At 62.1% G+C, this 54,602-nt stretch carries 46 protein-coding genes and 2 tRNA genes; 37 read left to right on the plus strand and 11 right to left on the minus strand.

Annotated features, from left to right (window positions below; all coding sequences use genetic code 11):
- Positions 1-230: 230 nt before the first annotated feature.
- On the minus strand, positions 231-932 hold the full coding sequence (locus tag MOV63_RS17680; protein ID WP_247035281.1) for a DUF899 family protein: 702 nt from the start codon (positions 930-932) through the stop codon (positions 231-233).
- Between the two features lie 164 nt (positions 933-1,096).
- On the opposite strand from MOV63_RS17680, the gene MOV63_RS17685 reads away from it, so the two are divergent.
- Complete coding sequence (locus MOV63_RS17685) at positions 1,097-1,738, plus strand: alpha/beta family hydrolase (protein WP_247035283.1); 642 nt, start codon at positions 1,097-1,099, stop codon at positions 1,736-1,738.
- A 210-nt stretch (positions 1,739-1,948) separates the two neighbouring features.
- On the plus strand, positions 1,949-3,844 hold the full coding sequence (locus tag MOV63_RS17690; RefSeq protein ID WP_247035285.1) for a bifunctional sugar phosphate isomerase/epimerase/4-hydroxyphenylpyruvate dioxygenase family protein: 1,896 nt from the start codon (positions 1,949-1,951) through the stop codon (positions 3,842-3,844).
- A 59-nt stretch (positions 3,845-3,903) separates the two neighbouring features.
- On the opposite strand, the gene MOV63_RS17695 is transcribed toward MOV63_RS17690, so the two are convergent.
- Positions 3,904-4,215, minus strand: coding sequence for a helix-turn-helix domain-containing protein (locus MOV63_RS17695; RefSeq protein WP_247035342.1), 312 nt, complete (start codon positions 4,213-4,215; stop codon positions 3,904-3,906).
- Positions 4,216-4,307: 92 nt separating this feature from the next.
- Here MOV63_RS17695 and MOV63_RS17700 point away from each other — a divergent pair, with 92 nt between their 5' ends.
- The 8 genes from MOV63_RS17700 to MOV63_RS17735 all read left to right on the plus strand — a co-directional run bounded on the left by MOV63_RS17700 (position 4,308) and on the right by MOV63_RS17735 (position 12,659).
- Positions 4,308-7,229 carry a monovalent cation/H+ antiporter subunit A gene (locus MOV63_RS17700; protein WP_247035344.1) on the plus strand — a complete coding sequence of 974 codons (2,922 nt, stop codon included), beginning with the start codon at positions 4,308-4,310 and terminating at the stop codon, positions 7,227-7,229.
- Positions 7,229-7,567, plus strand: a complete 339-nt coding sequence (locus MOV63_RS17705; protein ID WP_046606177.1) for a Na+/H+ antiporter subunit C — start codon at positions 7,229-7,231, stop codon at positions 7,565-7,567. Before MOV63_RS17700 ends, MOV63_RS17705 begins: the two co-directional genes overlap by 1 nt.
- Positions 7,564-9,195 (plus strand): monovalent cation/H+ antiporter subunit D, encoded by a 1,632-nt coding sequence (locus MOV63_RS17710; RefSeq protein ID WP_247035287.1) that lies wholly within the window; start codon positions 7,564-7,566, stop codon positions 9,193-9,195. Before MOV63_RS17705 ends, MOV63_RS17710 begins: the two co-directional genes overlap by 4 nt.
- Positions 9,195-9,671 (plus strand): Na+/H+ antiporter subunit E, encoded by a 477-nt coding sequence (locus MOV63_RS17715; RefSeq protein ID WP_247035346.1) that lies wholly within the window; start codon positions 9,195-9,197, stop codon positions 9,669-9,671. Before MOV63_RS17710 ends, MOV63_RS17715 begins: the two co-directional genes overlap by 1 nt.
- Complete coding sequence (locus MOV63_RS17720) at positions 9,668-9,949, plus strand: K+/H+ antiporter subunit F (protein WP_037084596.1); 282 nt, start codon at positions 9,668-9,670, stop codon at positions 9,947-9,949. The genes MOV63_RS17715 and MOV63_RS17720 overlap by 4 nt, the downstream gene beginning before the upstream one ends.
- Positions 9,946-10,344 carry a monovalent cation/H(+) antiporter subunit G gene (gene mnhG, locus MOV63_RS17725; protein ID WP_247035289.1) on the plus strand — a complete coding sequence of 133 codons (399 nt, stop codon included), beginning with the start codon at positions 9,946-9,948 and terminating at the stop codon, positions 10,342-10,344. Before MOV63_RS17720 ends, mnhG begins: the two co-directional genes overlap by 4 nt.
- Positions 10,345-10,739: 395 nt before the next feature.
- Positions 10,740-12,143 carry a PLP-dependent aminotransferase family protein gene (locus tag MOV63_RS17730; protein WP_247035291.1) on the plus strand — a complete coding sequence of 468 codons (1,404 nt, stop codon included), beginning with the start codon at positions 10,740-10,742 and terminating at the stop codon, positions 12,141-12,143.
- A gap of 132 nt (positions 12,144-12,275) precedes the next feature.
- The gene (locus MOV63_RS17735; protein WP_151046178.1) at positions 12,276-12,659 is read left to right on the plus strand and encodes a DUF983 domain-containing protein; all 384 of its coding nucleotides are present in this window, start codon (positions 12,276-12,278) and stop codon (positions 12,657-12,659) included.
- Positions 12,660-12,670: 11 nt separating this feature from the next.
- Here the strand turns inward: MOV63_RS17735 and MOV63_RS17740 are convergent, their stop codons facing one another.
- Complete coding sequence (locus MOV63_RS17740; RefSeq protein ID WP_247035292.1) at positions 12,671-13,810, minus strand: NAD(P)-binding domain-containing protein; 1,140 nt, start codon at positions 13,808-13,810, stop codon at positions 12,671-12,673.
- Between the two features lie 208 nt (positions 13,811-14,018).
- Between MOV63_RS17740 and recQ the strand changes: the two genes are divergently transcribed.
- Positions 14,019-15,878, plus strand: coding sequence for a DNA helicase RecQ (recQ, locus tag MOV63_RS17745; protein WP_247035293.1), 1,860 nt, complete (start codon positions 14,019-14,021; stop codon positions 15,876-15,878).
- A gap of 16 nt (positions 15,879-15,894) precedes the next feature.
- On the opposite strand, the gene MOV63_RS17750 is transcribed toward recQ, so the two are convergent.
- Positions 15,895-17,049, minus strand: a complete 1,155-nt coding sequence (locus MOV63_RS17750; protein WP_038542331.1) for an ROK family transcriptional regulator — start codon at positions 17,047-17,049, stop codon at positions 15,895-15,897.
- Positions 17,050-17,260: 211 nt separating this feature from the next.
- Here MOV63_RS17750 and MOV63_RS17755 point away from each other — a divergent pair, with 211 nt between their 5' ends.
- From MOV63_RS17755 to MOV63_RS17805, 11 genes are all read left to right on the plus strand, one after another.
- Positions 17,261-18,568, plus strand: coding sequence for an extracellular solute-binding protein (locus tag MOV63_RS17755; protein ID WP_247035348.1), 1,308 nt, complete (start codon positions 17,261-17,263; stop codon positions 18,566-18,568).
- A gap of 69 nt (positions 18,569-18,637) precedes the next feature.
- Positions 18,638-19,528, plus strand: coding sequence for a carbohydrate ABC transporter permease (locus MOV63_RS17760; protein WP_038542333.1), 891 nt, complete (start codon positions 18,638-18,640; stop codon positions 19,526-19,528).
- A gap of 3 nt (positions 19,529-19,531) precedes the next feature.
- Entirely contained in the window at positions 19,532-20,449 is a 918-nt protein-coding gene (locus MOV63_RS17765; RefSeq protein WP_038542335.1) for an ABC transporter permease subunit, read from the plus strand.
- Positions 20,450-20,451: 2 nt separating this feature from the next.
- Positions 20,452-21,558, plus strand: a complete 1,107-nt coding sequence (locus tag MOV63_RS17770) for an ABC transporter ATP-binding protein (RefSeq protein ID WP_247035294.1) — start codon at positions 20,452-20,454, stop codon at positions 21,556-21,558.
- Between the two features lie 38 nt (positions 21,559-21,596).
- Positions 21,597-22,424 carry a glycerophosphodiester phosphodiesterase family protein gene (locus MOV63_RS17775; protein WP_247035295.1) on the plus strand — a complete coding sequence of 276 codons (828 nt, stop codon included), beginning with the start codon at positions 21,597-21,599 and terminating at the stop codon, positions 22,422-22,424.
- Positions 22,421-23,245: an inositol monophosphatase gene (locus tag MOV63_RS17780; protein ID WP_247035296.1), complete on the plus strand. Its 825-nt coding sequence runs from the start codon at positions 22,421-22,423 to the stop codon at positions 23,243-23,245. Before MOV63_RS17775 ends, MOV63_RS17780 begins: the two co-directional genes overlap by 4 nt.
- A 209-nt stretch (positions 23,246-23,454) precedes the next feature.
- Positions 23,455-24,486 carry an ABC transporter ATP-binding protein gene (locus MOV63_RS17785; RefSeq protein WP_247035297.1) on the plus strand — a complete coding sequence of 344 codons (1,032 nt, stop codon included), beginning with the start codon at positions 23,455-23,457 and terminating at the stop codon, positions 24,484-24,486.
- A complete protein-coding gene (locus tag MOV63_RS17790) occupies positions 24,483-25,553 on the plus strand; it encodes an ABC transporter ATP-binding protein (protein WP_247035302.1) in 1,071 nt (356 codons plus the stop codon). The genes MOV63_RS17785 and MOV63_RS17790 overlap by 4 nt, the downstream gene beginning before the upstream one ends.
- Positions 25,554-25,604: 51 nt before the next feature.
- Complete coding sequence (locus tag MOV63_RS17795; protein WP_247035304.1) at positions 25,605-27,170, plus strand: ABC transporter substrate-binding protein; 1,566 nt, start codon at positions 25,605-25,607, stop codon at positions 27,168-27,170.
- A gap of 180 nt (positions 27,171-27,350) precedes the next feature.
- Positions 27,351-28,310, plus strand: coding sequence for an ABC transporter permease (locus MOV63_RS17800; protein ID WP_247035306.1), 960 nt, complete (start codon positions 27,351-27,353; stop codon positions 28,308-28,310).
- On the plus strand, positions 28,307-29,218 hold the full coding sequence (locus tag MOV63_RS17805; RefSeq protein ID WP_247035308.1) for an ABC transporter permease: 912 nt from the start codon (positions 28,307-28,309) through the stop codon (positions 29,216-29,218). The genes MOV63_RS17800 and MOV63_RS17805 overlap by 4 nt, the downstream gene beginning before the upstream one ends.
- A gap of 76 nt (positions 29,219-29,294) precedes the next feature.
- Here MOV63_RS17805 and MOV63_RS17810 read toward each other — a convergent pair whose 3' ends face one another.
- Complete coding sequence (locus tag MOV63_RS17810; protein ID WP_247035310.1) at positions 29,295-30,884, minus strand: ABC transporter substrate-binding protein; 1,590 nt, start codon at positions 30,882-30,884, stop codon at positions 29,295-29,297.
- Positions 30,885-31,210: 326 nt separating this feature from the next.
- Between MOV63_RS17810 and MOV63_RS17815 the strand changes: the two genes are divergently transcribed.
- From MOV63_RS17815 to MOV63_RS17825, 3 genes are read left to right on the plus strand one after another with little or no spacing between them, the layout of a single operon-like run.
- The gene (locus tag MOV63_RS17815; protein ID WP_247035312.1) at positions 31,211-32,857 is read left to right on the plus strand and encodes a GMC family oxidoreductase; all 1,647 of its coding nucleotides are present in this window, start codon (positions 31,211-31,213) and stop codon (positions 32,855-32,857) included.
- A 55-nt stretch (positions 32,858-32,912) separates the two neighbouring features.
- Entirely contained in the window at positions 32,913-33,965 is a 1,053-nt protein-coding gene (locus tag MOV63_RS17820) for an amidohydrolase family protein (protein WP_247035314.1), read from the plus strand.
- A gap of 5 nt (positions 33,966-33,970) precedes the next feature.
- On the plus strand, positions 33,971-35,074 hold the full coding sequence (locus tag MOV63_RS17825; protein WP_247035316.1) for an amidohydrolase family protein: 1,104 nt from the start codon (positions 33,971-33,973) through the stop codon (positions 35,072-35,074).
- Positions 35,075-35,187: 113 nt separating this feature from the next.
- Here MOV63_RS17825 and MOV63_RS17830 read toward each other — a convergent pair whose 3' ends face one another.
- Entirely contained in the window at positions 35,188-35,982 is a 795-nt protein-coding gene (locus MOV63_RS17830) for an SDR family NAD(P)-dependent oxidoreductase (RefSeq protein ID WP_038542354.1), read from the minus strand.
- Positions 35,983-36,632: 650 nt separating this feature from the next.
- Positions 36,633-36,707 (minus strand) — tRNA-Asn (locus MOV63_RS17835).
- Between the two features lie 159 nt (positions 36,708-36,866).
- On the opposite strand from MOV63_RS17835, the gene MOV63_RS17840 reads away from it, so the two are divergent.
- A complete protein-coding gene (locus MOV63_RS17840) occupies positions 36,867-37,154 on the plus strand; it encodes a hypothetical protein (RefSeq protein ID WP_046601410.1) in 288 nt (95 codons plus the stop codon).
- Positions 37,155-37,164: 10 nt separating this feature from the next.
- Here the strand turns inward: MOV63_RS17840 and MOV63_RS17845 are convergent, their stop codons facing one another.
- Positions 37,165-37,806, minus strand: a complete 642-nt coding sequence (locus MOV63_RS17845; RefSeq protein WP_244447494.1) for an exopolysaccharide biosynthesis protein — start codon at positions 37,804-37,806, stop codon at positions 37,165-37,167.
- 421 nt (positions 37,807-38,227) lie between these two features.
- Between MOV63_RS17845 and MOV63_RS17850 the strand changes: the two genes are divergently transcribed.
- Complete coding sequence (locus tag MOV63_RS17850; protein ID WP_247035318.1) at positions 38,228-38,512, plus strand: hypothetical protein; 285 nt, start codon at positions 38,228-38,230, stop codon at positions 38,510-38,512.
- A gap of 64 nt (positions 38,513-38,576) precedes the next feature.
- Here MOV63_RS17850 and MOV63_RS17855 read toward each other — a convergent pair whose 3' ends face one another.
- On the minus strand, positions 38,577-38,837 hold the full coding sequence (locus tag MOV63_RS17855; RefSeq protein WP_247035320.1) for a DUF982 domain-containing protein: 261 nt from the start codon (positions 38,835-38,837) through the stop codon (positions 38,577-38,579).
- A gap of 299 nt (positions 38,838-39,136) precedes the next feature.
- On the opposite strand from MOV63_RS17855, the gene MOV63_RS17860 reads away from it, so the two are divergent.
- The 7 genes from MOV63_RS17860 to exoR all read left to right on the plus strand — a co-directional run bounded on the left by MOV63_RS17860 (position 39,137) and on the right by exoR (position 47,408).
- Positions 39,137-39,210, plus strand: a tRNA-Cys gene (locus MOV63_RS17860).
- Positions 39,211-39,383: 173 nt separating this feature from the next.
- Positions 39,384-39,581 carry a hypothetical protein gene (locus tag MOV63_RS17865; protein WP_038542362.1) on the plus strand — a complete coding sequence of 66 codons (198 nt, stop codon included), beginning with the start codon at positions 39,384-39,386 and terminating at the stop codon, positions 39,579-39,581.
- 138 nt (positions 39,582-39,719) lie between these two features.
- Positions 39,720-40,373, plus strand: coding sequence for a protein-L-isoaspartate O-methyltransferase (locus MOV63_RS17870; protein WP_247035322.1), 654 nt, complete (start codon positions 39,720-39,722; stop codon positions 40,371-40,373).
- A 267-nt stretch (positions 40,374-40,640) separates the two neighbouring features.
- Positions 40,641-41,558 carry a PopZ family protein gene (locus MOV63_RS17875; protein ID WP_247035324.1) on the plus strand — a complete coding sequence of 306 codons (918 nt, stop codon included), beginning with the start codon at positions 40,641-40,643 and terminating at the stop codon, positions 41,556-41,558.
- Positions 41,559-41,699: 141 nt separating this feature from the next.
- Complete coding sequence (locus MOV63_RS17880) at positions 41,700-44,531, plus strand: valine--tRNA ligase (protein ID WP_247035333.1); 2,832 nt, start codon at positions 41,700-41,702, stop codon at positions 44,529-44,531.
- Positions 44,532-44,894: 363 nt separating this feature from the next.
- Positions 44,895-46,133 (plus strand): OmpP1/FadL family transporter, encoded by a 1,239-nt coding sequence (locus tag MOV63_RS17885; protein ID WP_247035335.1) that lies wholly within the window; start codon positions 44,895-44,897, stop codon positions 46,131-46,133.
- A gap of 504 nt (positions 46,134-46,637) precedes the next feature.
- Positions 46,638-47,408 carry an exopolysaccharide production regulator ExoR gene (gene exoR / locus MOV63_RS17890; RefSeq protein ID WP_405029347.1) on the plus strand — a complete coding sequence of 257 codons (771 nt, stop codon included), beginning with the start codon at positions 46,638-46,640 and terminating at the stop codon, positions 47,406-47,408.
- A 27-nt stretch (positions 47,409-47,435) separates the two neighbouring features.
- Here exoR and xth read toward each other — a convergent pair whose 3' ends face one another.
- Together xth and erpA are read right to left on the minus strand one after the other, a co-directional pair.
- Positions 47,436-48,239: an exodeoxyribonuclease III gene (gene xth / locus MOV63_RS17895; RefSeq protein WP_038542371.1), complete on the minus strand. Its 804-nt coding sequence runs from the start codon at positions 48,237-48,239 to the stop codon at positions 47,436-47,438.
- An 84-nt stretch (positions 48,240-48,323) separates the two neighbouring features.
- A complete protein-coding gene (gene erpA, locus MOV63_RS17900; RefSeq protein WP_113128862.1) occupies positions 48,324-48,653 on the minus strand; it encodes an iron-sulfur cluster insertion protein ErpA in 330 nt (109 codons plus the stop codon).
- A gap of 136 nt (positions 48,654-48,789) precedes the next feature.
- Here erpA and MOV63_RS17905 point away from each other — a divergent pair, with 136 nt between their 5' ends.
- The 3 genes from MOV63_RS17905 to MOV63_RS17915 form a co-directional block, all read left to right on the plus strand.
- Entirely contained in the window at positions 48,790-50,007 is a 1,218-nt protein-coding gene (locus MOV63_RS17905; RefSeq protein WP_247035337.1) for a deoxyguanosinetriphosphate triphosphohydrolase, read from the plus strand.
- A gap of 62 nt (positions 50,008-50,069) precedes the next feature.
- Positions 50,070-51,827 carry an arginine--tRNA ligase gene (gene argS, locus MOV63_RS17910; protein ID WP_247035339.1) on the plus strand — a complete coding sequence of 586 codons (1,758 nt, stop codon included), beginning with the start codon at positions 50,070-50,072 and terminating at the stop codon, positions 51,825-51,827.
- 66 nt (positions 51,828-51,893) lie between these two features.
- Positions 51,894-54,602 (plus strand): hypothetical protein (locus tag MOV63_RS17915; RefSeq protein WP_247035340.1); only part of this gene is annotated, 2,709 nt, incomplete at its 3' end.

Genomic DNA, 54,602 nt, shown 5'->3' on the forward strand with positions numbered 1-54,602 from the left:
GCCACCGACGGCAGCGCCAACCGGACCACCGACGATTGCACCGGTAACCGCACCGCCCACGGCGCCGTTGACCGTGCTCTGCTGGGCCATTGCGCCGGTCGCGAGGAGGCCGATCGCGGCGGAGAGAATGATGAGCTTTTTCATGGTCACTTCCTTATCGGTTGAAGTGGCCGGAGAACGTGGCGGCATCATCTTTCGTTCCGCCTTGATCGGCGCGTAGGACTTCAGTCCTAATAGGACAGCTTGGGATACCAGTGCGGCGCGCGGCCTTCCGGGGTAGAGTCGAGGATCGTCCAGATAGGCATCAGATCGGGTGCGCCGCGCGGGTCCTGGCCGGGGTCGGCAGTGGCACCGCCCATCTCGCCGCTCCAGAAATGCCGCATGGTTCCATCCCGGCGGGTGAACACGTTGAAGGCCGCGTCGTCGCTGCCGTCCTTGCCGATCGCGTGGTAATCCCGGCTGAACTCGCCGCTCGTATCCGAATAGAGCGGCAGATGGTGCCAGCCGCGCTCCCGTTTGAAATCGGTGAGCCGCTGCAGCGGCGAACGTGCGACGACGGCGAACGCGACGCGCTGCCGGATGTCGGGAACCTCGCCGTCCCAGGAGGAAAGCAGCGACGTGCACATCGGGCAGGGCCGCTCGCGCTGCGGACCGAACATATAGCTGTAGATGACCAGCGTTTCCTTGTCGGCAAACAGCTCTTCGAACGAAATCCTGCCGTTCACGCCCTCGAACGTATAGTTCTTCGGCACATGTCCGCCCGGCGGCAGATGGCGTCTCTGCTCGGCAACGCGCTCGATATGGCGACGGAGCTCGATTTCCTCGGCGAGAAGCGCATCCCGCGCCTCCCTGTATGCGGCGCTTTCGTTGGGAAAGTGCACGCCATTCTTTCTTGCAAGTTCGATTGCTGGTGTGAGGCTCTGCATATCCATGACATTCCTCCGTCTGTAATGGTAGGGCAGGAGACTTGGCCTTGCCCCCGCTGATATAGTCGCCAAATTGCGGGCGGACACGGGCTCGCCCACATAAAGGACGTGCGCCGGCGGTCTATTCCGACAGGCGCGCGGGAAAAGTGAACCGGAATTGAGGGAGCAAGATGTCAGGGCGATTTCTGATCGAGGGACCGCAAGACGCGCGTCTCACGATCCTGCTTGCGCACGGCGCCGGCGCGCCGATGGATTCGGCATCGATGACGGCTGCGGCGAAAGCGCTGTCGGCCACGGGTTTTCGTGTCGCGCGTTTCGAATTCGGCTACATGGCGGCGCGCCGTACCTCCGGCGATCGCAAACCGCCGCCGCGGGCCGAGACGCTGAATCCCGAATACAAGGCGGCGATCGCCGAACTCGGTGCGAAGGGACCGCTGATCATCGGCGGCAAGTCGATGGGTGGACGGGTGGCGAGCATGATTGCCGACGAGCTTTACATGGAAGGCAGGGTCGGCGGCCTGCTGTGCCTCGGCTATCCGTTCCATCCTCCGGGCAAGCCGGGGCAGCTCCGCACCCAGCATCTCAAAAGTCTCAAGGCGCCGGCGCTGATCTGCCAGGGAACCCGCGATGAATTCGGCACCCGCGAAGAAGTATCCGGCTACGAACTCTCGAAGGCCATCGAGATCCTCTGGCTGGAGGACGGCGATCATGACCTGAAACCGCGCAAGACGATTTCCGGATTTTCCGCCACCGACCATATGGCAACGATGGCTGAAACCGTATCGGCCTGGGCCGCAAAATTGAAGCTCTGAACGCGGTCCCGTGGCCAGACTCTCGCTGCCTCGGCAGCGCCAATCCGATTCCCGATTTCGGGCTATCGGGACACCCCAAACTTCCCATTTGATGTTACGAACTATTTAGTACAAAATGGTCTCACCGATGCCGGCTCGAAGCGGGAGGTCGCTCGCCGGTGCATCTGAGGAGCCTCTTCGGTCACATTCCGAGGAAATGGGAGGGAGCGCATGAAAACGTCGATAGCCACGGTTTCGATCAGCGGAGAACTGCCCGAAAAGCTGGAAGCGATTGCCAGGGCCGGTTTCGATGGGGTGGAGATCTTCGAGAACGATTTCCTCGCCTTCGACGGCAGCCCCGCCGATGTCGGGAAAATGGTGCGCGATCACGGGCTGGAGATCACGCTGTTCCAGCCGTTCCGCGATTTCGAGGGCATGCCTGCCTCGCATCGGAGCCGCACCTTCGATCGTGCGGAGCGCAAGTTCGACGTGATGCAGGAACTCGGCACCGACCTCGTCCTCGTCTGCTCCAACGTCTCGCCGGTCTCGCTCGGCGGCATCGACCGGGCGGCGGCCGATTTCCACGAACTCGGTGAACGGGCCGCCAGGCGCGGGTTGAGGGTGGGCTATGAGGCGCTCGCCTGGGGTCGACATATCAACGACCACCGCGATGCCTGGGAGATCGTACGGCGTGCCGACCACCCGAATATCGGGCTGATCCTCGACAGCTTTCACACCCTGTCGCGGAAGATCGACATCAATTCGATCCGCTCCATCCCGAAGGACAAGATCTTCATCGTCCAGCTCGCCGATGCGCCGCTGATCGACATGGACCTGCTCTACTGGTCGCGGCATTTCCGCAACATGCCGGGCGAGGGCGATCTGCCGGTGACCGCCTTTACCACCGCGATCGCCGCGACCGGCTATGACGGTTATTTCTCCCTGGAGATTTTCAACGACCAGTTCCGCGGCGGATCCAGCCGGGCGATTGCCGATGACGGCTACCGTTCGCTGATCTATCTCGGCGACCAGGTGCGGCGCAGCCCCAACGCATCGGGCCTGACGGTTCGCGACATGCCCGACCGCGCTTCGGTCAAGGGCGTCGGTTTCGTAGAGTTTTCCTCCGACGAAAAGGATGCGGCCGATCTGGCCGCCATTCTCCGGACGCTCGGTTTCCGCAACACGGCGAAACACAAGTCGAAGAAGGTCAGCCTTTACAGCCAGGGAGATATCCGTCTCCTCGTCAACACCGACGAAAAGGGGTTTGCCAACGCCTCGTTTGCGGTCCACGGCACCTCGGCCTATGCGATGGCTCTCGTCGTCGAGGATGCCGGGCAGGCGTTCGAAAGGGCGGTGGCGCTGGGGGCTGAGCCGTTCCGGCAGCAGGTGGCAAAGGGCGAAGTGGAGATACCGGCGATCCGCGGCGTCGGCGGCGGGCTTGTCTACCTGATCGACGACAAGAGCAATCTCGGCCGCTTTTCCGAGATCGATTTCCAGGCCGTCAACGAAGAGGGCGAAGCCGAGGTGGCGCCGGCGCATCTCAGGCATGTGGATCATATCGCCCAGACGGTCGCCTACGAGGAAATGCTGACCTGGCTGCTCTTCTACACCTCTATCTTCGAGACGCAGAAGACGCCGATGGTCGACATCATCGATCCGGCCGGCGTGATACGCAGCCAGGTGGTCGAAAACGCCTCCGGCACGCTGCGGATCACCTTGAACGGCGCCGAGAACCGCCGCACGCTCGCGGGTCATTTCATCGCCGAAAAGTTCGGGTCCGGCGTCCAGCATCTCGCCTTCCAGACCGACGACATCTTTGCGACGGCCGCGGCGCTGCGCAGGAACGGTTTCAAGCCGCTTGCCATCTCGCCCAACTACTATGGTGACGTCGAAGCTCGCTTCGGCCTTGATGCGGAGCTTTCGGAGCGGCTGAAGGAAGAGAACATCCTCTACGACCGCGACGAGCACGGCGAATATTTCCAGCTTTACAGCATGACCTACGGCGAGGGTTTCTTCTTTGAGATCGTCGAACGGCGCGGTTATCGCGGTTACGGCGCCCCGAACGCCATCTTCCGGATCGCGGCGCTGAAGAGGGCGCTTCGGCCCGAAGGCATGCCGAGGGTTTAAACGGCCGGGGCGGTTCGGTCGTCAACTGGTGATGCCGGGAGGGCCGCGCTCCGCTCGACCTATGGCGGTATCTGGACGGCTCTCGGACAGACGCCGAAATGGCCGCCTTCCATGTGGACGAAGGCGACGCCACCTTGCTCGAAGGCGAGGCGCAGCTGCGCTTCCGTCGCGCGGTGGAGGTCGTGCCGGCTGCCTTCGTAATCGCGAATGGTGCTGCGCGACACGCCTGACCGCTCGGCGAGATCGGTCTGCGTCCAATCCAGAAACCCACGGGCGGCGCGACATAAGGCCGGCGTCAAAATTGCGTTCTTTGCGGCTTGACCCATCTCACCAAACTGCCCATATTGGTCAATATATATCATATATGGCAATTTGGATTCGATTGCTAGATGGAGCATTCGCAGGCATTTTCGCAGCAGGCGCTTGGCGGATGCGCAGCACATAGGAAGGCCGGAGCATTGGGATAACGTCAGGACCATATCTTCTTCTCGTCCTTCTGGTCCTGCCTTTCCTCGGAAGCCTGGTCTCCGTATTTCTGCTGCGAACGCGCTCGCGCGTGCTGCCGTCCTGGGTCGCCGGCGCCACTGCCCTCCTGTCCCTGCTGATCGTCGCGTCCTTCTATCCGAGCGTCACCAATGGCGGCGTACTTCGCTTCGAGGGTACTTGGCTGCCGCAGCTCGGCCTCGACTTCACTCTTCGGATGGATGGTTTCGCCTGGCTCTTCTCCATGCTGATAGCCGGCATCGGCTTTCTCGTGGTCGTCTACGCCCGCTATTACATGTCCGAAGACGATCCGGTTCCACGCTTCTTCTCCTTCCTGCTCGCCTTCATGGGCGCGATGCTCGGCATCGTCATCTCAGGCAATGTCATTCTGCTGTCGGTGTTCTGGGAGCTGACCAGCATCTTTTCCTTCCTGCTGATCAGTTACTGGCACAACAATGCCGCGGCCCGCGACGGCGCCCGCATGGCGTTGACGATCACCGGGATCGGCGGTTTCTGCCTGCTGATCGGCCTGCTGCTGCTCGGCAACATCGTCGGCAGCTACGACCTCGACAAAATCCTCGCCGCCGGTGATGTCATCCGCGGCCATTCCCTCTATGTGCCGGCCCTGGTCTTCATCCTGCTCGGCGCGTTGACCAAGAGCGCCCAGTTTCCGTTCCATTTCTGGCTGCCCAATGCCATGTCGGCGCCGACCCCGGTCTCGGCCTTCCTGCATTCGGCGACCATGGTGAAGGCCGGCGTCTTCCTGCTGGTGCGGTTCTGGCCGGCCCTGTCGGGAACCTACGAATGGTTCTACCTGGTCGGGCTGGCGGGCATCATCACGCTGGTGCTCGGCGCCTATTTCGCGATGTTTCAGCAGGACCTGAAGGGCTTGCTCGCCTATTCGACAATCAGCCATCTCGGCCTCATCACCACGCTCTTAAGCCTCGGCAGTCCGCTCGCGACCGTTGCGGCGATCTTCCACATGGTCAACCATGCAACTTTCAAGGCGTCGCTGTTCATGGCGGCCGGCATCATCGACCACGAGACCGGCACGCGCGACATGCGACGATTGAGCGGGCTTTTCCGGTATCTGCCGATCACAGGCACGCTGGCCATGGTGGCGAGTGCCGCCATGGCCGGCGTTCCTCTGCTGAACGGCTTCCTGTCGAAGGAAATGTTCTTCGCGGAAGCGGTCGAAACCCACGCGGATTCCATCCTCGACCGCATCCTCCCCTATGTGGCGACCCTCGCCAGCGCCTTCAGCGTCGCCTATTCGCTGCGCTTCATTCACACGGTGTTCTTTGGCTCGCCGCCGACGGACCTGCCGAAGCCGCAGCCGCATGAGCCGCCGCGCTGGATGCGCTCTCCGATCGAGCTTCTGGTTGTCGCCTGCCTGATCGTCGGCATCATTCCGGCGATTTCGATCGGGCCTTTCCTGCAAACCGCCGTCGTCAGCGTGCTGGGTGCGCAGACACCGGAATACAGCCTTTCCATCTGGCACGGCGTCAACCTGCCGCTGATCATGAGCGCCATCGCACTTGTCGGCGGCACGCTGCTCTATCTCTCGCTCCGGAAATATCTCGCGACCTGCGAAGACGGCCCGCCCATCCTGCGCAACCTGAAGGGCCAGCGCATCTTCGAGCGCATTCTCGTGGAGGTGTCCTGGCGCTGGGCCCGCACGCTCGAACGGCGCTTCGGCACCCGAAATCTGCAGCCTCAGCTCCGCTGGGTGGTGGCGACCGGTTTCCTCGCGGGGCTCCTGCCGCTCTATCTCTCCGGTTTCGAAACGCGCGAAATCGCCTTTTCCGGCATCGATCCCGCCTTCGCCGCGATCTGGCTGCTCGGCATCTGCCTTGCCTTCGGCACCGCCTATCTCGCCAAATACCATCGCCTTGCAGCCCTCGTCATGCTCGGCGGCATCGGGCTGATCGTCTGCATCACTTTCGTCTGGCTCTCGGCGCCGGATCTCGCCATCACCCAACTCCTCGTCGAAATCGTCACCACCGTCCTCATCCTTCTCGGCCTGCGCTGGCTGCCGAAACGGACGCAGGGGATGGCCGAGTCGATCACGCTGCGGGCCCGCTTCCGCCGCTTCCGCGACCTGGCGCTCGCCGTCGTCTGCGGCATCGGCATGACCTTCATCGCCTATGCCGTCATGACCATGCCGGTGCCCGATGCGATCGCCAACTACTTCCTCGAAAACGCCTATTCGCAAGGCGGCGGTCGCAACGTCGTCAACGTCATCCTGGTGGATTTCCGCGGCTTCGACACGCTCGGCGAGATAGCAGTGCTCGGCGTCGTGGCACTGACGGTGTTCGCGCTGCTTCGCCGTTTCCGCCCGGCCGATGACAGCATGGACTTGCCGGAACAGCAGCGCATCCAGAACCGTTTCGACGAGGATCGTCCCGAGCGTTCGGCCGGCGATACGGTGCGTGACTACCTGCTCGTCCCCTCGGTCATCATGACCTGGCTGTTCCCGGTGATCATCACCTTCGCCGTCTATATCTTTATGCGCGGCCACGATATGCCGGGCGGCGGTTTTTCGGCCGGGCTGACGCTGTCGATCGCGTTCCTGCTGCAATATCTGGCCGGCGGCACGCGCTGGGCGGAAGATCGCCTGCGCATTCTGCCGCTGCGCTGGATGGGGGCGGGCCTACTGACCGCGGTTTCGACGGGCATCGGCGCCTGGTTCTTCGGTTACCCGTTCCTGACCTCGCATTTCCTGTATGTCGACCTGCCGCTGATCGGCAAGATGCCGGCCGCCACCGCGCTGCTCTTCGATCTCGGCGTATTCTCGCTGGTGGTCGGCTCCACGGTCCTCATTCTTGTGGCCCTGGCGCACCAGTCGATCCGCATCAACCGCCTGCGGGCGATCGATGCAGCGCGGGCGGAGGAGGGCTGATGGAACTTGTTCTTGCCACCGCGATCGGCGTGATGACGGGCTGCGGCGTTTGGCTGATCCTGCGCCCGCGCACCTATCAGGTCATCGTCGGCCTCTCGCTTCTTTCCTATGCCGTCAATCTCTTCATCTTCGGCGTCGGCGGCGTGAAGACCAATGTCCCGCCGATCCTCGTCGATGGCGTTCCCACTTCGACGCTCGCCGATCCGGTGCCGCAGGCGCTGGTGCTGACGGCCATCGTCATCGGGTTTGCGACGACGGCGCTGTTCCTCGTCGTGCTGCTGGCCTCCCGGGGCTTGACCGGTACCGACCATGTCGATGGGAGGAACGAGCCGAAATGAATGGCTGGATCCATCACCTCATCATCGCGCCGATCCTTGTGCCGCTGGTCGCCGCCGCACTCATGTTGTTCTTCGACGAGCGCCAGCGTGTCGTAAAGGCGATGATCAGCCTCGCATCGACCCTGATCCTGGTCGCCGTCTCGCTCACGCTTCTGCGGATCGAAAGCGGTCCAAGCGAATTCGACGGCGTTTATCTGCTCGGAAACTGGGCGGCGCCGTTTGGCATCGTGCTGGTTCTCGACGCGCTGTCGGCGCTGATGCTGCTGCTGACCGCGCTGCTCTCGGTCGCCGCGCTGGTCTTCTCGTTCGCCCGCTGGCATGCGGTTGGCGCGCATTTCCACACCATGTTCCAGCTGCTGCTGCTGGGTTTGAACGGCGCCTTCCTCACCGGCGACCTGTTCAATCTCTTCGTCTTCTTCGAGGTGATGCTGGCGGCATCTTATGGATTGCTGCTGCACGGCTCCGGCCCGCTGCGCGTCAAGGCGGGCATGCATTATATCGCCGTCAATCTTGCCGCCGCACTTCTGTTCCTGATCGGCGTCAGTCTGATCTACGGGACCGCCGGCACGCTCAACATGGCCGATCTTGCAGCCCGCATCCCCGATATCGAGCCGGACCGGCGGATACTGATGGAGGCCGGCGCCGGCGTGCTCGGCATCGCCTTCCTCATCAAGGCGGGCATGTGGCCGCTCTGCTTCTGGCTGCCGACCGCCTATAGCGCCGCCTCGGCCCCGGTCGCCGGCATATTCGCGATCATGAGCAAGCTCGGCATCTACATCATCCTGCGGCTGACCATGCTGCTCTTCGGCGAAGGACCATCCGCCGGTTTCGGCGCCGATGTGCTTCTCTACGGCGGCATCGCGACCCTGATCTTCGGCACGATCGGTGTGCTGGCGTCGCAGGCGCTAGGACGGCTTGCAGGTTTCTCGGTCCTGGTCTCTTCCGGCACGCTGCTGATGGTGCTCGGCATCAATGACGGGGCGATCTCGTCCGGCGCGCTGCTCTATCTCGTCAGCTCGACGCTGACGATCAGCGCCTTCTTCATGCTGATCGAACTGGTCGAGCGCGGCCAGGACGCCGGTGCGATTGTCCTTGCCGTAACCATGGAAGCCTATGGCGACGCGGACGAGGATGAGCCGGAGGAAGGTGACGGCGTCACCATGCCGGGTACCATGGCGATCCTCGGCATCTGCTTTGCGGCCTGCGGCATCCTGCTGTCCGGCCTGCCGCCGCTCTCCGGCTTCATCGCCAAGTTCGCGATGCTATCGGCGATGATGGGGACCGGGGCGATCGGCGTACCGCCGACGGCGGCCGTCTGGGTTCTGGTCTTTCTCGTCATCCTCTCCGGTATTGCAGCGCTGATTTCGATGACGCGCGCCGGCATCCGCACCTTCTGGAGTTCGCTCGAAGGTACCGTGCCGCGCGTCCTCGTCATCGAGATCGTGCCGGTGATGTTCCTGCTGTTCCTGACGCTTGCGCTCACCGTCCAGGCCGGACCGGCGATGCAGTATATGGATACGACGATCCGCAGCCTCAGCAATCCGCGGATCTATATCGATGCGGTGCGCAAAGCGGCGCCTATCCCTGACTACGACGGCGCTGCGTCGACCGAAGCAGGGGGCAAATGATGCTGCCCTATCCGCTGCTCACATTGTCGCTGGTCCTGATGTGGCTGCTGCTCAACGGCTTCACGCCCGGCCATCTGGTGCTCGGCATCCTGGTTGCCGTGTTCGCGTCGTGGGCGATGGCATCGCTGCGCCCGGACAAGCCGCGGCTCGGCAAATGGTACCTGCTGCCGAAACTGTTCAGGATCGTACTCTACGATATCGTCAAATCGAACATCGCGGTTGCGCTGATCATCCTCAAGGCCGGCCGCCGCAGCCACAATCCCGGTTTCCTGACCGTCGAGCTGGATATCGAGAACCATACCGCAATCGCGGTTCTGGCCGTCGTGCTGACCAGCACGCCGGGATCAGCCTGGCTGGAGTATGATTCAAACGACAAGACGGTGTTGCTGCATATCCTCGATCTGGGCAACGAGGCGGAATGGCATGACACGATCAAGAACAGATATGAGAAGCTGCTGATGGAGATATTCGCATGAGCGCCATCATTCTCTTCAGTGCGGTCTCGCTCGCCCAGCTGATGCTGGCGGCGGCGATGGCGATCGCCTCGGTGCGCATGTTCCGGGGCCCAAGGGCACAGGACCGGATCATCGGCCTCGATACGCTCTACATCAACGCCATGCTGCTGCTGGTGACCTTCGGCATCGGCACGGGCCGCGTGATCTATTTCGAGGCGGCGCTGGTCATGGGGATGCTGGGCTTCGTGGCGACCGTAGCGCTTGCGAAATTCCTGATGCGCGGGGAGGTGATCGAATGATGCAGGCTGCCGCCGACATGCCCGTATGGGCCGCCATCGCGGTCGCGTTTTTCCTGCTGGTCGGTTCCGGCCTTGCGCTGATCGGCGCGATCGGCTTCCTGCGCCTGCCGACCTTCTACGAGCGCATCCATGCGCCGACGCTCGGCACCAGCTGGGGGATCGGCGGTGTCATGCTGGCCTCGATGATCTTCTTCACGGTTTCGTCGGGGCGCCTCGTATTCCACGAGATCCTGATCGGCATCTTCGTGACCGTGACGACGCCGATCACCTTCATGCTTCTCGCCCGCGCAGCCCTTCACCGCGATCGGGCGGAGGGGAACGGCAATGTTCCCGACAAGCAGAACAAGAGCCAGATAGCCAAGGGTGTTTCGGACGAGAGCGAGTCCTGGAACTGATAGGTTCCGCCGAGCCTCCTGTCGGCAATCAAACCGCAGAACGCATCCGCACCATCACCACCCAAGTCCTTGCCGACGACGCAAGCAGATCACCACCCGCGCATCCGATATTTGAGGTGGTCCGGGAGCCATCAATTATGCGATCAATTGTGCAATGCAGCGTTCAGACCGAATTTCGAGCGGAAGGGCGCCGGCAAAGACAGTCGACAATGTGCGGTTCGGAAATTTCGCCTGAAAGCACGGGAAAATTGCAGCTAGGATAACTAACTACCGTAAATGGAATGCTACAGATATCTCCGGTCCTCAAGTTGCGGCGCAATATCCGTTTTTCCTGATGACAGACTCACTGAGCAACAATATACCGTCAATCCAGGACTAACTATCGGACGTCATGGATGAAGACCTGGAAGCCTGACCTGACCCGCAGCCGCTCCCCGCGATACATGGCGATCGCCGATGTCATCGAGATGGACCTGAGGAGCGGCAACCTCGTCGTCGGCGACCGTTTGCCGCCGCAACGCGAGTTGGCAAAGGTGCTCGACGTCGATTTCACCACCGTGGCGCGCGGCTATCTGGAAGCCCAGAAGCGGGGTCTGGTCAGTTCGCATGTGGGACGCGGCACATTCGTGACCGGCGGCGCTGATAAGGAACGCCGGGGTTTCGTTTCCGAGGCCGCGCCGGATCCGCGCCGGGCCTCGATCGTCGATTTTTCGATGAACATGCCGCCGGAGCCCGATGATCCGGAACTGATCGCGCGAATGCGGGAAGGGCTCACCGCAGTCGCAACCAATCTCCTGCCTTTGCTGCGGTATCAGGGTTTCGGCGGTGCCGGCATGGACAAGGAGGCCGCCGCGGTTTGGCTCAGCCGGCGCGGCCTGGTTCCCTCGCAGGAGCGCATTTTCATCACTCCCGGGGCGCATCCGGCGCTGTTGGCGATCTTCGGTGTCTTGGCAAAACCGGGCGAGACGGTGCTGTCGGAAAACATCACCTATCCGGGCATGCGGTCGATAGCCGCCCAGCTGCGATTGAACCTCGTCGGCCTGCCGATGGACGAAGACGGCATTCTGCCGGCAGCCTTTGCGGAAGCCTGCGAGATGAACAAGCCGAAGGCGCTTTATCTCAATCCGATCCTGCAAAACCCGATGACGCTGACCATTCCGGAGCGGCGTCGGGAGGAAATTTGCGCAGTGGCACGCAAATACGGTGTGCCGATCGTCGAGGATGATGCCTATGGCTTTGTCCCTCTCCACGCTCCGGCACCGCTCGCGGCGATGGCTCCGGACCTGACCTGGCATATTGGCGGGCTTTCGAAATGTATCGGCGCCGGCCTCAGGCTCGCTTATGTCGTCGCCCCGGATACCAAGGCGGCGTGGCCGTTCGTCAGTGCCATGCGCGCCAACAACGTCATGGCGTCGCCGTTGTCGGCAGCGCTCGCCACCCGCTGGATCGAGGACGGCACGGCCGACAGCATGCTGCAGTTTATCCGGGCGGAAGCGGCGGCCCGCCAGGCGCTGGTCGCAGGTATATTGCCAAGGGGCAGCTATCGCGGCGACCCGCTCGGCTTCAACATCTGGCTGCCGTTGACCGAGGGCTGGACCCGCTCGACGTTCGGCAGCCACATGCGCTCCGCCGGGATCGGTGTCGTGGCGAGCGATGCCTTCACCGTCGACGGGCCGGCTCCTGAAGCGGTGCGCGTGTGCCTCGGCGGTCCCATCCAGCGGCCGGCGCTCAAGGCCGCTCTGGAATTCATGGGGCACGCGCTGGAGACCTCACCCGAAATGGCCGGCTCCTTCTTCTGATCTCTCCTCTTCCCGCGATCCGTGACCGGAATGCCCTGCGGCATTCTGGCCAATCGACGTATTGAATGCATCAATCTATATAAATGACTGCACTCAATAGTCGATTTGATCGCTTTGTTTCCAAGGACGATGATCATGGATCACGAATGGCCTCCTCTCCCTCCCATGCAGACCGGCATCCGTGGGCGTTGCCCGCGCTGCGGTCAGGGGCATCTGTTCAACGGCTTCCTAACGCTTGGCCGGAAGTGCGAGGCCTGCGGATTGGACTATTCCTTCGCCGACCCCGCCGACGGCCCCGCCTTTTTCGTGATCTGCTTCGCCTGCGTGCCAAGCGTGCTTCTCGGCGTCTGGCTGGAAGTGCAGTTCCAGCCGGCCTGGTGGGTTCACCTGCTGGTGACATTGCCCTTCATGCTGCTGACCTGTATTCCGCCGCTACGGCCGCTCAAGGGTTGGCTGGTGGCGAGCCAGTATTTCTACAAGGCGGAAGAAGGAAAGCTGGTGAGGCGGGCCAGCTGAGTCCTGTCATTTCACGAATTGACTGGATCTCCGAGGAAGCTTGTCAGTTCCCGCGCGGCTGCGCCACCCGCGCGGTTCGCGCCGATCGTCGAAGCGGATGGGCCGTAACCGACGAGGTGAATTCGCGGGTCCTTGGCGACCTGCGTCGCCAGCCGGCCGGTCATGAAGATGCCGCCACCCGCCTCGCGCAGTTGTAGCGGGGCAAGATGATCGAGCGAACTGCGAAAGCCCGTGCACCAGAGGATTACATCAGCCCTTTGCTCGGAACCGTCCGGCCAGCGAATTGCATGTTCGGTGATCTCGGAAAACATCGGCAGCCTTTTCAGCGCGCCCCGTTCGCGCGCCGCCTCGATCGCCGGCGTGACGGGCAGGCCGGTCACCGAAACCACTGAACCCGGCGGAAGGCCCTGGCGGACACGATCTTCCACGAGCGCCACGGCGGCGCGTCCCGCCTCCGGCGTGAACGGCTCGTCGCGGAATTGCGGTTCCCGTCGCGTGACCCAGGTAGTCGAGGTGACGCGGGAGATCTCGTCGAGCAACTGGATCGCCGAAATCCCGCCTCCGACCACGACGACATGCTGGCCGGCAAATTCCTCGGCAGTGCGATAATCCCGCGTGTGGAGCTGCCGCCCATGGAAACGGTCAGCGCCGGGATAGTCGGGAATGTAGGGTGATTCCCATGTGCCGGTGGCATTGATCAATCCCCGTGCCGAAAAGGCGCCGCGGTCGGTTTCGACCCTAAACCGATCGCCCCTCGGGCAGACGACCGTTACCTTGACGGGACGATGAACGCGCAGATCGAAGGCGGCTTCGTAGGCCGCAAAATATTGCGGCACGGCAACCGACGCCTTAACCAGATTGGCTGACGTATCGACCACCTCGTCGAACCGCATTCCGGGGAGGTCATGGACGCGGTTGGCGGTGGCGAGCGTCAAAGAAGGCCAGCGAAACTGCCAGGCACCGCCCGGCTCCGGAGAGTGGTCGAAGACCACGAAGTCCCTGTCCGGCGCAAGGCCGAGCTTACGCAGGTGATAGGCCGAGGACAGGCCCGCCTGACCCGCTCCGATCACGACGATATCCACCTTGATCGCCACGCGGGCATGATCGGGTTTGTCGTCGGCGGGTTGATCCAGTTCGGAGTCTGCGGCCATGCGGAATATCGATGCCAGTGACGGGTCAGGGAGCGGGTAGACGAGGCTTATACGTCCGCGAAAGACGCTTCAAGCAAAACGGGCTGCCGGTGCGTCGGGAATTGCCACGCCCAATTCATGTGGGGACGCCCACGGCCGAGCGCCGCCGGTGCTCGCTCTGGTCGCCGGACCTGTGCCATAGTGCGGTCCTTCCGACGAAAGCGATTCCATGCCACCGACCCCAGACCGCATCGATCCCCTGTTTGACAGACAAGGCACGAGAAACCCGCTCGACGTGCTGAAGCGCGTTTACGGCTATTCGTCATTCCGGGGCAAACAGGCTGCGGTCGTCGAACAGGTCGTATCGGGCGGCGATGCCGTGGTGTTGTTTCCGACCGGCGCGGGCAAATCGCTCTGCTTCCAGATCCCCGCCCTCTGCCGCGATGGCGTCGGCATCGTCGTTTCGCCGCTGATCGCGCTGATGCGCGACCAGGTGGAGGCGCTGAAGCAGCTCGGGGTGCGGGCCGCCGCCCTCAATTCCTCGCTGACGCGCGAAGAATTCGTCGATGTTCGCCGGGCGATCATCAATGGCGATCTTGATCTCCTCTATGTGACACCCGAGCGCATTGTCACGCCGGCCTTCAAGGATATGATCGGCAATGCGAGGATCGCATTGTTTGCGATCGACGAAGCGCACTGCGTCTCGCAATGGGGTCACGACTTCCGCCCGGAATATCGCGAGCTTGGCCATCTCGCGGAATATTATCCGGGCGTGCCGCGCATGGCGCTGACAGCGACCGCCGATCCGCATACCCGTGAAGATATCATCGACAAGCTCGCTCTGCGCTCGGCCGAGGTGTTCACGACCTCCTTCGACCGACCGAACATCGCCTATGAAATCGTCGAGCGAGACCAGCCGCGCCAGCAGCTCCTGCGTTTCCTGTCCCGCCACAAGGGGTCGAGCGGCATCGTCTATTGCCTGTCGCGCGCCAAGGTCGAGGATACGGCAGAGTGGCTGAACGGGCAGGGTATTCGGGCACTCGCCTATCATGCCGGCATGGACCGCAGCATGCGCGATGCTAACCAGGACGCTTTCCTCAAGGAAGAGGACCTTTGCCTGGTCGCGACCGTCGCCTTCGGCATGGGCATCGACAAACCGAACGTGCGTTATGTCGCCCATCTCGATCTGCCCGGTTCGGTCGAGGCCTATTATCAGGAAACCGGCCGCGCCGGCCGTGACGGCCTGCAGTCCGACGTCTGGATGGCCTACGGCATGGCCGATGTCATCCAGCGCGGCCGGATGATCGACGGCGGCACGTCGGGCGACGATATCAAGCGCGTCGAGCGCGCCAAGCTCAATGCGCTGCTCGGCATCTGCGAAACCCCCGGCTGCCGGAGACAGGCGATCCTGGCTCATTTCGGCGAGGCGCATGGCGGGCAATGTGGCAACTGCGACACCTGCCTCAAGCCGGTCGAAACCTGGGATGGGACGGAGGCCGCCATCAAGGCGCTGGCGGCAATCTACCGGACTGGCGAGCGTTTCGGCACCGGCCACCTGATCGACGTGCTGCTCGGAAACCGCAACGAGAAGACCACCCGCTTCGGCCATGCCGACATGCCTGTCTTCGGCGTCGGCAAGGATATTCCGTCGAAGACCTGGCAATCGGTCTATCGCCAGCTCCTCGCCGCCGGCTTCGTCAGTGTCGATCATGAGGCGTTCGGCGCGCTGAAACTGGAAGAGGGCGCGCGCGCCGTCTTCAAGCGCGAACGCGAGGTCCGTTTCCGCAAGGACCGCCCGACGACCGGCAAGGCATCGCGAAGCGCGTCGCCAAGTGCGGCAAACGCAAGATCCACGCTGGAAGGGGCCGAGGCAGAACTCTTCGAGGCACTGCGCGTCGCGCGCCTGGGGATCGCCAAGGAGCTTTCGGTGCCGCCCTATGTCGTCTTTCCGGACACGACACTGGTCGCCTTTGCGACCGCCCGCCCGACGAGCCGCGACGCGCTGCTCGGCATTTCCGGCGTCGGACAGTCGAAGCTCGAGCGGTACGGCGACGCCTTCCTGGCGGTGATCCGGGCGCACGACAGGTAAGCAGGCCGCCTGTGCGTCAGTAGAAAGTTGAGTGGAACGGTGTGATCGCAGCGCCCATCGCCGATGCGTCGCTGGCGATCTCCGAAATGATCAGTTTTGGACTGGGGCGCGGTACGCCATAACGAGGGCGTCCGAAAATCTCCGTCCGGTCGATCATCATCTGCGCCAGGTCCGGCGGTACCTGCCCGCCGAAGACGATCGCCTGCGGATCGAAGATCGCCGAGATGGCATTGACCAGGCGATTGTAGGCCGGCGTGATTTCGTTCACCCATTCGGCAACACCTGGCCATTGCGGGTCGAAATGCCGGCGCATGTAAGTGATGGAGGGCACATCGACGCCATTGCGAACAAGCCGCTCGATGAGCAGCTGTAGCGCTGGTCGCCGCTGGTTTTCCTCTTGGTTGTAGATGCCTGAAAACTCGCCGGCATTGCCATTGCCGCCCAGCAGCAATTCGCCGTCGCTGACCAGCCCGCCGCCGAAACCGTAGTTGAAGCTGAGATAAGCGAAATGCTTGACGTAGCGGCCGGCACCGAACATCGACTCGGCGATGGCACCGGTATTGGCGCCGTTGTGCACCCAAACCGGCTTGCCGAAAAACTCCGCCAGCAGCGGACCGAGTTCGATCAGCGACCATTCATGCAGCGGCAGGGGCGCGTTGTAGCGGGTTCCTCCGACATGATAGCCCGCTATTGCAAAGCCGATGCCGAAAAGAGCCTCCGGGGACAGGTCGTTGAGCTTCTGTGCCTCCACGAGCCGTGTCCTGACCAGATCGAGAGACTGCGCCATCGTGTGTTCGCGCAGCGTCACGCTGCTTTCGGAGAGGATATTGCCGGCAAGGTCCATCAGGCAGATGCCGATAACGTCGGTATTGACCGAGATGCCGCAGGAATAGGCGTAGCGGGCGTTGAGGCGGATCGTCGGGCTCGGCTGCCCGCGGCCGACGCCAGGTTTTGGAGAGCCGAGCAAGACGATGCCGCGTTCCGCCAGCTGGTCGATGATCCGATAGACCGATTGCTGGGTGAGGTCAGTATGATCGGTCACTTCGGAGCGGGAGAGACCGGGGTGACGCCAGATGAGTTTGAGCAAGCTGCGCTCGTTCGGCGAAACGACGCCACTTTCACCTGCGCGCAGGAATTGGGGCGGGATCAGAGCTTCGGGAAAATAGGCCACTGATCCACCTCCGTCGCCAACAATTACCATCGAGGTGTAATAATTGCGGTTGTATGTCGCCGTCTACCTCGCGTTTTCCTTTGCTTAGATGGAAATGCCCTGCGCGGCAAGGGTTTCAGCTCGTCATTTAATTGTTACACGTAAAGTGTAATAATGCCGCGTTCCGATGCCGATCCCACTCGGCCGATCATCCCAACAGGCGAGGGCAATGATGAAGATTTCCATTCTGGCGGCGGCTGTCGCCCTGATGGCGGGCGCGTGTTCCGCGCAGGCCGCCAATATCGAGTTCTGGTACGGCAATACCGGTCCTGTCGAAACCGCGATCAAGGCCCAGTGTGATGCTTTCAATGCCGCACAGACCCAGCACAAGGTCACCTGTGTCGGCCAGGGCAGCTACGAAGTGTCGATGCAGAAGGCGATTGCCGCTTATCGCGCCAAGAACCACCCGGTGCTGATCCAGTTCTTCGACGCCGGCACGCTCGACCTGATGCTGTCCAACGCCGTCGTGCCGGTCCAGGAAATCCTGCCCGACGTCAAATGGGACAATTACATCGCCGGCGCCCGCGCCTATTACGAAACGTCCGGCGGCAAGCTGTTCGCGCAGCCCTACAATGCCTCGACGCTGCTGTTCTACACGAACAAGACCGAACTCGAAAAAGCCGGCATCACCCAGACCCCGACCACCTGGGAAGAAGTGATCGATGCGGCCCGCAAGCTCAAGGCTGCCGGCCATGCATGCCCGTTCGTCACCGATGGCGATACCTGGCGCGTGCTGGAGCAGTTCTCGGCCCGCCACGGCCTGCCGATCGCTTCAAGGCACAACGGTTATGACGGCCTCGACGCCGAATACGTCTTCAACACCACCTTCGTCGCCAAGCATCTCCAGAACCTGGTGGATTGGCGCAAGGAAGGCCTCGTCAAGCTCAACGCCGATACCAAGGCCGGCAATTACACCGCCGCCTTCAACGCCGGCGAATGTGCGATGATGGAAGGCTCCTCGGGCTCCTACGCCGCCTCCACCAAGGCCTTCGACGGCAAGTACCAGCTCACCGTCAACATGGCACCGATGTACAAGGGTTACGAGCGCCACAACACGCTGGTCGGCGGCGCCTCGATCTACGTCATGAAGGGTCATGACCAGGCTGAAGTCGATGGCGCCAAGGCCTTCCTCGACTTCCTGCGCAAGCCGGAACAGCAGATGGCGTTTACCGCTGCGACCGGCTACGTCCCCGTCACCAACGACGTGCTCGACGCGATCAACAAGAGCGGCGACGCCAAGGCTGCGAAATACGCAACCGCTGCCATCGGCATCGAGTCGATGAACCAGCCGCCGACCGCCGACAGCCGCGGTATCCGCCTCGGCTTCTACGTGCAGTTCCGCGAAATCTTCATGGAAGAGACCCAGAAGGCATTTGGCGGGCAGCAGACCATGCAGGTCTCGCTCGACAACGCCAAGAAGCGTGGCGACGAATTGCTGCGCCGCTTCGAGCAGACCTACAAGGGCGTCAAGCTGCCTTGATCCAAGCTTGATCGGCGCGGGCGGGACACAAGTCCCGTCCGTGCCGGTCCCTCACTGCGGGCCTTTCCCATGACCTCCGAATCCACCCTCTTCAGCAACCGCTGGCTGCCGATCCTATTGGTCGCGCCGTTCATGCTGCTGATCGTCCTCTTCTTCTACGTGCCGATCTTCCAGGCCTTCTACTGGTCCTTCTTTCTCGAGCAGCCGTTCGGCGGTGGTTCGATATTCGTGGGCCTCGACAATTTTGCCCGCGTCCTCTCGGATCGGGAGTTCTGGCAGGCGGGCTGGCGCACCATCGTCTTCATGGTGACCGCATCCTCGCTCGCCGTGCTGATACCGCTGATCCTTGCGGTCGCCGCCGACCGGAAAATCCGCTTGTCGCTGCCGGCCCGCAACGTGCTGGTCTGGCCGAAGGGTGTGGCGGGCGCCTCAATCGGCGTCGTCTTCGCTTTTGTCTTCAATCCGTTCGTCGGCATCCTGGCGCCGCTCAACAAGGCCTTTCCGGGCATATGGGCACCGGGTATCGACGGCACGGATGCCTTCATCACCCTGATCGCCGCGCATGTCTGGGGCGGCATTCCGTTCAATTTCGTCATCCTTCTGGCCGGGCTGCAATCGATCCCCCGTACCATGCATCAGGCGGCGGCGATGGACGGGGCGGGGCCCTGGCGGCGGATCTTCGACGTGCAATTGCCGCTGATCATGCCGCAGCTCTTCCTGACGCTGGTGCTGGAATTCACCGAAAGCGTCACCTCGGCCTTCGCGCTGATCGACACCATCACCCATGGCGGTCCAGGCGGCGCGACCACGCTGCTCGTCTACAAGATCTACAAGGACGGCTTCAGCGGCTACGACCTGTCCGGCGCCTCTACCCAGACTGCGATCCTGATGGTCTTCGTCATCCTTCTCACCGCCGCCCAGTTCCTCTTTCTCGGCCGGCGCATCAACTACGAGCGCTGACAGATGATCGAGAACGCCCGCTCCCTCAACATCGTCGCGAGCCTCATCCTGCTCGTCGGCATGCTCTACATCCTCGGCCCGCTCTATCTGACGCTGACGACGGCATCGCAATCCTACGAATTCCTGCTGCGAAACGGGCTCGCCTGGTATCCCGGCGACCAGTTCCTGAACAATGTTGCGCGCATCTTCACTGAGACGCGCATCCCGATCCAGATGCTCAACAGCCTCGTGGTGGCGTTCAGCCTGGCGATCGCGACCTGCATCCTGTCCTTCCTCTCGGCCTATGCGATCGTCTATTTCCGCATCCGCTGGGCAGGTGTCGCGTTTGCCTTGATCCTCGCCACCATCATGCTGCCGGTCGATATCCGCGTCATCACCACCTATCAGGTGGCGTCGAACGTGTTTTCGCCGATCAATGCGCTGCTCGACGTCACCGGCCTCAACGGTCTGATTGCGCAGGTCTTCGGCGAACCGGTGCAGCTCGAACTGAGCGTTCTGAACACCCATTTCGGCCTGGTCGCGCCGCTTGTCGCGCATGGCACCGGCACGTTCCTGTTCCGCCAGTTCTTCCGCACCCTGCCGGGCGATCTGTTCAAGGCCGCCCGCATGGACGGGGCGGGGCCGGTCCGCTTCATGTTCGATATCCTGCTGCCGCTGTCGCGTACCAGTTTCGCGGCGCTGTTCGTGCTGACCTTCCTGAGCGGCTGGACGCAGTATCTCTGGCCGCTCGTCGCCTCCTCGACGCCCGACATGCAGACCGCCGTCGTCGGCCTGGCGCGCCTGCTGCCGGATTCGGACGGCGAAGTGCCCGACTTTCCGATGATTATGGCGGGCGCCGTGATCGTTTCCCTCGTGCCCCTCCTGATGATCGCGCTCTTACAGCGGTATCTGGTGCAGGGCCTCGTGCTTTCGGAGAAATAGCGATGAACGCCATCGATACAGCCATCCGCGCCGCCGCTGCGAGCATCACGGTAAAAGGCCTGACCAAGGCCTATGATCCCCAGACGGTGGTCATCCCGCCGATGGATGTCGAGCTGAAGGCCGGCGAATTCACCGTCGTGCTCGGTCCTTCCGGCTGCGGCAAATCAACCCTTCTGCAGATGATTGCCGGGCTCGAACGGGTGAGCGGCGGCAAGATACTCATCGGCGCCCGCGAGGTTCAGGACCTCGAACCGAAACATCGCGGCTGCGCCATGGTGTTCCAGAATTATGCGCTCTATCCGCATATGAGCGTGTTCGAGAACATGGCCTACAGCCTCAAGGTTGCCGGCATGGCGAAGGCGGAGCGCGCCGAGCGGGTCACGGCGGTCGCCAAGATGCTCGGCCTTGCCGACTATCTGCATCGCAAGCCGGGGCAGCTTTCCGGCGGCCAGCGTCAGCGTGTCGCGATCGGCCGCGCCATCGTGCGCGAGCCGGGCGTGCTGCTGTTCGACGAGCCGCTATCCAACCTCGATGCCCAGCTTCGTCACGACATGCGCGTCGAACTGGCCGACCTGCATCGCCGCATCGGCGCCACCACCGTCTTCGTCACTCACGATCAGGTGGAGGCGATGACGCTCGCCGATCGTATCCTTATTCTCAACAAGGGCCGGATCGAGCAGTTCGATACGCCGAAGGCGATCTACCACCATCCGGCCTCGGTGTTCGTCGCCAAGTTCATCGGTGCTCCGCCGATGAACATCCTCGCTGTGACCGGAGACGGGTCGACGCTCCGGCTCGCCGACGGGCAGGTGGTGGCGAACGCCCCGCTGACCGGCGCCTATCAGATCGGCATTCGGCCCGAGGATATCGTCGTCGACGGCAAGGCGGATGGCCACGCGGTCAAGGCGGCACTCCGGTTCCGCGAGGATCTCGGTTCCCATTCGGTGCTGGCCGCCGATCTTGGTGGCTCGATCGTCCGCATCGCGACGCCCTTCGGCATGGATATCGCCGACCGGCTCGAACTCGACCTGAATTTCCCGACCTCGCGACTGCATCTCTTCGATGCAGCGACGGGCCGGGCCATGCCCGGTGCCCTTGGCGCCCACTGAAAGCCCGGCGTTAAAGGCGCCCTATGAAAGAAACCCTCATGAACTACAAAGACTTCATCGCCGATCCGGCGCGTAGCTGCGCCGTCGTTGCCCATCGCGGCGCCTGGCACGGCGCCCCGGAAAACAGTCTTGCGGCGATCGAGAACGCCATCGCGCTCGGCTGCGACATCGTCGAACTCGATGTGCGCAAGAGCGCCGACGGCGAGCTTTTCCTGATGCATGACGATACGCTGGAACGTATGGCCGACATCGACCGCGATGCCGAGACTTTCACCATGGCCGAGCTGCAGGCGATCATGCTGCGCGAGGATGACGGCGGTGAGGGCCGTGCGGTGACCGATCAGTGCATCCCGACCCTCAGACAAGCGCTGGAAATCATCCGCGGCCGCATCTTTGCCGACCTCGATCTCAAGGATCGCGGGCTTTTCTCCGAGGTCGCCGCCTGCGCCCGCGAGATGGGTGCGGCCGCCGATGTCGACCTCAAGACGAAGGTTTACAGCCTGGCTGATGTGGAATGGGTGCGCGCCCAGAAGATTGACGGCGTGCCGTTCATGGGCATGGCGCGCTTCACCGCCGAAAACACCGGCGACGCGCTTGCGGTTCTTGCCGAACTCTCGCCCTTCATGTGCGAGATCCGCTTCGACAGTATCGAGACGATCGCATATCACCGCGAGGCTTTCGCCAAGGCGGGCATGGCGCTGTGGGTCAACACGCTCGACCAGCCGGGCAGCGGCGAATGGACGGACAGTGCGGCTCTTGCCAACCCCGATCTGATCTGGGGTCGGTTGATGGACGCGGGCATCAGCGTTATCCAGACGGACCAGCCCGCCGCCTTGAAATCCTACATAAAGGCCCGCCAAGCATGACGATCATTTCCGACACCGTGCTCCGGTCCCTGATGGAGGATATGCGCCAGGCGGGGGAGGTAGAGGTTCTGCCCCGTTTCCTCGGCGTGACGGCCGACGGCATCCGCGCCAAGACCGCTCCGGACGACATCGTCACCGATGCCGATCTGGGTGCGGAGCGCCGGCTTTCCGCAGCACTCTCTGCCCATTTTCCCGAAGCGCTGATCGTCGGCGAGGAAGCGGTCTCGGCCGATCCGGCGCTGCTCGACCGCCTGGTGGATGCCGAACTCGCGGCGATCATCGATCCCGTCGACGGCACCTGGAATTTCGCCCATGGCGTGCCGCTGTTCGGCATGATCGTGGCGATCGTTTCCGGCGGAAAAACCGTCGCTGGGCTGATCCACTATCCGCTGACTGGTGATTTTCTCGTGGCCCGGCCGGGCGACGGCGCCTGGCATATCGCCCGTGGCGGTGCACGCACCCGTCTCAGCGTTGCCGCCGCGGTTCCGGTCGGCGAAATGAGCGGCTTCGTGCCGCTGCATATGTTCTCGGCCGAGGAGCAGGCGGCGTTCGCGCCGCGGGTTCTGCGCTTCGGCCGCACCACCACATGGCGATGCTCCGCCTTCGAATACCGGATGGTGGCGACCGGAGCGATGAGCTTTTCGCTGAACGCGGACATGAATCCCTGGGACCATGCGGCCGGCGAACTGATCCACCGCGAAGCCGGTGGCCACAGCGGCCTCCTAAGCGGCGAACCCTATCGCCCCGCGATGACACAAGGGCGGCTGCTGCTGGCGCCCGATGCGGCGAGCTGGGAGGCTATCCGCGCCAGCTTGATCTGAAAGCCAGGTTTCGGGAGGACGGTAATTTTCAGTCTGGCTTTCGTCATCATCACATGTAATGTATACATGCCTAGGCTCTCGGGAGGAGTCTGCATCACGTATCAGGATCCCTGATTGGGTTTCGCTGCGGTGATGGGAATGCACAGCCGCCGCTTGCATGTCAGATGTCGATCTTGCGGACAGCGGCCGATAGGGAGGATCGGAACCGGATGCAGCAGCTTGCCGAGACCACGGTGGCCAGCCAGGACGCACTTCTGGATATCCAGAACCTGACATTGTCACTGCGTGACCAATCGGGTTGGGTTGAAGTCCTCAATAATGTTTCGCTTTCGGTGAAGCCGAAGGAAATTCTCGGTGTCGTCGGCGAGAGCGGCTGCGGAAAATCGATGACCGCTCTCTCCATTCTCCGGCTCCTGCCGCCGCGCGATTCCCGCCTTGGCGGCAAGATCCTGTTCGGCGGCCAGAACCTCGTCTCCTGTTCCGAATCGCAGATGAATCGCATTCGCGGCCGGCACATCAGCATGATTTTCCAGGAGCCGATGAGCGCGCTCGATCCCGTATTCACCGTGGGTTACCAGATCGAAGAGACGCTCCAGCGGCATTTCAAGCTCAGCCGTCGGGAGGCTGCGGAGCGCGCCATCGCGGCGCTCGATTCGGTCGGCATCGCGTCGCCGCGCCACGTCGCCACGCTTTACCCGATGAACCTTTCGGGCGGCATGCGCCAGCGAGTGATGATCGCCATGGCGCTGGTCTGCGAACCGCGCCTGCTCATCGCCGACGAGCCGACGACGGCTCTCGATGTGACCATCCAGGCACAGATCATGGACCTGCTTCTAGGCCTCGCCGACCGTACCGGCACGGCCATCATGTTCATCACTCACAATCTCGGACTGGTCGCGCAAAGCTGCCACCGGATGGTCACGATGTATGCAGGGCAGGTCGTCGAGGGCGGTCCCGTAAGAGACGTCATCGCCGGTCCCCGCCACCCTTATACGGCCGGGCTCCTGCATTCGATCCCCGACAGCAACCGCGCACGCGGCACATTGCCCTCGATCGCCGGTCGGGTTCCGTCGCTGCGTCACATGCCGAAGGGCTGTCGCTTCGGGCCGCGCTGTTCCTATTCCACGCAGCCCTGCGAACTGCCCCAGAGCATCGAGAACGAGGGCATGGAGGATATCGATCGCAGGGAAGTGCGCTGCAATCGCTGGGAAGAGCTTGCATTGAGAGGGGTCGGAGCATGAGTTTGGCCACGTCTTCCGAGCAGCCGGCGCTTGATGTCGACGATCTGCACGTCACCTTCGGCAATCCGCGGCGTGGCTCGCTGATCCGTGCCGTCGACGGGGTCAGCTTCAGCGTCCGCAGGGGCGAGATTTTTGGCGTGATCGGCGAATCCGGTTCCGGCAAATCGACGCTGGGGCGCTGTCTCGTTGGCCTGCTCAGCCCAAGCGGTGGTGGCGTTCTGCATGACGGTATCGATCCGTTCAAGTTTTCCCGCCGCGAACTCAATCGCCATCGGCGTAAGTATCAGATCGTCTCTCAGGATCCGAATGCGGCCTTCGATCCGCGCATGACCATCCTTCAGAGCATCTGCGAGCCCTTGAACATCGCGGGCGAGGGGACGAAGGCCGAGCGGCGCGAAAAGGCGTTCGCGATGCTGGACCGGGTGTCGCTGTCCGCCGAAATGGCCAACCGATACCCGCATGAGATTTCCGGCGGCCAGAAGCAGCGCGCCAATATCGCCCGGGCGCTGATGCTGGATCCGAACGTGATCGTCTGCGACGAGGTGGTGGCGGCACTCGACGTGTCGATCCAGGCCGACATGCTCAATCTTTTTGCCCGCCTACAGGAGCAGTTCGGCCTCACCTACGTCTTCATCAGCCATGATCTGCGGGTGGTCAGCCATATCAGCGACCGGGTGGCGGTCATGTATTTCGGCAAGATCGTCGAAGTCGGTCCGGCGCACGCCGTGATCGAAACGCCACTGCATCCCTATACGGAGGCGCTGCGCTCGGCCGAGCCGGAGATCGACCCGACGGCCGCCGATACCCGGCAGAGGATCATCCTGCAGGGCGAGATACCGAGCGCCATCGCGCCGCCAAGCGGCTGCCGTTTCCATACACGCTGCCCGCGGATGCGCGACATCTGTCGCGCGCAGGAACCCCAGCAGCGCGAAATGCTGCCCGGGCGGCATGTCGCGTGCCATTTCGCCGAGGAGATGCTGGGCGAAAAGGAGAGGAGAAGTCTTGATCTTTCGGAAAGGAACGGCGCCCGCCAAGGCGCGGCCGCACAGGGCGCTGACATGATGTGACGCTGATATAGCGGCCGAAGACGGCCGGTCATGGATGATGGAGGAGAAGACGTGACCACAGATTTATTTGGAAAGATACCGGATATTACCCGTCGTTCGCTGTTGGCTGGAACGGCCGCTGCCGGCGGCCTGGCCCTGCTGCCTGCAACGGTGCGTGCTCAGGCCCGGCAGCCGCGATCCGGCGGCACTCTGAGGGCAGTGATGCCGTTCAACCCCGCCGCACTCGACCCGCTGACAGGTCGCAACAATCCCGACTTCAACGCCCTTCTCCTGATGTTCGACGCGCTGATCGGCTTTGATCCGCAGACGCTCGAACTGCAGCCGATGCTGGCGACGTCATGGAAGTTCGCCGACCCCACGACGCTGGTTCTCGAACTGCGCCAGGGCGTCGAGTTCCATGACGGCACGCCGTTCAATGCCGAGGCGGTGGTCTTCCACCTGCAGCGCTGCAGCACCTACGATCGCTCGAACGTGAAATCGGACCTTGCTGTCGTCGACAAGGTCGAGGCGACCGGCCCCTATCAGGTTTCGCTGAAACTGAAATACCCGGACGCCACCCTGCCTGCGATCCTGACCGACCGCGCCGGCCTCATCGTGTCGCCTGCTTCGGTCAAGGCTGCCGCGGGCGGAAATGTCGATCGTGCGCCTGTCGGCACAGGGCCGTTCAAGTTCGTCGAATGGCAGGACAATACCCTGATCAAGGTCGTAAAAAACGCCAACTACTGGGGTGACAAGCCCTATCTCGACGGCGTCGACATGCGCATCGTCAACGAGTTCAATACGGCTGTGCGCACGGTGACCGCCGGCGAAGCCGATATCGTCCTCAACATGAGCGCACAGCAGATGGCCGTGGCCAAGCGCGACCCTAAGCTTGTCGCCGAAGCGACGCCGTCGATGATCTATTACACGGCCTTCCTGAATTACGGCGAGGGGCCGTTGAAAGACGTTCGCGTTCGGCAGGCCATGAACTGGGCGCTCGACAGGCCGGTGCTCAACCAGGTTCTGTGGGGCGGCCTCGGCGGTGGGCATTGCAGCATGTTCCCGTCAGGCTTCTGGGCCAACGATCCTGCGACCGAAAATTACTACAAGCTGGACCTCGACCGCGCCAAGTCGCTGCTGAAGGCGGCCGGGTTCGCAAATGGCATCGAGATTGCCACCTTCACCTGGGCTGACCAGGCGGCGGTACAGCGTCAGGAAGTCGTCGGCGCTCAGCTTGCCGAGGCCGGCATTCGGCTGAAGGTCACTCCGGCGCAGCCGGCGCAGACGATGCAGTACTTCCTCACCGAGAAAAAGGGTCAGATGCTGATAACCCCCACCGGCGGTCTTCCGGATCCGGCAACGGCCTACGATCGCCAGTTCTCCGGGACTGCCTACCGCAACGCGGCCAAGATCGAGCTGCCCGGCTACCGCGAGTTGATGGATGCGTCGATGAACACGTTCGACAACGCCAAGCGCAAGGACGTGCTCTTCAAGATGCAGCGTTTCGTGCTGGAGAACGCGCTGCACCTGCCGCAGTTTTCGTCCGCCGGCATCATCATACGTACCCCGAAGGTACACGGGTTCAATTTCAGCCTGCTGCAACGCCCGCGCTTCCACAAGGTGTGGATGGAAGCCTGAGGCTCAAGCGATGCGATCCCCCGATGCGACCATCGCGTCGGGGGATCGCCCGGAAACCGGGGCGGGGCGGGTTCGCCCGCGCCGCTCCCCCGCATCGGAAGGCAGTAGTTCTGCGCATCCGATGTTCCTTTCGCGGGCCATTGAAACGGCCGGCGTCAAATGCGGATTGACGGAGTATCAATGATGTACGGCGTCCCCGGGATGGTTGCGCAAAGGCTGATGCAGCTGGTGCCCGTGATGATCGTGGCCACTTTCGTGGTGTTTTCCCTCGTCTACATGATGCCCGGCGACCCGGCCATGATGATCGCGGGCGACTACGCTACGGCGGAACGCATCGCGGAAATCCGCCATATCTACGGATTCGACCGACCGATGCTGGTGCAATATTTCTTCTGGCTGGGAAATGCCCTGCAGGGCGATCTCGGCCATTCGCTGTTCTCGAACGAATCGGTTCTGCGGCTGATCCTCTCGCGCCTGCCGCATACGATCCTGCTGGTTCTTTATGCGCTGATCCTTGGCGCGGCACTCGGCATTCCGCTTGGCATTCTTGCAGCCACGCGCCAAGGCACCACGCTCGACAAGATCATCACCAGCGTCGCCTCGCTCGGTGTCGCGGTGCCCAATTTCTGGCTCGGCATCATTCTGGTGACGCTGTTCTCGCTCGGCTACCGCTGGTTCCCGGCGACCGGTGCCGTATCCGTCTTCGAAAAACCGCTGGAGGCGCTCTATTACGCGACCCTTCCGGCGATTGCGCTCTCCACCGGCGTGGTCGCGGTTCTGGCAAGGCAGGTGCGTAGTGCGCTGCTCGAAGTGCTCGGCTCGCAATATATCCGCACGCTGCGCGCCAAGGGGCTCGGTTCGGGCGCCATCCTTTGGAAACACGGGCTGCGTAACGTGGCTGCGACGATGCTGACCATTGCTGGCCTGCAGGTGAACCGGCTGTTCTCCAGCGCTGTCATCATCGAGGCGGTCTTCGCCATCCCCGGTGTCGGCAACCTGATCAGCTATTCGGCGCTCAACAAGGATTTCCCAGTGGTGCAGGGCGTGGCGCTCGTGCTTGTGCTGGTGGTGATCCTCACCAATCTCCTGGTCGACGTGCTCAACGCGACCTTCGATCCCAGAGTGGCGGCCTCCACATGACCGATACGAACATGACCGCGATGACCCGAACTGCTGCCGCGCCGGCAGTCAGGGCGACCCTTCCGCCCCCCGTCCGCTTCCGCTTCTGGGTCTGGCTGTGGGGCGACAAGCGTGCGCTGATCAGCCTTGCCTATCTCTCCGTCCTGGTTCTGGCGGCGATCTTTGCGCCGCTGATCGTGCCTTATGCGCCCAACAAGCAGAACCTGATGGACCTTCTGGCGCCGCCGAGCGGCGCGCACTGGCTCGGCACCGACGACCTTGGCCGCGATACGCTGAGCCGGCTGATATACGGCTCCTACAATGCGCTCTACGCCGCGAGCCTCGCTGTTGGCATCGGCGTGGCGATCGGTGTGCCGCTCGGCGTCTTCATCGGTTTTGTCGGCGGCTGGGTCGATCAGGTCGGCAGCCGCATCATCGACGGCGTGCTGGCCTTTCCGCCGCTCGTGCTGGCCGTCGCCGTGACAGGCGCGCTCGGCATCGGTCTCACCAATGCGATGATCGCCGTCGGCTTGGCCTTCGCGCCGGTGCTTGCCCGGACGATGCGGGCGCAGACGCTGGTGGTGAAGAACGCGCTTTATGTCGAGGCAGCGACCGGTTTCGGCGCATCGCGCCTGCACCTGATCCTGCGCCATATCCTGCCCAATGCCATCCAGCCTGTGATCGTCGAGGTGACCCTGATGCTGGCCGTGGCGCTTCTGGCGGAAGCCGGATTGAGCTTCCTGTCGCTCGGCGTCCAGCCGCCCGAGTCGAGCTGGGGCGGCATGCTGGCGCGCGCCTACCACTATGTCGAGGTGGCGCCCGAGCAGATGTATGCGCCGGGTTTCGCCATCCTGTTCACCGCGCTCGCCTTCAACACGTTAGGCGAGTCGATCCGCGTGCTCCTCGATCCGACCATCAAGCGCCGGTAATCCCGATTTTAGCTGCGAAACAGCCTGGCCTCGCGGTCGGGCTGTTTCGTCGCGTCTATCGGATCTTGGCTGCGGATCATGCGGTTTGGTCGAGCCAGACGCGGTGGAACCGCGGCGAGTGCAGCCGGTCGTACTGGAAGTCCTTGACCTTCTTGTTGCGGATCGACATGGCGGCCGAGGTCACCAGTGGCAGGTGCAGCGCCTGTTCCACGACGAAACGCTGGAGCGCGGCAAATGCCTTCTTGCGTTCACCGGCGTCAGCCGAAGTGCCCGTCGCATCCAGCAGCTTGCGGAACTGCGGATCTTCCACCTTGCCTGCGTTGAACTGACCCGTCGCGCCGAATAGCCGCTCATAGGTTTGGCTGGGATCGAGCCAGCCGCCCTGCGGATTGAGGATCATCGCGCCCTTGCCCTCGATATAGAAGGCCTGGTTTACGACCTGCGGAGGCGAGGGGGTGACCTTGAGGCGAATGCCGACCTGCGAAAGCTGCTCGCCGACCACTTCGAGCCGCTGAACCGATGTCTGGTCCGGCCAGCTCCAGGTCTCGACTTCCAAGCCCTTCGGGTAGCCGGCATCGGCCAGCAGTTTGCGCGCCTTTTCCGGATCGTGCTGGTAGAACTGCGCCGTCCCGGCATCCACCGCCCAGAAATCCTTGGGAAACATGGTCGAGGTCGGTTCACCGAGACCAAGCATCAGGACCTGGTTCAGTTCGTCGCGGTTGATGGCGTAGTTCATCGCCTGCCGGACCCGGATGTCGTTGAGCGGCGGCTTGGCGAAATTCATCATCAGGGTGAAGAAGATCATCGAAGGATTGGCTTCGGCGGTCAGGTCCTGCACCCGGCGGGCGGTAGCGATCTGCTGCGCGGCCATGTTGAGAGCGAGATCGGTTTCACCGGCGGTCACCGTGCGGGCAGCTGTGTTCAGTTCGTTGATGATGCGGAAGTTGATGCCGTCGAGATAGGGAAGGCCCGGCTGCCAGTAGTTCGGGTTCTTCTCGACACGGATGAGGTCGTTGTCGCGCCACTCGGCGAACTTGAACGGCCCGGTGCCGACGGGATTGCGGTCGACATTGCCGTCGGCGGCAGCCTTGATGGAGGCGGGCGAGACGATGCAGCCGACGCGGCCCGTCAGGATGGTCGGCAGCGAATAGTTCGGCTGCTTCAGCTTGAGCGTCACCTGGCTCGGGCCGGTGACCGCCACAGACGCGACCGAAACCAGGTCCGATTTCACGTTGGAGCGCGGATCGCTGATGAAACGATCGAAATTGAACTTCACGGCCTCGGCGTTAAAAGGCGTACCGTCATGGAATTTCACGCCGTCGACGAGGTTGAGCACCAGCGTCGTCGGATCGGCGAAGGTCCAGTCCTTGGCGAGCATCGGCTTGAGCTCGAGCGTCGCCGGATCGAAGGCGATCAGCGCGTCGAAAAGCGCATAAAGCGCGTTGAAGTCCGGCACGTTGCGCCCGGTCATCGGGTCGAGAGCCGCCGGATTGAACGGCATGGCAATGCGCAAGGTGCCGCCCGGTTTGGGCGGTGATACCTGAGCGAACATCTGCCCGGGCAGCAGCAGCGCGCCTCCCAGCGCTACGCCGGACGCCAGAAGCGTTCTCCGGTTGATCCTGCTGTCATGGATGATCGACGGCACGCCGTCCTGCTGTTTTTTCATCTCTGGGCTCCTCCCCGATGAAACAGATTGACGAGATAAATTCGTGTTCACTCCGGCAGGCGTGCATACATCGAGCTAGCAGTTCGGCTTCCTCTTTCCGAATTGCGGCAGCCTGCCGCGGGTAGGTCTACAACAGGAGCATTACGATGTATACTTTTGCATTCGGTTTCGCCGCAATATGACTTCCTTCCAATCGGCTCGTATGCCATGATTGTACGGGAGGCTGCGATTGTGCGGCCGTTGTGTCCTTTGCTCTTCCGGTGCCCGTTTCGGCGCCGTAACCGCGAGGCGCGCGGCTCTCTGTTGCGGAAAGTGGAGGAGAGACCATGGGTGCGTTCGAGCATTCCCGTACCTACGATTACATCATCGTGGGCGGTGGCACGGCAGGCTGCGTTTTGGCCAACCGGCTGTCGGCGGACCCGGCAGTCGAGGTGCTGATGATCGAGGGCGGCGGCGAGGGGCGTGGCTTCTACGTCGACATGCCTCTCGGCCTCGCCTATCTCATCGGCAGGCCCCAATATGACTGGCTCTACAAGGGCGAACCCGAGCCCTATCTCCATGGACGCCAGCTCGCACTGCCGCGCGGAAAAATGCTCGGGGGCAGTTCCGCGATCAATGGCCTGATCTATGTGCGCGGCCATGCCTACGACTACGACCAATGGGCGCAGCTCGGCAATCGCGGCTGGTCCTGGGAAAGCGTGCTGCCCTATTTCAAGCGCTCCGAAGCGTTCCATCGCGCTGATTCCGAGGCGCACGGCACCGAGGGCGAATGGGCGGTTTCCGATCCCAATGTGCGCTGGGAGGCCTTGGAGGCCTATCGCCGGGCGGCGATCGAGCAGGGTATTCCCGCTGCGGGCGACTACAATTCCGGCGACAATGAAGGCGTGGCCTTCTTTGTTGCCACCATCAAGAACGGCGTGCGCCATTCCACCGCCCGCGCATTTCTGGAACCTGTCCGCAACCGCCGCAACCTGTCCGTCGTGACCGGCGCTCTCGTCGACAGGATCACCCTGGAGGGCAGCCAGGCGAGCGGTGTCGTGTTCAGCCTCGATGGCCGGAACCAAGAGGCGAAGGCGGGGAGGGAAGTCATTCTGTCGGCCGGAGCCTATAGCTCGCCGGCCATTCTCGAACGCTCCGGCATTGGTGCTCCGGACGTGCTTGCATCTGCCGGAATAGAGGTGCTGCACGCGTTGCCGGGTGTCGGCGAAAACCTGCAGGACCACTGGCACATCAGGGTACAGCACCGTCTTCGCGATACCCACACGCTGAATACCCGCGCCGGGACGCGGTTCGGCCGAATGCTGCTTGGCATGCAGTATTTTGCGACCAAACGCGGGCCGCTCGGCGGATCGCCGACCCTGCTCGGTGCCTTCATCAAGACCACGCCGGATGCGCCGGCGCCGGAAATCCAGATCCATGTCTCAGGCTCCACGTCGCCGAGTTTCGGCGGTGCCATGCATCCGTTCCCCGGCATCACCTCGTCGGCCTGTATCCTGCGGCCGGAAAGCCGCGGCTATTGCCATGTCGGGGGCAGGGACCCTTCCGCCCAGCCGCGCATCCTGCACAATTTTCTGAAAGAGGAGGCCGACCGCGAAATCCTGATGCGGTCGATCGAGGCTGTCCGGGGCATCGCCGCAAGCCCCGTCATGGCGCGTTTCGAGCCAGAGGAAATCGCGCCGACCGCTGCCGTGCAGTCGCACGACGAGATGCTCGACTACGCCCGCCGGACCCTCAACACCACCTTCCACCCGGTCGGCACCTGCAAGATGGGCCGCGACCGTTTGGCGGTGGTCGACGATCGGTTGCGGGTCCACGGCATCACCGGCCTTCGCGTCGTCGACGCCTCGATCATGCCGACCATCGTCTCCGGCAATACCCAGGCCCCGACCGTGATGATCGCGGAAAAGGCGGCGGATTTCATCCGCGAGGAAAGGCTGGGGCTCGAGGAAAAGATGGGGACGCAGGCGGCGTGAGGCCGCACATAAGAAAGCAGCACAGATGTCAACGATGAGCGAGACGCATACGAAGATGGCCAGATTCGAAACCGCCGGGGCGATCGATTGCGACGTCCACCCGCCGACACCGCGTCGCGCCGACCTGCTTCCCTATCTCGACGACTACTGGCAGGAGATTGTCACTTCGCGCGAAGTCGACGTGCTGGAGCTGATGAGTTACCCCGAGCGCACGCGTCCCTATATGCGACCGGACTGGACGTGGAGCGGCGATCCGCTCGCGCAGGTGCAGAAGAACCTGCTTGACCCGCTGGGTCTTGGAGGTGCCATCCTCAACGTGGTTTCAGGCGCCCACGCCCTGTTCGATCCCTATCTGGCCGCCGCCATATGCCGTGCCACCAACGATTGGCTTGCCGACAAGTGGCTGAGCCGCGATAGCCGCCTCCGGGCATCGATGCTGGTGCCGTTCCAGAATGTCGAGGCTGCGGTCGAGGAGATCGAGCGCCGGGCCGACGACAAGCGTTTCGTGCAGGTCCTGACGCTCGCCATGACCGAGCTGCCGCTCGGCCGCCGCACCTACTGGCCGATCTACGAGGCGGCGGAGAAACACGGCCTGCCGATCGGCATTCATGCGGGATCGAATTTCCGCCACGCGCCGAGCCATAGCGGCTTCCATTCCTTCCTGATCGAAGACCATGTAGTTCAGCCGCAGGGTTTCTCCACCCAGGTCGCGAGCCTGATTTCCGAGGGCGTCTTCGTCAAATATCCCAATTTGAAGGCCGTGATGATCGAGTCCGGCGTGACCTGGATGCCGGCGCTGATGTGGCGCATGAGCAAGGACTGGCGCGGCACCCGCATCGAGGTGCCGTGGGTCAAGGACGCGCCTGCCGACATCATCAGGAGGCACATCCGCATGACGTCGCAGCCCTTCGACGGCCCTGACGATGTCGAGGACGTCGCCAGGACGCTCGACCATTTGCTCAGCGATGATATGCTGCTGTTCTCTTCGGATTACCCGCATTGGCATTTCGAGGGCCTGGACGTGCTGCCCGAGGGCTTGCCGGAAGCCAAGGTGAATAAGATCCTTCGCGACAACGTTCTCGCCACCTATCCGAGATTTGGAGGCTGATCCCCATGGAAACCCCAGTACTCGAACGTAGCTCCGAAAAATCGCAGGTGCAGGGCGTGGTGGATTGCGACGTGCATCCGGCTTTCTCCCGGCCGGACCAGTTGCTCGACTACCTGCCCGAACGCTGGAAAACGCATGTGCGGGATTTCGCGGTGCGCACGGCAAACCCGTTGCTTGGCACGCTGCCCTATCCGCGCATGACGCCGGGCAACGGCATGCGCCGTGATTCCTGGCCGCCGAATGGTGGCCCGCCGGCATCGGACCTTGTTTTCCTGCGGGAACAATTGCTGGACCAGTGTAACATCGACTACGGCATCCTGCAGCCGCTCGCAGCCGGCAGCATGGCCTTCAACCAGGAACTCGGTGCAGCGCTCTGCGCGGCGCTGAACGACTGGCAGATCGACAAGTTTGCCGGGCCGGAACCACGGCTGAAAGCCTCCATTTGTATCTCCCAAGAGGACGCGAGGGAATCGGTTGCGGAAATCGACCGGCGTGTCACCGACCGCCGTTTCGTGCAGATCGCCATGCCGCCGCGCACGCTGGAGCCCTGCGGCCGTCGCCGCTACTGGCCGATCTACGAGGCGGCCGAACATTACGGCCTGCCGATCGGGCTGCATACCAGCGCTTTCGGCTACCGCCCGAATACGCCGTCCGGCTGGAGTTCGTTTTATCTGGAGGAGCACTACGCAGCCTCCAACAGCCTCCAGACCGTGCTCTCCAGCATGATCCTCGAAGGCGTGTTCGAACAATTCCCGAAGCTGAAGATCGTGCTCGTCGAAGGCGGGTTCTCCTGGCTACCGTCACTCGTCTGGCGGCTCGACCGGGAATGGAAGCGCATGCGCGACGAGGTTCCACACGTGAAGCGCAAGCCGTCCGAATATGTGCGCGAGAATTTCTGGTACACCACCCAGCCGATCGAGGAGCCGGAGAACAACCGGCATCTCCTCGATATCCTACGCTGGATCGGCACCGACCGGCTGATGTTCTCGACCGACTATCCGCACTGGGATTTCGACGATCCGCGTTTTGCCTTCAAGGTGCCACTGACATCGGCCGAGCGCTCCGCTATCTTCCGCAACAACGCGGTGGAACTGTTTGGCCTGAAATAAGCTCGGCGCCGTCGTGGACTTGAGCGACCCTCCGGCCTGAAACGTCGAAAGCGCGCCGCAAGACGCGCTTTCGCGACAGTGAAGGGAGCCACGACGATGCTAGTCGGGGCGGGTTAGACGATCGACCGAACGACGCCGCCGTCGACGCGCAGACCGGCGCCACTTGTCGCCGAAGCTTGCTCCGAGCAGACATAGACGACCATGTTTGCCACTTCTTCGGTGGTCGACAATCGATTGATCAGCGTTGTCGGGCGCATCGTCCTCAGGAAGACTTGCTCCGCTTCTTCCTGGCTGATGCCCTGCGCACGGGCCAACTCGCTCATCATGTTGGACAGGATTTCGGATCTCGTCGGGCCGGGAAGGACCGCGTTGACCGTCACGCCGGTTCCGGCGACCGCTTCCGCAAGGCCCCTCGAAATGGCGAGTTGCGCGGTCTTGGTCGTGCCGTAGTCAATCATCTCTTTCGGGATGTTGAGAGCGGACTCGCTGCTGATGAATACGACCCGTCCCCAACCCCGCTCCATCATCTTCGGCAGATAGTGGCGCGCGGCGCGAACGCCGCTCATGACGTTGAGCTGGAAGAGGCTCAGCCAGTCGTCATCGGTAAGCTCGAAGAACGACTTCGGGCGCGCCGTACCCACATTGTTGACGAGGATATCGGCATCCGGCGCCTGCGCGAACAAGGCTCCGGCCCCTTCTGCCGTTTCCAGATCAGCGGCGACGCCCGTCAGATCGGAGTTTGGGAAAAGCACGCGAATCTCGCGAAGCGCCGCGGCGACACGTTCCTCGCCGCGGCCGTTGATCACGACCGAAGCGCCCGCGCGCGCCAGCCCTTCGGCAATAGCGCGACCAATGCCCGCCGTGGAGCCGGTTACAACGGCCTTACGGCCCTTAAGGTCAATATTCATGAGGTTATTCCTTCAATCAGGACTGAGATAGTGGCGGCTGGTTATCTGATGCGTGAGATGTTGCGTTCGGTTGCGACCTTGGCAAGATCCGCAAGGAGCTTCTCGTGGGTGCGCCAGAAAATGTCGGGTTCGTCCAGGGCCGACAAGCATCGCGCCCATTCGCAGTCAAATGGGATGGAGGGCAACCGAGCGGGATGGGCGATTCCTCGACAGCGGCTGTGCATCGGCGCACCACGCCTGCGCATGTTCGGAACGCTCTGGCTCCTCACGCATGGCGAAACGTACAGACCAAGCGAGTGCGGCTGGTCATGGAATTCATCGCTACGTAGGCGCCGCTACTCGCAGGGGCAGTCCAGATGCAGCGACCGACGGCAGCAGGCCCATCCGTGAATGGTGCGCCGAAGTAGCCAACGGCACGCGATATGTGAACTTGTCACATATGAGATCGGTATGGAGCCGCCACCTGGCTTATTGGCACGCCATGCGTGTCAATTCCGCGAGCAGGAAATGGTATACGGCGAGATGTACCTGAATTTGTGACGCAACACAGGCTTGCCCGCTAAGCGAACCGCCCAAAGGCTCAGGAAACACCTATCTGCTTGAAAGGTCGCATCAAAAAGGCCGTGATTTTCATCACGACCTTTATAAAATGGCTCCCCGGGCCGGATTCGAACCGGCGACCTGTCGATTAACAGTCGAATGCTCTACCGCTGAGCTACCAGGGATCATCCGCGAAGGGTCGCGGCGTGTGCGGCGGGTAATACAAATGCTTTGTCGTTTTGCCAAGCGGTTTTTGCAAAAAAATCGAACTTCGTTGTTTTATCCCCGGTAAAGCCCCATTTCCTGGGCAAAGCTAGGCCTTTAACCGGTGAGGATATTCGAGAGTGGCAGGCGAACGGAAACCGAGGCGATTTGGAATCGACCCGCAAAGCGGCAAACTGGCGCTGGGCAGCGTACAGATTCCCATGCCACGGTCGCGGATCGGCCGGGTCGTCGTCGGCGTCGTCCTGATTTTCGGCGGCGTGCTCGGCTTCCTGCCGATCCTTGGCTTCTGGATGCTGCCGCTCGGCTTTCTGGTGCTCTCGCACGATCTGCCCTTCGTGCGGCGTCAGCGCCGCCGGATCGCGCTCTGGTGGGCAAGGCGGCGGGGGCGTAAGGCCGAACAGCGATAAGGCCGCACGATCAGGCGAACATCGACGCTATGCCCTGGCCGGCGCTGAACGCCACGTAGGCAAGCACGCCGAAATAGATCACCGTCACGACATTGAAGAGGTAGCCGCCAAGCACGATCAGCCCGTCGCGCTGGATCATGCCGGTCGACAGAAGCAGGATGGCGATTCCCGGCAGGGTGTTGGAGAAGGGGACCAGCCCCAGCGGAAACATCAACAGCACGCCGCCGGCCGCGATCGCCAGGCCATTGATCCGGCTGACAAGCCGGCCGGTGGTCAACGCCGAAATGCGCGGCTTCAGGAACCGGTCGAGGCGAGAAACGATGCTGACGCCCTTTTCCAGCGCCGGCAGCAGTTTCTTCGTATCAAGTTCGCGGTCGAGGATTTTCTTCGGCAACCAGGGCAGCCGATTGGCGGTGATCGCCAGGCTGATCAGGATAATCGCCGCGCCGAACACGGTACTGACCCCGGGGATCGACACGGGAAGGAGGAAGGGCAGGGAGGCAATGGCACAGATGAGCAACAGGCCCTGTTCGCCGACCGCATCCATCAATTGCCGCAGCGTCACCGACTGACCCTTGATGCCGTCGATAAGCTGGCGCAGCGTACCGCTCAGCGAAGTTGAGGTATCGTCGAATTCGATGCTTGCGCTCACTGTTCGTCTCTCCATTCCGCCTTAAAACAGCGGTATGGGTAACAACAAACCGTGTCCTCGCAAAGGCGCAAGCCACAACCCGCCGGAAACGTGAACGCCCGGCGTCTCATGGAAAATCAAAAGGCTACGCCATCCGTTATCGGGCCGTTATCGAGACTGCGCCCAATAGTCGTAGGCTCCGCAGGCCAGCACGATCACGAGGATCGCCAGAACCACGGGATTAAGGGTGGTGATGAATTCCAGATACTGCATGACGGTCTCCTCCTACCGCATGTTCGCCGCCCGGTGCTCCCCCACCCGGCAACGACGCCATTTTAGCACAGTCGCCGGGCCATCGCCACTTCAGTGTTGCCTCAGAGACTCTGGCGCATGTTTCCCCGAATCACTAGGATTGCTCCCGGGATTGAAGACGAGGGTGAACATGGGTCTGAGAGTGATCGAAGGCGGGCTTGCGGCCTGCGTGGCGAAGCTTGCCGATCTGGCCGAGGGCGAGATGCCGAGCCGCGACGACGTGCTGCGCGAGGCCGAACGGCGGATCAGGTCGACCGGGTACGAGACCTGGCGCAATCGCGAAACAATGACCGGCATACCGGTGCCGCGCGAAATCCGTTATCTGGCCATGCAGATCAGTTTCGTCGCCGAAGCTATCGGCAGATTGTCAGACATCCCGGCTGACTTTCGTTCCGATTTCTATTGGCCAGCGTAAGCGCCGCACGCCGTCAGAGACACTGAGGTTCACACTGATCATCGGCCCCGCCCAAAGGGTGAAATCAGTTCAGCATCTTCGCTTCGATGCTGGCGAGAATGAAGGTCTCCCGCACCTTTTCTAGGGGAAGCTTGCGCTGCAGACAGGCGGCGCATTCCTTTAGGGCCTTGATATAATAGGTACCTTCACGCACCGGCCAGCGCCAGTTGAGGTACTCCAGGGCTTCTTTTGGTCCGTGGATGGTTTCTGGGAAACCGTATCCAACGCGTACTCTGACGGGGGAACTCCACACGGAGTCATCTGCTTCAGTTACGTTACTCGTCATGTCCACACCTTGCATTGCGGCGTAGAGAACTCATCCGGAAGCGTTTGGTTCCGTAATTTTGGTGAATTTTTTATGAAGCCAATCCGGAGCGCCGGCCGGCATCCAATCGAGCCGGTTTTTTGACATTCCGGCCAGTTTTTTTCCGAACGTGGACCGCGGGCAGAGATGCGAACTGGCCCGCCCGCATCGGCGTCCGTCATCTTGTGCAGAAAAAAATGGCAATCGGGCCAAACCGCGCTTGCGCGGTTATTCGATTCGTTCTAAACGCCCGACACCACTCGCTCTTTATGCGTTCGGATGGCCTCGTGGCGGAGTGGTGACGCAGAGGACTGCAAATCCTTGCACCCCGGTTCGATTCCGGGCGAGGCCTCCAATTTTCCCTTCTTTCCGGACCAATCCCTCAAATCCAAACATGCTTTGATACCAAGCATTTACCACGCATTTTTGTGTGCGGTGCAACATGGTTAATTTTTTAACCTTCTCCTCCTAGGCTCGGAACAGAAAGGCCTGCTCAGCGATTATTGGGCGGAACGGAAGGAAGGCGTCATGATCACCAGGATTATCAATGTGCATCGCCAGGCGGCCAACGAGGTCGAAGGCACCGGAACGTTCGCCGACGGCATGTTCCCGCTGACCTCCGCTGAACAGTCCGCCTTCGACAAGGGCCATAGCCTGCGCTCCTCCTATGGCCGTGATTATGTGACCGTCCGCAAGCTTGAAGAAGCGCCGCCGGCCTACGCCTGAGCATCGGGATTGCAGGAGAGGGCCGTTCACCTCGGCTTTTTTGCTTCGAAACCGGCCGGCGTCTTGAAAGCACGTCTCGCCGTCAGTAAGACGGACATGCGTGAGCCGGCGCATCGCCGGTGATTTGGGACGACTGAGATGATGGATTTCGAAGCAGCACGGACAAAGATGGTCGAAAATCAGATCCGCACCACCGATGTCACGTCGCATTCGGTTCTGCGGGCCTTCTATAATGTACCGCGCGAAGCTTTCGTGCCGGCCAAGGCAAAGTCGCTCGCCTATATCGACAAGGATATCGAGGTGGCGCCTGGGCGCTACCTGATGGAGGCTTCGCCGCTTGCCAAGCTTCTGCAGCTCGCGGCGATCACCAAGGATGATGTCGTGCTCGAAATCGGCACCGGCAGTGGTTATGCGACCGCCGTCCTGTCGCTGATTGCCGGCTCCGTGGTTTCGCTGGAGGCGGATGAGGCGCTGGCCTCGCAGGCGACTGGAACGCTCTCCTCGCTTGGCTACGACAATGTCGCGGTCGTTACCGGCGAACTCGAAAAGGGTTATCCTGCCGAGGCCCCCTATGACCTGGTCTTCGTCAACGGTGCCGTCGAGGAAGTGCCTGCCGCTCTTCTGGAGCAGCTGCGCGACGGCGGCCGGCTGATCGCAGTCGTCGGTTACGGCAATGCCGCCCAGGCGAAGGTGCTGGTGAAGGAACAGGGCTCGATTTCCGAAAGCGCCTATTTCAATGCGTCGGTCAAGCCGCTGCCAGGCTTTCGCAAGGTCAAGGAATTCGTGTTCTGATTGCTCCGACACGATCGAATGCCATGAACGGAAGGGGCCTTGCGGCCCCTTTGTCGTTTCTGTCGACGCCATCCGGTTATTTCATCCAGCTGTCATCTGTTCCGGTAAGTGTGACTAACGGGATTCACAACGCCAACAAAACTGTGTATCCGTAGGAAGCCTGGGGCACTTGTCATTGTTTCCAGCCCCCCCAAGACCTTAGAGTAACGTCGATTCGGTTCACCCTCCACGGGGCCGAGTCGAGTGCCGGTAACAGCGGGGATGAAAATGGCTCAGCCAAATGTAGCGCGTGAACCCTCCATGGAAGAAATCTTGGCGTCCATTCGCCGGATCATTGAAAGCAATGAGCCGAACGCCGAGAACGCGCTCAACGGCCAGCTCCCTCCGGTCTATGGCGAGGATGAGATCGAAGACGGCGAAGAGCCGGGCTTCGTCCCGGACATGGCTGCCAATGACCGCGGCGCGCCCTCCCGCAACGAACCGATGAGCTACGCGCAAGGGTCGTCGGGCCAGCCGGCGCAGCGGGATCGTACCCTGTCGCTCGCCGACGTCGCCGCAAGGGTTCGCGCCGCTTCGGTCCGCCAGCAGGAAACCGGCCCGGTGCGCCTTTCCACCGCTTCGACTGCGCCGACGCTGTCAGCGACGATCTCTCCAGCGCAAACACCGTCTTCGCCCGCACCGGCGGCACGCCAGGAAGAGCCGGCTCCGCTTCGTCCCCAGATGCCGCGCATGCCCGAATTCCGCGAACCGGTCACCCAGGCCGCCGCCCCAGTCACGCAGGCAGCGCCGGCTTCGCACCCGGAACCGGTCCAGCGCGTCATGATGCCGGTTTTCGATCCGCCGCTGTCGGCTTCCAGCAGAGCCGAGGCGCCGGTGCGGCCTGAACCAAAGGTCGAACCGAAGGCAGAACCGAAATTCGCCGCGGAACAGGCCCCGCGCAGCCTGCCGGCCAAGATCGAGGAGACGGCTAACCTCCTGTCAGCCGAAGCCGGCGCTCAGGTCGCAAAATCCTTCAGCGAGCTTGCCTCGGTGTTCAACGGCATGGAGCGCCGCTCGCTTGAGGACATGGCCGGCGACATGTTGCGCCCGATGCTGCAGGAATGGCTGGACGACAACCTGCCGACGCTGGTCGAGCGCCTGGTGCGCGAGGAAATTGAACGCGTATCTCGCGGCACGCGCCGCTAAGCCAGCGGCTGGCGTAGCCAATCCGCCCGCAAGGCTGATCGATACGGCCGCTCCGGTGACGGGGCGGCTTTTTTATTGACTTGGAACACCCCATCCTATTTACACCCCGATAGCTCTCAAAGAACAAAAACGGGTCAGGAAATGCTCGAAAAGACCTATGATTCCGCAGAAGTAGAACCGAGGATCGCCAAGGCCTGGGACGAGGCCGACGCTTTCCGCGCCGGCGTCAACGCCAAGCCGGGCGCGGAAACCTTCACGATCGTCATCCCGCCGCCGAACGTCACCGGTTCGCTGCATATGGGCCACGCGCTCAACAACACGCTGCAGGACATCATGATCCGCTTCGAGCGGATGCGCGGCAAGGACGTGCTGTGGCAGCCGGGCATGGACCATGCAGGCATCGCCACCCAGATGGTTGTCGAGCGCCAGTTGATGGAGCGCCAGCTTCCGGGCCGCCGCGAAATGGGCCGCGAGGCCTTCGTCGACAAAATCTGGGAATGGAAGGAAGAATCGGGTGGGCTGATCTTCAACCAGCTGAAGCGTCTCGGTGCTTCCTGTGACTGGTCCCGCGAGCGTTTCACCATGGACGAGGGGCTTTCGGCCGCGGTCCTGGAAGTCTTCGTCACGCTCTACAAGCAGGGCCTGATCTACAAGGACAAGCGGCTCGTCAACTGGGACCCGAAGCTGCTGACCGCGATCTCCGACATGGAAGTCGAGCAGATCGAGATCAACGGCAATCTGTGGCACCTGCGTTATCCGCTCGAAGACGGCGTCACCTATCAGTATCCCGTTGCCTTCGACGAAGACGGCAACGCCACCGAATTCGAGACGCGGGACTACATCGTCGTCGCGACGACACGTCCCGAAACCATGCTCGGCGATACCGGTATTGCGGTCAATCCGGATGACGAACGTTACAGGTCGATCGTCGGCAAACATGTCATCCTGCCGATCGTTGGCCGCAGGATCCCGATCGTCGCGGACGATTACGCCGATCCGACGGCCGGCAGCGGCGCGGTCAAGATCACGCCGGCCCACGACTTCAACGACTTCGAAGTCGGCAAGCGGGCAGGGCTGCGCCGAATCAATGTTCTCGATATCGACGGAACGGTGACCATCAAGGACAACGAGGATTTTCTGGAGGGCCTGGACAATCCAGCCGCCTTGCATGGTGCCTGGGACCGGCTGGAAGGCCAGGATCGGTTCACGGCCCGCAAGATCATTGTCGAAATATTCGAGGAAGCCGGGCTGCTCGACAAGATCGAGCCGCACAAGCACATGGTGCCGCATGGCGACCGCGGCGGCGTGCCGATCGAGCCGCGCCTGACGGAACAATGGTGGGTGGATAACAAGACGCTCGCCCAGCCGGCGATCGCCTCGGTTCGCGAAGGCCGCACCAAGTTTGTTCCGAAGAACTGGGAAAACACCTATTTCCAGTGGATGGAGAACATCCAGCCGTGGTGCATTTCCCGCCAGCTCTGGTGGGGACACCAGATTCCGGCCTGGTACGGCCCGGACGGCCAGGTCTTCGTCGAAAAGACCGAGGAAGAGGCGCTGCAGGCGGCAATTCAGCACTATCTGTCGCACGAAGGGCCGATGAAGGCTCTCGTCGAGGACCTGCTGGAGAACTTCAAGCCGGGTGAAATCCTGGCCCGCGACGAGGACGTGCTCGACACCTGGTTCTCGTCCGCGCTGTGGCCGTTCTCGACCCTGGGATGGCCGGAACACACCCCGGAACTGAAGCGGTATTATCCGACCAACGTGCTCGTCACGGGTTTCGATATCATTCCGTTCTGGGTCGTTCGCATGATGCAGATGGGTCTGCACTTTATGAAGGACGAGGAGGGCAATCCGGTCGAGCCCTTCCACACCGTCTATATTCACGCCCTGGTGCGCGACAAGAACGGTCAGAAGATGTCGAAGTCGAAGGGCAACGTCATCGACCCGCTCGACCTGATCGACGAATACGGTGCCGACGCGCTGCGTTTCACGCTGGCGATCATGGCGGCGCAGGGGCGCGACGTGAAGCTCGATCCGGCCCGCATCGCCGGTTACCGCAATTTCGGCACCAAGCTCTGGAACGCCACCCGCTTTGCCGAGATGAACGGCGTCAAGCGTGATCCGGCTTTCCTGCCGGAGGCAACGGCGCTGACCGTCAACCGCTGGATCCTGACCGAACTTTCCGCCACGATCCGCGACGTCACCGAGGCGATCGAGACCCAGCGTTTCAACGAAGCTTCGGCTTCGCTCTACCGGTTCGTGTGGAACCAGGTCTGCGACTGGTATCTTGAACTGCTGAAGCCGATCTTCATGAGCGAGGACGAGAGTGCCAAGGTCGAGGCGCAGGCCTGCGCGGCCTATGTGCTGGAAGAGACCTACAAGCTCCTCCATCCGTTCATGCCGTTCATGACGGAAGAGCTCTGGGCCCATACCGAAACGCGCGATGGCCTGCTTTGCCATGCCGATTGGCCGGCACCGGAATTCGCCGATCAGGCGGCTGCGGAGGAGATCAACTGGCTGGTCGATCTCGTGACCGGCCTGCGCTCGGCCCGCGCCGAGATGAACGTACCGCCATCGGCCGTGGCGCCGCTGATCGTTGTCGGAGCCAACGAGTTGACCCAGGCGCGTCTGCGCCGTCATGAGGCGGCCGTCCGCCGCCTAGCGCGTGTGGAAACCATCGAGCTTGCCGACGTGGCGCCGAAGGGTTCCGCCCAGATCGTCGTCGGCGAGGCGACCGCCTGCCTGCCGCTCGGCAACCTGATCGACCTGGTGGCGGAAAAGGCGCGCATCGAGAAGGCAGTCGGAAAGACCGAGGCCGAGATGGATCGTATCGGCAAGAAGCTCGCCAACGAGAAGTTCGTTGCCAATGCCGATCCCGAAGTGGTTGCTGCCGAGCGCGAGCGCTTTGCCGAACTGGAAGTTCAGATGGCGAACCTGAAGACCGCACTTCTGCGCATCAGCGAAGCTGGCTGACCGTCTTCATTGTGAATCAGTTCGATGGAGGATGCCGCGCCGGAAACGACGCGGCATTTTCATTTTCGCAACCGCTTGTTGGTCTGGTTCGGCATGTGTGCAACTGCTCACAAGCAGAAAGCCGTATTGTTGCCACATTGTCACAGGTAGCCGGCTTAAAATAATATAATTCCAATTTTAACGACCGCATTAGCGGAGAAAGAGTAATTTTGTGCCGAAATCGGCATCAAAGCCCCGGTTCCTGGTTTGCTTACGTAAATCTATAACGCGTTTGCGCCGCGAAGCGCCGGACAGCCGAAAGTTGTCAATCGGAGCGAACCATCTAGAGTGATTTCGGTCACTTACCAGGGAGTGGGAGATTTTATGGTAAGCAAACTAATCTCAAGGGGCGTCTTTGCTCTCGTAGCAGGATGCGCCCTTCAGTCGCCTGCGCTTGCAGGTGGCATCGAGCGGGGCGGATACAATATCGATCTGCTTTTTGATCCGTCTCCGGTCGTGATCGAGTCCACGGCTACCTTCGTGATGCCCCAGAGGAAGCTCAAGAACGTCACCGATACATTCGCGGGAGATGGTCCACTCAATGGCTTGGGCTATTCCAACTCGGCAAAGGAGACGGAGGACTACTGGTCTCCGCGTATCGGCGCCAAGGCGGGCTTCGAGGGGTTTGACTGCTTGGTCGACTACTCGCAGCCCTACGGCGCTCATACCAATCCAGGCGCCCGTTGGGCCGGGGCAAACCAGAACATCGAAACAAAGATCAACAGCGACAACTACGCGCTGACCTGCTCCTATAAATTCGATGCAGGTCCGGGCGATCTGCGTGTCATAGCAGGTGCAAACTATCTCCAGATGGACGGCTTCAAGGAGCGCCTAGTCGTCGCGCCGGAACTTATCGCCGGTGCCGGCCTTACGGGCTCTGGCGTCGGCCGCCTCAACCTTGAAGGTGACGGCTGGGGCTGGCGGGCAGGTGTCGCCTACGAAATTCCGGAATACGCGCTGCGCGCCAGCCTGATGTACTATAGTCAGGTGAAACTGGATAGCGTCACGGGCGAGGTCGATCTTACCCACCTTCCAGTGGGCCTCGGGGTCCCGGGCGCCAGCACGATCATTCCGGTCGAGGGCTCAACCGCTATGCCGGAGGCTATCGAGCTCAAGCTGCAGTCTGGCATCGCTCCCGATTGGCTCGCCTTCGGATCGGTCAAATGGACCAATTGGAGCGTGTTGCAGCGGATCCCGTTCTACAATGCCGGCGGCGTGGAAGTTACCGCGCTTGAACTTGGATACCGGGACGGCTGGACGGTTACCGGCGGCGTAGGCCACAAGTTCAACGAACAGTGGAGCGGTGCGGTTAGCCTCACCTGGGATCGTGGGACCTCGCAGGGCTTCGGCTCCCTCACGGATACCTGGACTGTCGGCGCGGGTGTCTCCTATTCGCCAAACAAGAATGTTGAGCTTCGCCTTGCCGGCGTGCTTGGCATCCTGACCAGCGGCAGCTCGGGCGCCGTGGCCATCAACGGCATTCCTGCTGGCGACGAAGCAAGCTATCGCTTCGGCAACGATCTGGTCGCAGCGCTCTCGACTTCTCTGAAGGTCAAGTTCTGACTTCACTTGATTGAAGCTTGAAAGCCCGGTTGCGACCGGGCTTTTTTGTGGCGAATTTTAGTTCAGGTGAAGAGCAGTCTCGTCGCTTCTCTTGTGACGATTTAGCAACACTTTTTCGAGACTATTGTCAGGGCCCTTGAGAGGGGCGTTTCTGTCCACTTCCCGCCACAAACGGGGAGCAGCGATAGGGGAAGAACAGGCGCGGAACGCGGGGGCGGGGCGCGTAATTGGAGTATCATGGGCGGGTTTCTTCATGAAAAGCCGGGCTTTTTGCGCTCAGGCAGGCGGATTCTGATACCGTCCTGTCCTGCCGCAATCGCTGCGGTTATGGGTCCTAGTCTTGCCGAAAACGGCAGCTACAGTTTCATTCGTCTCTCGGGAGGAGCAGGCGCGGGATATTCCCGGATAAATCTTGCTCCGGCAGCGAGCGATGCTCGGGCTGCGGCGGGTCGTCGCGCGCGGAGTGAAAGAAACTGAACCATGCCGAAGTGTGACATCGGATCCATGAGAGTATTGCTTCTTGGAGCGTCGCTCGCCTCGATTTTGGCGGGATCGGCTGCGGCCTTCGATATCAAGTCGGGCGTGACGAAAGAGTCCGGTCCCTTCGATCTCTTCAAGTTCGGCTTCAAGGCTTATAAGAACGGCCAGAAGGAAGATGCGGTCGAGGCCTATCGTTATGCCGCCGAGAAAGGCCATACCGGCTCGCGCTGGGCGCTTGCCAATATGTACGCCTTCGGCGACGGCGTCGCGAAGGACGATTTCGAGGCCTTCAAGATCTATAACGAGATCGCCGCGCAGGGCGTCGAGCCCGGTTCGGAAGATACCGGCTTCTTCGTCAACGCGCTTCTGTCGCTGGCCAACTATTATCGCCGCGGCATTCCCGGCAGCCCGATCAAGCCTGATCTTTCACAGGCACGGCAACTCTATTTCCAGGCGGCATCCACATTCGGCGTGGCGGAAGCCCAGTTCCAGCTCGCCCGGATGATTCTGGCAGGCGAGGGCGGTACCGCCAATATCCAGCAGGCGAAGAAATGGCTGAACCAGGCCCGCAAGAGCGGCCATGCGGGCGCCATGTCGGTTTTCGGCAACGTTCTCTTCCAGGAAGGCCAGACGGTGCGGGGGCTCGCCTTCATGACGGCGGCGCTCGACAAGTGTACTGCCAAGGAATGTGTCTGGATGCAGCAATTGCAGGAGCAGGCATTTTCGGTCGTCGGCGAAGAGGATCGCCGCGGAGCGGTCGCCCTGTCTCAGGAGTTCGCCAGAGGCGTCGAATAACCGACGCCTCGCCGATCTTTCGGGCGATCAGCCGAAATCGAACATACCGATGACGGGCACGTGGTCCGACGGCTTTTCCCAAGCCCGCACATGTTTCTCGATCGCCGTCGATTTCAGTCTGTCTGCGGCTTCCGCCGATAGCAGAAGATGATCGATGCGGATGCCGTTGTTCTTTTGCCAGGCGCCCGCCTGATAATCCCAGAAAGAGTAGAGTTTGGTGGCATCGGTCGTGGCGCGCACCGCATCGACGAGGCCGAGATTTTCGAGCCTGCGGAAAGCGGCGCGTGTCTGCGGCAGGAAAAGTGCGTCCGTCGCCCAGGCAGCCGGGTCGAAACAGTCGTGCGGCTCGGGAATGACGTTGTAATCCCCGGCAAGGATCAGCGGCTCTTCGAGCAGAAGGCAGTTCTGCGCATGCAGGCGCAGACGCTCCATCCATGCCAGCTTGTAGGGGTATTTGACCGGATCGTCGGCTGGATTGCCATTCGGCAGATAGATGGAGGCGACGCGGATCGCGCCCCCCGGCACCGAAAAGACGCCTTCGATGTAACGCGACTGCTCGTCCGTCTGTCCGTCCGGGCCTTCGCCGCCAGGCAGACCCCGCATCACTTCGTCGGGCCTGGTCTTCGACAGCAGCGCAACGCCGTTAAACCCTTTCTGGCCATGGGTCTCGACATGATAGCCGAGCGCCTCGATCTCCAGCCGCGGGAAGGTCTCATCGACGGACTTGATCTCCTGCAGGCAGACGATGTCCGGGGAGGAATCGGTCAGCCACTGACGCAGGTTGTCGATGCGCGCTTTGACGCCGTTGATGTTCCAGGTGGCGATCTTCATCGGCCCTTGCCTCCCACTGTTCGCTTCCTCTTTTAGCGAAAGAGGAAGCGTTGGGAAGGGCGAAGTGCGTAAGGGAGGATGTTATCAGATCGAGAAACTGGTGCCGCAGCCGCAGCTGGCAACCGCGTTCGGGTTCTTGATCTGGAAGGATTGGCCGAGCAGGTTGTCGACGAAGTCGATCTCCGAGCCCGCCATATAGACGAGCGAGAGGCTGTCGATCAGCACCTTGGCGTCGCCGTTGGCGATCACCACGTCGTCGTCCTCGGGCGCTTCGGCGAGATCGAACTTGTAGGAGAAGCCCGAACAGCCGCCGCCTTCGACCGAGACGCGCAGCGCCTGCTTGCCGGCTTCGTTGCCGACGATTTCGGCGATGCGCTTGGCCGCCGCATTTGAAAGAGTTACATTGGTTTCCATATTATCCGCCTCCTGCCGGGTTCAAGGCCCGGAGAGATTCCTGTCACCGGCATTGCGCACAGCTCCACTATAGGTATGAAGACGTGAAGGGCACGTCAATGGGCGGCAGGCGGCGGATGAACAAACAGGTGACGGCATGACGATCGATACCAGGGCGCTGGGTTTCGGCAGTGGCGAGCGCGCGGTCTACGCCGCCAACCCCTGGGCGTCGCGCGGGCGCCTGTTTCCCGAAGACGGCAGCCTGACGCGCTCGGAGTTCCAGCGCGACCGTGACCGGATCGTCCACACGACCGCATTCCGGCGGCTGAAGCACAAGACGCAGGTGTTCATCAGCCCTGACGGTGACCATTACCGCACCCGGCTGACCCATACGATCGAGGTGGCGCAGATCGCCCGTGCGCTTGCCCGCGCCCTGAAGCTCGACGAGGACCTCGCCGAAGGCGTGGCGCTGGTGCACGACTTCGGCCATACGCCATTCGGTCATACCGGCGAAGATGCGCTGGATGAGATGCTGAAGCCCTATGGCGGTTTCGACCATAACGCCCAATCGCTCCGCATCGTCACCAAGCTCGAGCGCCGATATGCGGATTTCGACGGGCTCAATCTCACCTGGGAAAGCCTCGAAGGCCTCGTCAAGCACAATGGTCCGCTGCTCAGCGCCACCGGCGAGGGCACCCGCGGCCCCGTGCCGCAGCCGATCCGCGACTATTGCGAGCTGCATGATCTGGAACTCGCGAGCTATGCCAGCCTGGAGGCGCAGGTCGCGGCAATCGCCGACGATATCGCCTACAACACCCATGACATCGACGACGGGCTGCGCTCCGGCCTGTTGACCTTCGAGATGCTCGACGATGTGCCCTTCCTCGCCAAACTGATGGCGGAGGTGAGGGCACGTTATCCGCATCTCGAACCGAGCCGTTTTGCCCATGAGATCATGCGCCGGCAGATCACGCACATGGTCGAGGACGTCATCGACGTGGCGCAGCACAACCTCGACAAGGTGGATCCGCAGAGCGCCGCTGACGTCCGCTCCGCTGGGCATGTCATCGCCACCTTTTCTGGAGAGATGGCCGAGACCGACCGCTGCATCAAAAAGCTGCTGTTTTCGCGCATCTACCGGCATCCCGACATCATGCGCATCCGCGCCGGCGCCTCCCAGATCGTTTCGGATCTGTTCAACGCCTATATGAATGATCCGTCGCTGATGCGCAGCCATTATTGGGTCAATCACATTGCCGGTCTCGGAGAGACCGCAAGAGCCCGGCATGTCGGCGATTATCTCGCCGGGATGACCGATACCTTCGCGATCAAGGCGCATGGCGAGCTGTTTGACCAGACTCCGGATTTGCGCTAGGCACCGCCACCAATGACACTGGCCAGCAAGGGTCCTCGGGCATGTATCGGGGATGATTGAACATGAATCTTTTTGCCGACTTCGAAACAAGAATTAAGAACGCTTTGGAAAGCCTTGATATTATCAAGGAAAAGCGAAGCGAGCTTGATTTCGGCCGTATCGCAGTCGAGCCGCCGCGGGACCAGAGCCACGGCGATGTGGCCACCAATGCCGCCATGGTTCTGGCAAAACCGCTCGGCACCAATCCGCGTGCGCTCGCCGATATCATCGCCGAAGCGCTGCGTTCGGATGCTGACATCAGCGAAGTTTCCGTGGCCGGTCCCGGCTTCATCAATATCCGGCTCGGTGCTCCCTACTGGCAGCGCCTGCTCGCCTCGATGATTGCCGAGGGCACGGATTACGGCCGCTCGACGGTCGGCGCCGAGAAGAAGGCGAATGTCGAATACGTCTCGGCCAACCCGACGGGCCCGATGCATGTCGGCCATTGCCGTGGTGCTGTCGTGGGCGATGCGCTGGCGAACCTGATGGAATTTGCCGGCTACGACGTGGCCAAGGAATATTACATCAACGATGCCGGCAGCCAGATCGATGTTCTGGCCCGCTCGGTCTTCCTGCGTTACCGCGAGGCTCTCGGAGAGACGATCGGCGAGATCCCCTCGGGCCTTTATCCGGGCGACTACCTCGTGCCGGTCGGGCAGGCCCTGGCGGAGGAATACGGTTCGCGGCTGCATAACATGCCGGAAGATGCCTGGATGCCGATCGTCAAGGACAAGGCGATCGACTCGATGATGGCGCTGATCCGCGACGATCTCGAAGCGCTCAACGTCCATCACGATGTCTTTTATTCGGAACGGACCTTGCATGCCAATGGCGCGCAGCGCATCCGCCAGGCGATCAACGACCTCACCTTCAAGGGGCACGTCTACAAGGGCACGCTGCCGCCGCCGAAGGGTCAGTTGCCGGAAGACTGGGAGGATCGCGAGCAGACGCTGTTCCGCTCCACCGAAGTGGGCGACGATATGGACCGGCCGCTGATCAAGTCGGACGGCAGCTATACTTACTTTGCGGCCGACGTTGCCTACTTCAAGGACAAGTTCGACCGTGGTTACGACGAGATGATCTATGTGCTCGGCGCCGACCACGGCGGCTATGTCAAGCGCCTGGAAGCCGTCGCGCGTGCCGTCTCCGGCGGCAAGGCGAAGCTCACCGTGCTCCTCTGCCAGCTCGTCAAGCTGTACCGCAATGGCGAGCCTGTGAAGATGTCGAAGCGTTCCGGCAACTTCGTGACCCTTCGCGAAGTGGTCGACGAGGTCGGCCGCGACGCGGTGCGTTTCATGATGCTCTACAGGAAGAGTTCCGAGCCGCTCGATTTCGACTTCGCCAAGGTGACCGAGCAGTCGAAGGACAATCCGGTGTTCTACGTGCAGTATGCCCATGCGCGCTGCTCGTCGGTGTTCCGGCAGGCAAAGGAAGCGTTCCCAGGGCTCGATTTTGCTTCGCTCGACCTCAAAGGTTCGAGCAGCCTGATTAACGATCCGAATGAGATGCAGCTGGTTGCCAAACTTGCGGAATACCCCAGAATCATTGAGGCTGCGGCCCAGGCGCAGGAGCCTCATCGGCTTGCTTTTTACCTCTATGATCTGGCAAGTTTCTTCCATGCGCATTGGAATAAGGGTAAAGAACAACCGGAATTACGCTTTGTTAACGATAAAAACCGAGAATTGAGTATTGCCAGGCTTGGGCTGGTGCATGCTGTCGCCTCTGTTTTGAAGTCAGGACTTGGGATCACGGGCACTGCGGCACCGGAAGAAATGCGGTAAATATCGCCACCATTTCCCCACATTGCACTGGCATATGCGTTGTAATGTAGGTGAGTGGACGAGGTAATGGCCGATAACAACCTTGCGCGTAACCGGAATGATTTACCGGACTTCTTTGCCGATGATGATCCGCTGGCAGAACTCGCCCGCATCGTAGGCTACGACGATCTTCCCGTCGCCGCCAAGCCCGGATCATCTTCCGCCGATACTTCAGCGTCTGGACGGCGAGAGCCGGCATTTAATCTCGAAGACGAGCTTCTTCAGGAGTTCGAGCGCTATGACGCGCCGCGGCTCGATCCCATTCACGATATCGCTCTTGACGATGGGCCCCGGTCATTCGCCGAGCCTGCTTCCGATGCCGCAGTGGCTGCGCCGCCGGTAGAGCCGGAGGAACTGGAGTTCGTTCCGGCTGAGCCGGCCGCGATCGAACTGCCGCAGGCTTTTCTGCCGGCCGATAGTGCGATCGGTGAACGGGACGATCGGCAGTTCGGTGACGAAGAGCCGCCATTGGCGTTTGATGCCGTCGACGAGAGCGTTGCCTCCGATCCGATAGTCGAACCGGCTTTCGAAGCCGCACGTGTGGAACCCGTCTTCGATCTGCCCGATTTTCCGACAGCCGGCATGATGTCTCCCACCACGTCGATAGAAGAGCCAGCAGAGGAATTCGATCTCGCGGCTGAGTTGGAAAACTCGATCGCGGCCGAGCCGGTTGCTGCAGGTCAGCCCGAGGTGAGGTTCGAGCCCGAGGCGAAAATCGAGCCGGAGGTCCGGTTCGTGCCGCAAGCGACCTTCGAACCTGAAGCAGCCCCTGAACCCGAGGCAGCTTTCGAGCCGGAGGCGAGATTTGAACCGGAGCCAAAGGCGGAGAGGGGCAAGGGCGCCTATATTCCTGGCTTCCGCATGCCGCTCACCAATTTCAGCGTAGCACGAGACGTTTCTGCGGCCTCTGCGCAGGCGGCTGTAATCCCTTCTCAGGCGGCCGCACCTGCACTGAACGAGTATGCTGTCGAGCCTCCGGTTCTGGACGATCTCCCGAGCCCGAAGATCGAGCCGGCACCGGCTGCCGAACTGCAGATTTCTGCAAAGACCTCGGAGGCGCAGGAACTGCAGCCTGCGCCCGTCGCGGCCACGTCTGTTACATCGACCGGTCAGAGTGCCGGTGCGTCGCAAAAGGATCGGTTCTCCGCGCTCGATGAACTGATCTACGACGTCCAGCGTTATACGCTGCCGACATCCAACGGGCAGCCGCTCGCAACCCCTGTGGCGAACGCGCCCGAGCTTGCCGCAACGCCTGCTGTCGCACCCGCTGCGCCCGTGATTGCCAATGCGACGGTTGCCACGCCTCCGGTTGCCGAGGTGCCGTCTCTAGACGACAAGGATCCCTTCTCTGATGAGGAATTCGAGTTGGCGCTCGATGGCCTGGAACTCGACCTTGCCGAGATCGTTGTCGAAGAGACGCAGAAACATCCGGTTCAGGCGACGCCTGCGGCGGCTGCTGTAAAGGCCGAACCTGCCGCCCCTTCGGCGACGCCGGCCGCGCGCGTTGCGCCCATCGCTGTGGCGGCACCGGTTGTGGAGACGCAGGTTGTCGAAGAGCCCGAATCGATGGCCGACCTGCCATTCGATCCGGCTCAGATTGCCGATTCCGAAGACCAGGTGGAGGCGATCGCCGAGCTCGACGTGCCGTCGCTGCCGGCAGAAGAGCCGGAACAGCCGCCGGCCTATCGTCCCGATTACGAACTCGACATCGATGCCGAACTTGCGACGCTGCTGGCAGCCCCCGGCAAGTCGGCCCCGGCGCCGGCGCGCAAGCCTGAGATTGATATCGCGCAGAAAGGCCAGCAGACCGCCGCCGAAGCAAGCCGTTCGCCGGCCTATACCGATCTCGACGATTTCGAACGTGCGCTGGAAGAGGATTTTCGCCGCAGCCTGACGACGCCCTTGCCGGCGGCGGAGCATGAGGAACTGCATTATTCCGACAGCGATTATATCGCGACGGTCGAGAACGCCCGCCGTTCCGTCCGCAGCTGGGCCATGCCGCTGGTTCTTGCCGGCGTCGTGATCCTTGGCGGTGCCGGCGCCTATGCGTTCTTCGGCAGCAGCGTTTCGAGTGTCGTTTCGGGCGGCGAACCGGTCATCATTGCGGCCGACAAAGAGCCGATCAAGATTGCGCCGGAAAATCCGGGCGGCAAGACTGTCCCCAACCAGGACAAGGCTGTCTACGATCGCGTCGCCGGCGTCTCGCCGAAGGATCCGAAGCAGCGCACGCTGATCTCCTCCAACGAGGAGCCGATCGACGTCGTCCAGAAGACCTTGATGCCCGATACGTTGCCGCTCGAAGGCGAGAACGATATCGAGCCGACCGATGTCGGCGAGACGGAGGATCCACGCCTCCTGCCGCAGGATCGGACTGCGCAAAACAATACCTCTGCTGAGCAGCAGCCCGTGACCGTCATGCCGCGCAAGGTCAAGACGATGATCGTCCGCCCGGACGGCAAGCTGGTCGAGCAGGAAATTGCAGCGCCGGCACTCGCCGCACCGGAAGCGCCGAAGCTGCCAGCCGCGGGCGCAAAGCCGGTCGAAACGGCAGCGGCGTTCCCTGCTAAGCTTCCGCCTTCCACGCCTGCCACACCGGCCCGTCCGCAACCCTCGTCGACCGTCTCGAATGCGGGTTCTTCCGGTGTCCTTCCGGTCTCCGCGCCAGCCAATCCGGCCGCTCCGGCAGAACACGTCAACGTGGTGAGAGCGGACCCGATCACGCCGACCGTCGCGGCG

It is taken from the genome of Neorhizobium sp. SHOUNA12A (assembly GCF_023006505.1).
Classification (GTDB): domain Bacteria; phylum Pseudomonadota; class Alphaproteobacteria; order Rhizobiales; family Rhizobiaceae; genus Neorhizobium.

Excerpts from the sequence above, each read along its gene's own strand:
- erpA (WP_113128862.1), bottom strand. The coding sequence starts at position 48,653 with ATGGAAACCAATGTAACTCTTTCAAATGCGGCGGCCAAGCGCATCGCC.
- recQ (WP_247035293.1), top strand. The coding sequence starts at position 14,019 with ATGCCACCGACCCCAGACCGCATCGATCCCCTGTTTGACAGACAAGGC.
- MOV63_RS17740 (WP_247035292.1), bottom strand. The coding sequence starts at position 13,810 with ATGGCCGCAGACTCCGAACTGGATCAACCCGCCGACGACAAACCCGAT.
- MOV63_RS17805 (WP_247035308.1), top strand. The coding sequence starts at position 28,307 with ATGACCGATACGAACATGACCGCGATGACCCGAACTGCTGCCGCGCCG.
- MOV63_RS17785 (WP_247035297.1), top strand. The coding sequence starts at position 23,455 with ATGCAGCAGCTTGCCGAGACCACGGTGGCCAGCCAGGACGCACTTCTG.
- MOV63_RS17710 (WP_247035287.1), top strand. The coding sequence starts at position 7,564 with ATGAATGGCTGGATCCATCACCTCATCATCGCGCCGATCCTTGTGCCG.
- MOV63_RS17830 (WP_038542354.1), bottom strand. The coding sequence starts at position 35,982 with ATGAATATTGACCTTAAGGGCCGTAAGGCCGTTGTAACCGGCTCCACG.
- MOV63_RS17715 (WP_247035346.1), top strand. The coding sequence starts at position 9,195 with ATGCTGCCCTATCCGCTGCTCACATTGTCGCTGGTCCTGATGTGGCTG.
- xth (WP_038542371.1), bottom strand. The coding sequence starts at position 48,239 with ATGAAGATCGCCACCTGGAACATCAACGGCGTCAAAGCGCGCATCGAC.
- MOV63_RS17905 (WP_247035337.1), top strand. The coding sequence starts at position 48,790 with ATGACGATCGATACCAGGGCGCTGGGTTTCGGCAGTGGCGAGCGCGCG.
- MOV63_RS17820 (WP_247035314.1), top strand. The coding sequence starts at position 32,913 with ATGGCCAGATTCGAAACCGCCGGGGCGATCGATTGCGACGTCCACCCG.
- MOV63_RS17790 (WP_247035302.1), top strand. The coding sequence starts at position 24,483 with ATGAGTTTGGCCACGTCTTCCGAGCAGCCGGCGCTTGATGTCGACGAT.
- MOV63_RS17775 (WP_247035295.1), top strand. The coding sequence starts at position 21,597 with ATGAACTACAAAGACTTCATCGCCGATCCGGCGCGTAGCTGCGCCGTC.
- mnhG (WP_247035289.1), top strand. The coding sequence starts at position 9,946 with ATGATGCAGGCTGCCGCCGACATGCCCGTATGGGCCGCCATCGCGGTC.
- argS (WP_247035339.1), top strand. The coding sequence starts at position 50,070 with ATGAATCTTTTTGCCGACTTCGAAACAAGAATTAAGAACGCTTTGGAA.
- MOV63_RS17880 (WP_247035333.1), top strand. The coding sequence starts at position 41,700 with ATGCTCGAAAAGACCTATGATTCCGCAGAAGTAGAACCGAGGATCGCC.
- MOV63_RS17800 (WP_247035306.1), top strand. The coding sequence starts at position 27,351 with ATGATGTACGGCGTCCCCGGGATGGTTGCGCAAAGGCTGATGCAGCTG.
- MOV63_RS17825 (WP_247035316.1), top strand. The coding sequence starts at position 33,971 with ATGGAAACCCCAGTACTCGAACGTAGCTCCGAAAAATCGCAGGTGCAG.
- MOV63_RS17815 (WP_247035312.1), top strand. The coding sequence starts at position 31,211 with ATGGGTGCGTTCGAGCATTCCCGTACCTACGATTACATCATCGTGGGC.
- MOV63_RS17720 (WP_037084596.1), top strand. The coding sequence starts at position 9,668 with ATGAGCGCCATCATTCTCTTCAGTGCGGTCTCGCTCGCCCAGCTGATG.
- MOV63_RS17770 (WP_247035294.1), top strand. The coding sequence starts at position 20,452 with ATGAACGCCATCGATACAGCCATCCGCGCCGCCGCTGCGAGCATCACG.
- exoR (WP_405029347.1), top strand. The coding sequence starts at position 46,638 with ATGAGAGTATTGCTTCTTGGAGCGTCGCTCGCCTCGATTTTGGCGGGA.
- MOV63_RS17870 (WP_247035322.1), top strand. The coding sequence starts at position 39,720 with ATGATGGATTTCGAAGCAGCACGGACAAAGATGGTCGAAAATCAGATC.
- MOV63_RS17855 (WP_247035320.1), bottom strand. The coding sequence starts at position 38,837 with ATGACGAGTAACGTAACTGAAGCAGATGACTCCGTGTGGAGTTCCCCC.
- MOV63_RS17755 (WP_247035348.1), top strand. The coding sequence starts at position 17,261 with ATGAAGATTTCCATTCTGGCGGCGGCTGTCGCCCTGATGGCGGGCGCG.
- MOV63_RS17730 (WP_247035291.1), top strand. The coding sequence starts at position 10,740 with ATGAAGACCTGGAAGCCTGACCTGACCCGCAGCCGCTCCCCGCGATAC.
- MOV63_RS17680 (WP_247035281.1), bottom strand. The coding sequence starts at position 932 with ATGGATATGCAGAGCCTCACACCAGCAATCGAACTTGCAAGAAAGAAT.
- MOV63_RS17865 (WP_038542362.1), top strand. The coding sequence starts at position 39,384 with ATGATCACCAGGATTATCAATGTGCATCGCCAGGCGGCCAACGAGGTC.
- MOV63_RS17690 (WP_247035285.1), top strand. The coding sequence starts at position 1,949 with ATGAAAACGTCGATAGCCACGGTTTCGATCAGCGGAGAACTGCCCGAA.
- MOV63_RS17780 (WP_247035296.1), top strand. The coding sequence starts at position 22,421 with ATGACGATCATTTCCGACACCGTGCTCCGGTCCCTGATGGAGGATATG.
- MOV63_RS17705 (WP_046606177.1), top strand. The coding sequence starts at position 7,229 with ATGGAACTTGTTCTTGCCACCGCGATCGGCGTGATGACGGGCTGCGGC.
- MOV63_RS17885 (WP_247035335.1), top strand. The coding sequence starts at position 44,895 with ATGGTAAGCAAACTAATCTCAAGGGGCGTCTTTGCTCTCGTAGCAGGA.
- MOV63_RS17810 (WP_247035310.1), bottom strand. The coding sequence starts at position 30,884 with ATGAAAAAACAGCAGGACGGCGTGCCGTCGATCATCCATGACAGCAGG.
- MOV63_RS17850 (WP_247035318.1), top strand. The coding sequence starts at position 38,228 with ATGGGTCTGAGAGTGATCGAAGGCGGGCTTGCGGCCTGCGTGGCGAAG.
- MOV63_RS17685 (WP_247035283.1), top strand. The coding sequence starts at position 1,097 with ATGTCAGGGCGATTTCTGATCGAGGGACCGCAAGACGCGCGTCTCACG.
- MOV63_RS17765 (WP_038542335.1), top strand. The coding sequence starts at position 19,532 with ATGATCGAGAACGCCCGCTCCCTCAACATCGTCGCGAGCCTCATCCTG.
- MOV63_RS17875 (WP_247035324.1), top strand. The coding sequence starts at position 40,641 with ATGGCTCAGCCAAATGTAGCGCGTGAACCCTCCATGGAAGAAATCTTG.
- MOV63_RS17760 (WP_038542333.1), top strand. The coding sequence starts at position 18,638 with ATGACCTCCGAATCCACCCTCTTCAGCAACCGCTGGCTGCCGATCCTA.